The sequence below is a fragment of the Paraburkholderia podalyriae genome (assembly GCF_014397785.1).
Classification (GTDB): Bacteria; Pseudomonadota; Gammaproteobacteria; order Burkholderiales; family Burkholderiaceae; genus Paraburkholderia; species Paraburkholderia podalyriae.
This window is the reverse complement of sequence record NZ_VZQQ01000015.1, coordinates 56,706-114,163: the sequence shown is the minus strand read 5'-3', so window position 1 is coordinate 114,163 and position 57,458 is coordinate 56,706. Positions and strand designations below refer to the sequence as shown.

Annotated in this window: 52 protein-coding genes and 3 pseudogenes (2 of these 55 cut by a window edge); 12 read left to right on the top strand and 43 right to left on the bottom strand. The window is 63.4% G+C overall.

Annotated elements, in window-relative coordinates:
• The 9 genes from F6X42_RS19465 to F6X42_RS19425 all read right to left on the bottom strand — a co-directional run.
• On the bottom strand, positions 1–391 hold the 5' portion of the coding sequence (locus F6X42_RS19465; protein WP_187635776.1) for a lysozyme. 185 nt of this gene lie to the left of the window's left edge; only the first 391 of its 576 coding nucleotides appear in the window; its start codon is at positions 389–391; the stop codon falls past the left edge of the window.
• Entirely contained in the window at positions 391–807 is a 417-nt protein-coding gene (locus F6X42_RS19460) for a hypothetical protein (RefSeq protein ID WP_187635775.1), read from the bottom strand. Before F6X42_RS19460 ends, F6X42_RS19465 begins: the two co-directional genes overlap by 1 nt.
• A 312-nt stretch (positions 808–1,119) precedes the next feature.
• Positions 1,120–1,449, bottom strand: a complete 330-nt coding sequence (locus F6X42_RS19455) for a hypothetical protein (protein WP_187635774.1) — start codon at positions 1,447–1,449, stop codon at positions 1,120–1,122.
• A 17-nt stretch (positions 1,450–1,466) separates the two neighbouring features.
• Positions 1,467–2,234 carry an AraC family transcriptional regulator gene (locus F6X42_RS19450; protein ID WP_187635773.1) on the bottom strand — a complete coding sequence of 256 codons (768 nt, stop codon included), beginning with the start codon at positions 2,232–2,234 and terminating at the stop codon, positions 1,467–1,469.
• Positions 2,235–2,376: 142 nt separating this feature from the next.
• Positions 2,377–3,669 carry an FAD/NAD(P)-dependent oxidoreductase gene (locus F6X42_RS19445; RefSeq protein ID WP_187635772.1) on the bottom strand — a complete coding sequence of 431 codons (1,293 nt, stop codon included), beginning with the start codon at positions 3,667–3,669 and terminating at the stop codon, positions 2,377–2,379.
• On the bottom strand, positions 3,666–3,941 hold the full coding sequence (locus F6X42_RS19440; protein WP_187635771.1) for a (2Fe-2S)-binding protein: 276 nt from the start codon (positions 3,939–3,941) through the stop codon (positions 3,666–3,668). Before F6X42_RS19440 ends, F6X42_RS19445 begins: the two co-directional genes overlap by 4 nt.
• Entirely contained in the window at positions 3,928–5,085 is a 1,158-nt protein-coding gene (locus F6X42_RS19435) for an NAD(P)/FAD-dependent oxidoreductase (protein WP_187635847.1), read from the bottom strand. Before F6X42_RS19435 ends, F6X42_RS19440 begins: the two co-directional genes overlap by 14 nt.
• Positions 5,082–6,038, bottom strand: coding sequence for a 4-hydroxyproline epimerase (locus tag F6X42_RS19430; RefSeq protein ID WP_187635770.1), 957 nt, complete (start codon positions 6,036–6,038; stop codon positions 5,082–5,084). The genes F6X42_RS19435 and F6X42_RS19430 overlap by 4 nt, the downstream gene beginning before the upstream one ends.
• A gap of 253 nt (positions 6,039–6,291) precedes the next feature.
• Positions 6,292–7,026 (bottom strand): response regulator transcription factor, encoded by a 735-nt coding sequence (locus tag F6X42_RS19425; protein WP_187635769.1) that lies wholly within the window; start codon positions 7,024–7,026, stop codon positions 6,292–6,294.
• Between the two features lie 292 nt (positions 7,027–7,318).
• Between F6X42_RS19425 and F6X42_RS19420 the strand changes: the two genes are divergently transcribed.
• Positions 7,319–8,620: an MFS transporter gene (locus F6X42_RS19420; protein ID WP_187635768.1), complete on the top strand. Its 1,302-nt coding sequence runs from the start codon at positions 7,319–7,321 to the stop codon at positions 8,618–8,620.
• 150 nt (positions 8,621–8,770) lie between these two features.
• The gene (locus F6X42_RS19415) at positions 8,771–10,231 is read left to right on the top strand and encodes an MFS transporter (protein ID WP_187635767.1); all 1,461 of its coding nucleotides are present in this window, start codon (positions 8,771–8,773) and stop codon (positions 10,229–10,231) included.
• 22 nt (positions 10,232–10,253) lie between these two features.
• On the opposite strand, the gene F6X42_RS19410 is transcribed toward F6X42_RS19415, so the two are convergent.
• The 6 genes from F6X42_RS19410 to F6X42_RS19385 form a co-directional block, all read right to left on the bottom strand.
• Positions 10,254–10,526 (bottom strand): hypothetical protein, encoded by a 273-nt coding sequence (locus tag F6X42_RS19410; RefSeq protein WP_187635846.1) that lies wholly within the window; start codon positions 10,524–10,526, stop codon positions 10,254–10,256.
• 81 nt (positions 10,527–10,607) lie between these two features.
• A complete protein-coding gene (locus F6X42_RS19405) occupies positions 10,608–11,042 on the bottom strand; it encodes a DoxX family protein (RefSeq protein WP_187635766.1) in 435 nt (144 codons plus the stop codon).
• Between the two features lie 103 nt (positions 11,043–11,145).
• Positions 11,146–11,553 carry a VOC family protein gene (locus tag F6X42_RS19400; protein ID WP_187635765.1) on the bottom strand — a complete coding sequence of 136 codons (408 nt, stop codon included), beginning with the start codon at positions 11,551–11,553 and terminating at the stop codon, positions 11,146–11,148.
• Positions 11,554–11,588: 35 nt separating this feature from the next.
• Positions 11,589–12,053: an RbsD/FucU family protein gene (locus tag F6X42_RS19395; protein ID WP_187635764.1), complete on the bottom strand. Its 465-nt coding sequence runs from the start codon at positions 12,051–12,053 to the stop codon at positions 11,589–11,591.
• Between the two features lie 76 nt (positions 12,054–12,129).
• Positions 12,130–12,411, bottom strand: coding sequence for a hypothetical protein (locus tag F6X42_RS19390; protein WP_187635763.1), 282 nt, complete (start codon positions 12,409–12,411; stop codon positions 12,130–12,132).
• A gap of 22 nt (positions 12,412–12,433) precedes the next feature.
• Complete coding sequence (locus tag F6X42_RS19385) at positions 12,434–12,802, bottom strand: nuclear transport factor 2 family protein (RefSeq protein ID WP_187635762.1); 369 nt, start codon at positions 12,800–12,802, stop codon at positions 12,434–12,436.
• Between the two features lie 215 nt (positions 12,803–13,017).
• Here F6X42_RS19385 and F6X42_RS19380 point away from each other — a divergent pair, with 215 nt between their 5' ends.
• Both F6X42_RS19380 and F6X42_RS19375 read left to right on the top strand, forming a co-directional pair.
• Positions 13,018–13,419 carry a type II toxin-antitoxin system HicB family antitoxin gene (locus tag F6X42_RS19380; protein WP_512699627.1) on the top strand — a complete coding sequence of 134 codons (402 nt, stop codon included), beginning with the start codon at positions 13,018–13,020 and terminating at the stop codon, positions 13,417–13,419.
• 431 nt (positions 13,420–13,850) lie between these two features.
• Positions 13,851–14,318 (top strand): annotated as a pseudogene (locus tag F6X42_RS19375) (IS6 family transposase); the annotation flags it as partial.
• Positions 14,319–14,648: 330 nt separating this feature from the next.
• On the opposite strand, the gene F6X42_RS19370 reads toward F6X42_RS19375, so the two are convergent.
• The 14 genes from F6X42_RS19370 to F6X42_RS19305 all read right to left on the bottom strand — a co-directional run bounded on the left by F6X42_RS19370 (position 14,649) and on the right by F6X42_RS19305 (position 26,355).
• A complete protein-coding gene (locus F6X42_RS19370; protein ID WP_187635761.1) occupies positions 14,649–14,801 on the bottom strand; it encodes a hypothetical protein in 153 nt (50 codons plus the stop codon).
• 177 nt (positions 14,802–14,978) lie between these two features.
• The gene (locus tag F6X42_RS19365; RefSeq protein ID WP_246530143.1) at positions 14,979–15,515 is read right to left on the bottom strand and encodes a type II secretion system protein; all 537 of its coding nucleotides are present in this window, start codon (positions 15,513–15,515) and stop codon (positions 14,979–14,981) included.
• Between the two features lie 53 nt (positions 15,516–15,568).
• Positions 15,569–15,958, bottom strand: a complete 390-nt coding sequence (locus F6X42_RS19360) for a type IV pilin protein (RefSeq protein ID WP_187635759.1) — start codon at positions 15,956–15,958, stop codon at positions 15,569–15,571.
• Positions 15,959–15,966: 8 nt separating this feature from the next.
• Positions 15,967–16,524: a type II secretion system protein gene (locus tag F6X42_RS19355; RefSeq protein ID WP_187635758.1), complete on the bottom strand. Its 558-nt coding sequence runs from the start codon at positions 16,522–16,524 to the stop codon at positions 15,967–15,969.
• 3 nt (positions 16,525–16,527) lie between these two features.
• Positions 16,528–18,828: a type IV pilus secretin PilQ gene (locus tag F6X42_RS19350; RefSeq protein ID WP_187635757.1), complete on the bottom strand. Its 2,301-nt coding sequence runs from the start codon at positions 18,826–18,828 to the stop codon at positions 16,528–16,530.
• Positions 18,825–19,532: a hypothetical protein gene (locus tag F6X42_RS19345; RefSeq protein ID WP_187635756.1), complete on the bottom strand. Its 708-nt coding sequence runs from the start codon at positions 19,530–19,532 to the stop codon at positions 18,825–18,827. The genes F6X42_RS19350 and F6X42_RS19345 overlap by 4 nt, the downstream gene beginning before the upstream one ends.
• Entirely contained in the window at positions 19,529–20,101 is a 573-nt protein-coding gene (locus tag F6X42_RS19340; RefSeq protein ID WP_187635755.1) for a hypothetical protein, read from the bottom strand. Before F6X42_RS19340 ends, F6X42_RS19345 begins: the two co-directional genes overlap by 4 nt.
• On the bottom strand, positions 20,098–20,628 hold the full coding sequence (locus tag F6X42_RS19335) for a hypothetical protein (RefSeq protein WP_187635754.1): 531 nt from the start codon (positions 20,626–20,628) through the stop codon (positions 20,098–20,100). Before F6X42_RS19335 ends, F6X42_RS19340 begins: the two co-directional genes overlap by 4 nt.
• Complete coding sequence (locus F6X42_RS19330) at positions 20,625–21,332, bottom strand: hypothetical protein (RefSeq protein WP_312892802.1); 708 nt, start codon at positions 21,330–21,332, stop codon at positions 20,625–20,627. Before F6X42_RS19330 ends, F6X42_RS19335 begins: the two co-directional genes overlap by 4 nt.
• A gap of 145 nt (positions 21,333–21,477) precedes the next feature.
• Positions 21,478–23,190 carry a GspE/PulE family protein gene (locus F6X42_RS19325; protein WP_187635752.1) on the bottom strand — a complete coding sequence of 571 codons (1,713 nt, stop codon included), beginning with the start codon at positions 23,188–23,190 and terminating at the stop codon, positions 21,478–21,480.
• A gap of 20 nt (positions 23,191–23,210) precedes the next feature.
• Positions 23,211–24,410 (bottom strand): type II secretion system F family protein, encoded by a 1,200-nt coding sequence (locus F6X42_RS19320; protein ID WP_187635751.1) that lies wholly within the window; start codon positions 24,408–24,410, stop codon positions 23,211–23,213.
• Between the two features lie 26 nt (positions 24,411–24,436).
• Entirely contained in the window at positions 24,437–24,886 is a 450-nt protein-coding gene (gspG, locus tag F6X42_RS19315; RefSeq protein ID WP_187635845.1) for a type II secretion system major pseudopilin GspG, read from the bottom strand.
• A gap of 169 nt (positions 24,887–25,055) precedes the next feature.
• Positions 25,056–25,745 carry a response regulator gene (locus tag F6X42_RS19310; RefSeq protein WP_187635750.1) on the bottom strand — a complete coding sequence of 230 codons (690 nt, stop codon included), beginning with the start codon at positions 25,743–25,745 and terminating at the stop codon, positions 25,056–25,058.
• 28 nt (positions 25,746–25,773) lie between these two features.
• A complete protein-coding gene (locus tag F6X42_RS19305; protein WP_376776383.1) occupies positions 25,774–26,355 on the bottom strand; it encodes an SCO family protein in 582 nt (193 codons plus the stop codon).
• Between the two features lie 425 nt (positions 26,356–26,780).
• Here F6X42_RS19305 and F6X42_RS19300 point away from each other — a divergent pair, with 425 nt between their 5' ends.
• A complete protein-coding gene (locus tag F6X42_RS19300) occupies positions 26,781–27,932 on the top strand; it encodes a sensor histidine kinase (RefSeq protein ID WP_187635748.1) in 1,152 nt (383 codons plus the stop codon).
• 33 nt (positions 27,933–27,965) lie between these two features.
• Here F6X42_RS19300 and F6X42_RS19295 read toward each other — a convergent pair whose 3' ends face one another.
• On the bottom strand, positions 27,966–28,754 hold the full coding sequence (locus F6X42_RS19295; protein ID WP_187635747.1) for a response regulator: 789 nt from the start codon (positions 28,752–28,754) through the stop codon (positions 27,966–27,968).
• Between the two features lie 587 nt (positions 28,755–29,341).
• On the opposite strand from F6X42_RS19295, the gene F6X42_RS19290 reads away from it, so the two are divergent.
• On the top strand, positions 29,342–29,950 hold the full coding sequence (locus F6X42_RS19290) for a lytic transglycosylase domain-containing protein (protein WP_187635746.1): 609 nt from the start codon (positions 29,342–29,344) through the stop codon (positions 29,948–29,950).
• A 39-nt stretch (positions 29,951–29,989) separates the two neighbouring features.
• Here F6X42_RS19290 and F6X42_RS19285 read toward each other — a convergent pair whose 3' ends face one another.
• The 7 genes from F6X42_RS19285 to F6X42_RS19255 all read right to left on the bottom strand — a co-directional run bounded on the left by F6X42_RS19285 (position 29,990) and on the right by F6X42_RS19255 (position 45,171).
• Complete coding sequence (locus F6X42_RS19285; RefSeq protein ID WP_187635745.1) at positions 29,990–31,624, bottom strand: c-type cytochrome; 1,635 nt, start codon at positions 31,622–31,624, stop codon at positions 29,990–29,992.
• 2 nt (positions 31,625–31,626) lie between these two features.
• On the bottom strand, positions 31,627–32,469 hold the full coding sequence (locus F6X42_RS19280; RefSeq protein WP_187635744.1) for a LolA-like protein: 843 nt from the start codon (positions 32,467–32,469) through the stop codon (positions 31,627–31,629).
• Positions 32,470–32,495: 26 nt separating this feature from the next.
• A complete protein-coding gene (locus tag F6X42_RS19275; RefSeq protein WP_187635743.1) occupies positions 32,496–33,278 on the bottom strand; it encodes a LolA-like protein in 783 nt (260 codons plus the stop codon).
• A gap of 38 nt (positions 33,279–33,316) precedes the next feature.
• Entirely contained in the window at positions 33,317–33,817 is a 501-nt protein-coding gene (locus F6X42_RS19270) for a hypothetical protein (RefSeq protein ID WP_187635742.1), read from the bottom strand.
• Complete coding sequence (locus F6X42_RS19265; RefSeq protein ID WP_246530142.1) at positions 33,814–41,955, bottom strand: cadherin-like domain-containing protein; 8,142 nt, start codon at positions 41,953–41,955, stop codon at positions 33,814–33,816. The genes F6X42_RS19270 and F6X42_RS19265 overlap by 4 nt, the downstream gene beginning before the upstream one ends.
• A 17-nt stretch (positions 41,956–41,972) precedes the next feature.
• Entirely contained in the window at positions 41,973–43,544 is a 1,572-nt protein-coding gene (locus F6X42_RS19260; RefSeq protein ID WP_187635844.1) for a multicopper oxidase family protein, read from the bottom strand.
• A 64-nt stretch (positions 43,545–43,608) separates the two neighbouring features.
• Positions 43,609–45,171, bottom strand: coding sequence for a multicopper oxidase domain-containing protein (locus tag F6X42_RS19255; protein ID WP_187635741.1), 1,563 nt, complete (start codon positions 45,169–45,171; stop codon positions 43,609–43,611).
• A gap of 786 nt (positions 45,172–45,957) precedes the next feature.
• Here F6X42_RS19255 and F6X42_RS19250 point away from each other — a divergent pair.
• A complete protein-coding gene (locus F6X42_RS19250; RefSeq protein ID WP_187635740.1) occupies positions 45,958–46,431 on the top strand; it encodes a hypothetical protein in 474 nt (157 codons plus the stop codon).
• Between the two features lie 81 nt (positions 46,432–46,512).
• Here F6X42_RS19250 and F6X42_RS19245 read toward each other — a convergent pair.
• Positions 46,513–46,899: pseudogene (locus tag F6X42_RS19245) on the bottom strand (class I poly(R)-hydroxyalkanoic acid synthase); the annotation flags it as partial.
• A gap of 145 nt (positions 46,900–47,044) precedes the next feature.
• Positions 47,045–47,134, bottom strand: a pseudogene (locus tag F6X42_RS44085) (IS6 family transposase); the annotation flags it as partial.
• Positions 47,135–47,235: 101 nt separating this feature from the next.
• On the opposite strand from F6X42_RS44085, the gene F6X42_RS19235 reads away from it, so the two are divergent.
• The 5 genes from F6X42_RS19235 to F6X42_RS19215 all read left to right on the top strand — a co-directional run bounded on the left by F6X42_RS19235 (position 47,236) and on the right by F6X42_RS19215 (position 51,115).
• The gene (locus F6X42_RS19235; RefSeq protein ID WP_187635739.1) at positions 47,236–48,351 is read left to right on the top strand and encodes a tyrosine-type recombinase/integrase; all 1,116 of its coding nucleotides are present in this window, start codon (positions 47,236–47,238) and stop codon (positions 48,349–48,351) included.
• 168 nt (positions 48,352–48,519) lie between these two features.
• Positions 48,520–49,368 (top strand): helix-turn-helix domain-containing protein, encoded by an 849-nt coding sequence (locus tag F6X42_RS19230; protein WP_246530141.1) that lies wholly within the window; start codon positions 48,520–48,522, stop codon positions 49,366–49,368.
• 594 nt (positions 49,369–49,962) lie between these two features.
• Complete coding sequence (gene flhD, locus F6X42_RS19225) at positions 49,963–50,283, top strand: flagellar transcriptional regulator FlhD (protein ID WP_018434215.1); 321 nt, start codon at positions 49,963–49,965, stop codon at positions 50,281–50,283.
• A gap of 14 nt (positions 50,284–50,297) precedes the next feature.
• A complete protein-coding gene (gene flhC / locus F6X42_RS19220) occupies positions 50,298–50,867 on the top strand; it encodes a flagellar transcriptional regulator FlhC (RefSeq protein ID WP_187635738.1) in 570 nt (189 codons plus the stop codon).
• 68 nt (positions 50,868–50,935) lie between these two features.
• Positions 50,936–51,115 carry a hypothetical protein gene (locus F6X42_RS19215; protein WP_187635737.1) on the top strand — a complete coding sequence of 60 codons (180 nt, stop codon included), beginning with the start codon at positions 50,936–50,938 and terminating at the stop codon, positions 51,113–51,115.
• A 3-nt stretch (positions 51,116–51,118) separates the two neighbouring features.
• On the opposite strand, the gene F6X42_RS19210 is transcribed toward F6X42_RS19215, so the two are convergent.
• The 4 genes in view from F6X42_RS19210 to F6X42_RS19195 are tightly spaced (at most 43 nt apart) and all read right to left on the bottom strand, a layout consistent with a single transcriptional unit that may run on beyond the window.
• Positions 51,119–52,786, bottom strand: coding sequence for an efflux transporter outer membrane subunit (locus F6X42_RS19210; RefSeq protein ID WP_187635736.1), 1,668 nt, complete (start codon positions 52,784–52,786; stop codon positions 51,119–51,121).
• Between the two features lie 13 nt (positions 52,787–52,799).
• Entirely contained in the window at positions 52,800–55,985 is a 3,186-nt protein-coding gene (locus F6X42_RS19205) for an efflux RND transporter permease subunit (RefSeq protein WP_187635735.1), read from the bottom strand.
• 43 nt (positions 55,986–56,028) lie between these two features.
• Positions 56,029–57,249, bottom strand: a complete 1,221-nt coding sequence (locus F6X42_RS19200; RefSeq protein ID WP_187635734.1) for an efflux RND transporter periplasmic adaptor subunit — start codon at positions 57,247–57,249, stop codon at positions 56,029–56,031.
• A 34-nt stretch (positions 57,250–57,283) separates the two neighbouring features.
• Positions 57,284–57,458: the 3' portion of an alpha/beta hydrolase gene (locus tag F6X42_RS19195; RefSeq protein WP_187635733.1), read on the bottom strand. Its footprint extends 692 nt past the window's final position; only the last 175 of its 867 coding nucleotides appear in the window; its start codon lies beyond the right edge, outside the window; the stop codon is at positions 57,284–57,286.

Genomic DNA, 57,458 nt, shown 5'->3' with positions numbered 1-57,458 from the left:
TACTCACAAGCGCATCGTATTCGAACTGAAACAACGGAACCTTCACGCCAGCATTTAGACGTCTTTCTACCTCGGTAACGTTCCGCCGTCTGAACGCACGCGCGCGTTCCAGGCTGATTACCTGCCCAACCTCGATGCGGTCGGCAGGGACAATGCGATGCCCACATCCGACAGTAGGAATTCCAACATTGTCCCGATAGGCCTTCAAGATGAACCCCTCTGTTACCTGATGACCTCTGTACACGCCATTTAATGCCCCTGACTCCCATACAGCAGTAAAAGACAACCCGTCCGGGCTAACATGCCATGGCTTGCCGATCCTGTCCGACTGAAGAATTACAAGTGAATTCGGATTTGTGTCTGTTAGTGCTGCTCCCAGTGCATCAGACATTACGCCTCCCTGTGACCAATAAAAAGGTGAATGGATCGCGCGCCCTCTGTCTGGTAGCGCTTGGTGCGCCCCTGCAAATCGGTAATGCCGTGAACAAGTGCGCCCGATGGAAGTCGGGCAGTGTAATACGTATCAGGGAGCGCGTTACCTCCTGTATCCGTTAGCGTGAACCGCTGGTCGAAACAATTCCGCGGGCGTTCGCGACAATCGCACGCCCATGCGGTGCCCAGGGCTTCGGCCATCCGGTAACCGGTTGGATACGACTTCAGCCTATCGAACGGAAACCATTCGCCGGTTTCCGCGTTCAGCGCCATTGCGGACGGCATTGGCGGGAAATTTGAGTAGACTGAATAAGTGATACGGCAAAGCAGGCATTCTTCCTTACCCTCGGCACCGTCCTGTTTATGTTGTTCCATTAGACCTCTTCTGATTTCCGGAGAACGCCCATCGAATAAACCATTTAAACGGGTCACGGTCAACGACTTTAATTCGAGATAAAACCGTTTTGCTGATAGTCCTCGCCGATCTGGATCATGAGTTCCAGCAGGTTCCGCTGGTCGTGTCCTTCCTCGATGGTGACGGCAGGACTCTTTAACGTCGAAGTCGCAAGAGTAATCAGGTGTCGAAGATGCTGACTTTGCCGCTCCCAAAGGTGGAAGACGGCAAGCGCAAGTCGTTTATATCAGAGAGCATCTATAGGGGGACGTGAGCTAGATTGCTCAAGCCACTCAAGCCTGCCAAACCCCATACCCCGCTTCGCGCAACCCGATCGCCAGCTCCACCTCCATATCCTGCGCGCCGCGATAAGGCATCGGGTTGAACACTTCATACAGTTCGGGCATCAGACGCAAGCCATAGTCGCGCACGAAGCGATTCGCCTGAATGCCGGCTTTGTGCCGATCGAAACGCAAGTCCGGGTCGAGCCCCGTCATGCCGACGTACACGCACGGCTTGTCAAAACGGTAATCGGGATTCGCGCGACGAAAGCGCGCCTCGTTCCACACCTTGTCGTCGAGCGCGACGACGTACACGTAGTAGTGATGCGCGCGACCAGCCATGACACGCGCGATGCCGCTCAGTTGCGCAGCGTACCGTGCAGCAACATCCGGTATTCGGTCGGCGTAACGCCGACGGTCGCCTTGAACTGACGCGTGAACGCGCTGTGATCGGTGTAGCCGCAACGCGCGGCGACATCGGTGACCTTGTCGTGCGAAACCAGCAGCGCGGTCGCCGCGTCGAGTCGCGTTTTCAACAGCACCTGGCGCGGCGTCAGATGAAACACCTTATGAAAGTAGCGCTCCAGCTGCGCGACCGACATGTCCGCCATCGCCGCCAGCTGCTTCAGGTTCAGCGGCTGCACGTAATTCTGCTGAATCGACTGCACGACCGCGGCAAGCCGGCTGTAGGCCGGATGGCTGCTTTCGTCGGCTTTCAGATCGCGGGAGATGCCGGCGAGGCCGACCACCTTGCCGGCGGCATCGCGCAACGGTTGTTTGCAGGTCAGGCACCAGCCCGGTTGACGGCCCGGATACAGATGCAATTCGAGCTGATCCAGCATCTGGTTGCCGATGCCGATGATCGCCTTGTCCTGCGCCGTATAGATGCGCCCAAAGCGGTGCGGAAACACGTCTTCCGCGGTCTTGCCGAGCAGCGCCGCTTTTTCCTTGAAGCCGCAACGCGAAGCGAGCGTGCGGTTGACGAGCGCATAACGCGCGTCGGCGTCCTTCACGAAGAATACGACGTCCGGCATCGCGTCGAATACCGGCTCGAGCAACCTGAAATGCGACAGCATGCCGGACAGCGTCGTATCTTCCGGTTCGAGCGGATGAGCCAGCGTGTTCATCGTGCGGTTCCGTTGGTGCGTGCCTGGTTGAATGCGTCGGATCGCGTTCGCGGATCGCTGCGCCAATGCGGCCGGGCAGCCTCGATCGATTATAGAGCCGCGCGGCGCCCGCCAATATCTGCTGCGGGTAAGCGCGGAGCCGTCATGGCGCCGCTGTCGGCGGTTCGGCGGCGCTCATCAGCGTACCGATTTGCGCCGGGCTGAACGGTGGATGCGGCGCGGCGGCCGGCCAGCCGAAGTATAGGTTCGCGGCCGCGCCGCAGATGCGTCCCTGACAAGGCCCCATACCGCAGCGCGTCTGCAGTTTCGCGTCGCGCCAGTCGGCGCAGCGGCGCACCTCGCCGACGCTCACGTCCTCGCAGCGACACAGCAGCGTTGCATCGGCGGGCGGCGTGCGTGCGGCCTCGCCCAATGCGAACGACGCCGCGACGCGCGCGCCAAAGCCCCGCCAGCGCGCGCGTTGCGAAACGAGCGCCCGCAGCGCGGCGGGTAGCGCAGCGGCCGCGCCGCTCGCGACGAGACCAGCGATTTCCCCTTCCGCGCACGCAAGCTCCGCGCCGCCGACGCCCGTGCACTCGCCCGCCGCATAAACGCGCTCGAGCGACGTGCGCTGCTGATCGTCGACGACGATCTCGCCCGCGTCGTTGATCGCGCAGCCGAACGCCTGCGCAAGCGTGACGTTCGGCAGCAGTCCGTAGCCGCACGCGACGCGGTCGCAATCGAGCGTCACATCGCGCTCCCCGCGCCGAATCGTCACCTGTTGCACGCGTTGCGCGCCGCGCGCTTCGCGCACGATGCTACCGGTCCAGTAGCGCAGTCCGCCCAAGCCGCGCGTGAGACTGAGCGCCTGACGCAGCTTCGCAGGCTCGCGCAGCAGCGACACGCCGAAACGCGCGACATCGGCCGCCGACGCCTGCTCGACGACCGCGATCACGCGCGCGCCGGCTTCTCGGGCGGTGGCGAGCGCGGCCATCAGCAGCGGGCCGCTGCCGGCGATCACGATCCGTTCGCCGCGCACCGGCATGCCGCCTTTGATCAGCGCCTGCAACGCGCCCGCGCCGGTCACGCCTGGCAGGGTCCAGCCGGGGAATGGCAAAAGACGCTCGCGCGCGCCGGTCGCAAGAATCAGCCTGTCATAGGTGATCGACACGCCGCCGTGTTCGGCGGATTCGAGCAGCAAGCCTTGCGCGCCGAGCGGCGCGATCACACGGGTCGATGGCCAGTCAGTGAAGTTTTGCTGCGATTGCAACGCCGCGAGCAACGCATGCAGCGGCGCTTGCGGTGGATAGGCAGGCCCCTGGCGCCAGATCTGACCGCCAGCGCGTGGATTGTCGTCGATCTGCGCAACCGTCGCGCCCGCCTGCGCCGCCGCCCGCGCGGCATTGAGCCCAGCCGGACCGCCGCCGATCACGACGATGTCGAAGTGCTGAGTCATGCGTGTACTGTCCCGTTTCGTGTCTGCACGCGCTGGCCGTCGCGGCACAGCGTCTGGCACGCGAGCACGTGCGCACGGCCGTCGATCGTGACGCGGCACTCCTGGCACACGCCCATCCCGCACAATGCCTCGCGCGGTTCGCCTTCGACCGACAACCGCGAGCCGCTCACCCCCGCGATCGCGAGCGCCGCGGCTACGGTCGTGCCGGATGTCACTTCGACGCTGCGGCCGTCGACCGTCAAACGGATGCGCACCGTGTCAGTGTCGGTCATGAGCCACCTGTTCTGCAAAACGGACCGGCAGATACGGTTCAAATGGAATCGGCGCGGCGTGGCCCGCGATCTGCGCCGCGAGCAGTTTCGCGGTCGCGAGCGAGGTCGTCACGCCGAGCCCTTCGTGACCGGCCGCGAGCCACACGCCGGACGCTGAACCACGCGCAACGTCGGACGCAAATTCGCCGGCCGGTCCGATCAGCGGCAGGCCATCCGGCGACGCGGCACGAAACCCCGTCCACGCGCGGATGCCGCTGAGCGTCGGCAACGCCGGCAGATATCGCGCGGCACGTTGCAGCATCTGCGCGAGCACCGGCATCTCGACGGTGGGATCGATCGTTTCGAACTGGCGCGACGAGCCGATCAGCAGTTGCCCGGTCGGACGCGGCTGCGCATTGAACGCGACCGACGTGCCGGTCGCGTGATGCGCGCTCTTGATGTAGCCAAGTTCGAGCAGCTGATGACGGATGAGCCCCGGGTAGCGGTCGGTGATCAGCAGATGGCCCTTCTTCGGCTGCAGGGGCAGCGACGGCAGCAACTGCGCAGCCCCGAGGCCATTCGCGACGACCACGCGCGCCGCGCTGATGCGCTCGCCGCTCGTCAGCGTGACGCCCTCCGCATCGATCGATGCGACCGGCGCGCCGAGCCGCACGTTGATATTCGCCGCCTGCGGCGACTGCATCAGTAGCCATTCGGCAACAGTCGGCGCGTACACGATGCTGTCGTGTTCGATGCGCAAGCCGCCCGCCATCGATGGTGCAAGCGCCGGTTCGCAGGCGCGCAGTTCGGTCGCGTCGAGCAATTGCGCGGCGACGCCTTGCGCCGCAAACGCCACTTGCATCGCGCGCGCGGCTTGCCATTCTTCGTCGTCAGCGGCGACCCATAGCGTGCCGCAGCGCGCGAACGCGTCGCGCTCGCGCAGCTGCGGCGCGAGCGCGAGCCACAGCTCGCGGGAATAGCGGCTAAGCGCGAATTCGGCGGGCGAGTCGTTCATCACGACGATATGGCCCATGCCGGCCGCGGTCGCGCCGCCGCCGATGCGCTGCGCGTCGAGCACGGCGACGCGCATGCCGAGCGCGGCCAGTTCCGCCGCGCAAGCGGCACCGACGATGCCCGCTCCGATGATCACCGCGTCCGGGCTCATGCGGTACGAATACCCCACGCGAACGGATCGCGCTCGTCGAAACACAGACGGCCCTCGGCCATGATGTGCGCGTGACCGGTGATAGTCGGAATCACATGGATACCATCGCCCGCCGCGCGATAACTGGCCTCGAACACGCTGCCGATGATGCTCTGCTGGCGCCACACCGCTCCCTCGGCGAGCTTACCGTCGGCCGCGAGACACGCGACCTTCGCGCTGGTGCCGGTGCCACACGGCGAGCGGTCGTACGCATTGCCGGGACACAGCACGAAGCTGCGGCTGTCGAGGCCCTCGCGCGAACCAGGTCCGAACAGCTCGATATGGTCGATCAGCGCGCCGTTGGCGCCGGTGATGTTCTGTGCGATCAGCGCGTCGCGAATCGCCGAGCTGAACGCGCTCAGGCTCGCGATGTTCGCGGCTTCGAGCTCGTGCCCATGCTCGGCGACGAGGAAAAACCAGTTGCCGCCCCAGCCAATGTCGCCGGTCAGCACGCCGTAGCCCGGCACATCGACCGGCACCGCCTTGCGGTAGCGATACGCGGGCACGTTGCGCACCGCGACGCCGCCATCTTCGTTCAGCGTCGCCTCGACCACGCCGACCGGCGTTTCGATGCGGTGACGTCCGGGCCCGATCCGCCCCATGTGCGCGAGCGACACGACGAGCCCGATCGTGCCGTGCCCGCACATGCCGAGATAGCCGACGTTGTTGAAGAAGATCACACCGGCCGCGCAGGTCGGATCGTCGGGTTCGCAGAGCAGCGCGCCGACCACCACGTCCGAGCCTCGCGGTTCGGTGACGATGCCGGCGCGCCAGTCGTCGAAGCGCGTGCGGAAAACGTCGAGCCGTTGCGCGAGCGTGCCGCCGCCCAGGTCCGGGCCACCCGACACCACGAGGCGGGTGGGCTCACCGCCGGTGTGCGAGTCGATAATGTTGAGGGTTTTCATGTCGCCCATGGTAGGAATCGCGGGGCGGTGGGTCTTGGTGCGCGTGCGCGCGGATTGTGACGATTTTCGCATAGCCGGGCGGTGCGGGACCCGCCGCGCGCGCGGGCGCGCGAAACGTGCTGCCGTTCGGTACGCGCGTCGGCAATCATCTCCGAACACGGCAACCGGGCTAACCGATACCTGAACACGAGGATAATGAACAGCGCTGGCGGGCACGACGGCCCGCAACGCGGATTTCAGCATATACGTGAACGCCGCGACCTCATGCCGTCCGCGCCGACTGCAAATCTTCAACCACGGACACCTGTTCGCCGAGCCACAGTAACCGGTAGCCGGTCTTATACACTGGCTGCAGCCGGACACCATTATGCGGCTCGAGCGCGAGCAGCAGACGCAGCCGCGACACATGACTGTCGATCGTCCGCGTGAATTCATGCAGTTCGCGGCCCCACACCGTCGCGTAGATATGATCGCGCGACATCACGCGATCGAGGTTGGAAAACAGCAGCGCCGCGATCCGGTACTGCGTGGGCGACAGCCGTACCCGCTCACCGCGCAGCGTGACCGCCCGGCGGATCGTGTCGAAGCGATAGGGACCGATCTCGAAACAGCTCGCGGCGCTGCAGCGCTCCGGATACGCGCGCCGCAGCAGTGCCGCGACACGCGCGCGGAACTCGGCGTGCCGCAGTGGCAACGCGAGGTAATCGTCGGCATCTCCGGCGAGCGCGCGCACCATGCTTTGTTCCGACCCGTCGCTCGAAACGACCATGATCGGCACGCGCTCACCCGCCACGCGGCGCACCGAGCGCAACAGGTCCGCGCCGGCTGGCCGCGTATCCTGCCAGTCGAGCACCAGCAGATCCATCGTGGAGTGCGCCAGCGTCCTCGACATGGCGAGGGCGTTTTCATGGGTCGCGCAGAAATGGCCGGCTCTCACCAGAATTGTTTCAATCGACTGGCGCACGACCGGGTCACGCTGAAGGACAGCAACGCGCATGGGATGAACTCTCGACAAGGACACGCAGGTCATTCTCGGGGGCGCATCCGGTCCCTCCCGTCGGAGCATTCTTAATTTCAGCCGCTTTCGTCGCCCAACTGAGCGCTTCCGCAAGGCTCCCGCTTTCATCCTGTAAAATCCGCGCCGGCTTCTGTCGTCAGCGCGCCCGCCTTATCCGAACGGCGCGCCCGTGTCCCGTGCTCTACCCAGCGCCTGCCACACTTCTCGCCCGACCACCGCCGTATGTCCACGCGTCTGCCGCGTGGCTCCCAATTCATCGAACGACAAAGCAATGCAAGCGACAAATCTGGGTGGAGCGCAGGCTGTCACCCCACGCCCGCTTGGGCACAGCGATTACAAGACACTCGGTCTCGCCGCGCTCGGCGGAGCGCTCGAGTTCTACGACTTCATCATCTTCGTTTTCTTCGCGCCGGCGATCGGCCAGTTGTTCTTCCCGGTGGCGATGCCGGACTGGCTGCGTCAGGTGCAGACCTTCGGCATTTTCGCGGCCGGTTATCTGGCGCGGCCGCTCGGCGGCATCATCATGGCGCACTTCGGCGACCTGTTCGGCCGCAAGCGCATGTTCACGCTGAGCGTGCTGCTGATGGCGGTGCCGACGCTGCTGATGGGCCTGATGCCCACCTACGCGAGCATCGGCGTGCTCGCGCCGGTGCTGCTGCTCGTGTTCCGCGTGATGCAGGGCGCGGCGGTCGGCGGCGAAGTCCCGGGCGCATGGGTGTTCGTGTCCGAGCATGTGCCCGGGCGGCACGTCGGCTATGCGTGCGGCACGCTGACGGCCGGCCTCACGGCGGGCATTCTGCTCGGCTCGCTGATCGCGTCGGCGGTCAATCGCCATTTCACGCCGGCTGATATTTCCGCGTATGCGTGGCGTGTTCCGTTCCTCATCGGTGGCGTGTTCGGCATGTTCTCGGTTTATCTGCGCCGCTGGCTGCACGAGACGCCGGTGTTCGCCGAGCTCAAGCAGCGCAAGGCGATCGCCGCCGAAGTGCCGCTGAAGGCCGTGCTGCGCGATCACGGCCGCGCGGTCGTCGTGTCGATGCTGCTCACGTGGATGCTGTCGGCGGCAATCGTCGTCGTGATCCTGATGACGCCGACGCTGCTGCAAAAGCAATTCCACATCGAGCCGGCAACCGCGCTGCTCGCGAACTGTGTCGCGACGCTGTGTCTGACCATCGGCTGCGTGATGGCGGGTTCGATCGCCGGACGCATTGGCGCGGGTCGCACGATTTTCGTCGGCGGCCTTGCGCTTGCGCTTAGCTACTATGTGATGTTCCGCCAGTTGGCCGTCGATACGTCCCTGCTCGTGCCGCTGTATGCACTGGCCGGGCTTTTCGTCGGCGTAATCGGCGCGATTCCGCTCGTGATGGTTCGCGGCTTCCCGCCGATGGTGCGCTTCTCGGGCATCTCGTTCTCGTACAACGTCGCGTATGCGGTGTTCGGCGGTCTGACGCCGATCGCCGTATCGCTGATGATGAAGTCGAACCCGCTGGCCGCGCCGCTGTACGTCGCGGCGATCTGCGTGCTTGGCGCGCTGACCACGCTGTTCATCAAGGATGCGCCGCCGGCGCGCTGATCGGGCGGATCTCGCGTCGACTCACAGCTAGCGCCTCGACGAAGCCCTCGGCGACGGCGCGCTTTTTGACGCGCGATCGCTCGCAAAGCGACATCCATACTTCACGCCACGCCGAAACGTGGTGCGCTGCATCGGGCTTACGATGCAGTCATGAACTCTTCCACCCCCTCCTTTTCGCCCGTGCTCGGCCGCGTTCTCGCGACCGTCAGCGTCGGCTTCGTGGTCACGCAACTCGATGTGACCATCGTCAACATCGCGCTGCCACGAATCGGCGCTGACTTGCACGCGAACGTCGCGGGCCTGCAATGGGTCGTCGATGCGTACACGCTCGCGTTCGCGGTGCTGATGCTGTCCGCCGGCGCGCTCGGCGACCGCTTCGGCGCGCGGCGCATGTACGCGTGCGGGATCGTGCTGTTCGCGCTCGCGTCGCTGGCCTGCGGGCTCGCGCTCGACGCCCCGATGTTGATCGCCGCGCGCGCGGTGCAAGGCATCGGCGCGGCCGCAATGCTGCCGAACTCGCTCGCGCTGCTCAATCAGTCGTTCGGCCACGAACCCAAGCTGCGCGCCCGCGCGGTCGGCCTGTGGACTGCGTCCGGCGCGATTTCGATCGCGGCCGGGCCGGTGGCCGGCGGTCTGCTGATCGCCGCGTTCGGCTGGCGCAGCATCTTTCTCGTCAATCTGCCGATTTGCGCGGCCGGCCTGCTGGCGACGCTGCTGTGGGTCCCGCGTGCGCAAACCGCGCAGCGCGGCGCGTCGGCCGCCGCTCGCGGCAACACTGACGCGCAGCCGCGCGGCATCGATCTCGGCGGCCAGTGCCTCGCGATCGTCGCGCTGACCGCGTTCGTCGCCGCGGTGATCGAATGGCGGCCGCTCGGGCTCGCGCATCCGCTCGTGGCGAGCGGCTTCGCGCTGGCGCTGCTGGCGGCGGGTGCGTTCGTGTTCGTCGAAGCGCGCGTCGCGCGTCCGATGCTGCCGCTCTCGCTGTTCGGCACGCGCACGTTCAGCGCCGCCGTGCTGTTCGGCATCTGCGTGAACCTGACGTATTACGGCATGGTGTTCGTGCTGAGCCTTTACCTGCAGCGCGTACGCGGCTACACGCCGTTGCAGGCGGGCCTCGCGTTCCTGCCGCTGACAGGCGGCTTCCTGATCTCGAACGTCGCGAGCGGCTGGGTGATCGGCCGCTTCGGCGTGCGTGTGCCGATGATCCTCGGGGCGATCACGGCAGGTCTCGGCTACGGCCTGCTGCATCTCGTCGACGCCGGTACGCCGCTGATTGGCCTGTTGCTGCCGTTTTTGCTGATTCCGTCGGGCATGGGACTCGCGGTGCCGGCGATGACCACGGCAGTGCTCGCATCGACCGAAGCGCGGCGCGCGGGCACGGCGTCGGCGGTATTGAACACGGCGCGCCAGGCCGGTGGCGCGGTGGGCGTGGCGGCGTTCGGCGCGCTCGCGGGCGGCGCGGCCGCGACGCAGATCGTGCAGGGGATGCAGGCGGCGACGGCCATCTCGGTGGGACTGCTGGGGCTGGGCCTCGTGCTCGCGTGTTTCGTGCATCCGGAGCCGCACGCCGCGGCAACCTCTGCGCGCGGGGCGAGCGCCGCGAGTCAGTAAGCGGTGTGCGTAACGCGCTTGACTACAGCGACGCCTCCTGAATGATGCCGGTATCGATTGCGCGCTCGATCAGGCCTTCGTTGCGCACCTTGGCGATCGCATCGGCGACCAGTTTCTGCGGGTCCTCGATCTCGGCCTTCAGCTCGCCGATGAATCCGGACGCATCCAGAATCACCAGCGTCTTCGCGGAATCGGCGAGGCTGATGATCACGCGATGCGGCGTCGGCCCTTCGCCGAGACTCGCGCACAATTGCGTGAGCTTGCCGCCGATCATTTGCTCGAAGTTCTGAATCATCATCTACTCCCTTGATTGCCACGGATTGGACCCCTGCTGCGTAGCAGGATACGGGCCGCGTGGAGTGCGCGCGCTCGCGCCTCACAACCCGCTGAGGCCGCCGCGCGGCGCGCGCGCGCCGTCGATGCTCAGACGCCCCGCGCCCGTCACGAATAGCAGCAGAAAACCGCCCGCGATGCCGATGTTTTTCCAGAAATGGATCACCATGTCGTGTTGCAAGGCCGGGTCGGTGATATTCCAGAAGTCGTGGCCGAGCACCGCCGTCGCGACCGTATACACGGCCATGATCAGCGCGAGCGGCCGTACCTTGAAGCCGACCACGAGCAGCAGGCCGCCGAGCACTTCGACCGCGGTTGCGATCGGCGCGGCGATCTGTACGAACGGTACGCCCTTCGAATGCAGGTAGCCGACGAAGCCCGCATAGCCCAGCAGCTTCATCACCCCGCTCCACAGGAACAATACCGAAAGCGCAAGACGGGCGATGAAAATAATGCCGAAATCGACGGGACGCGACATGGGGGACTCCTGTAATTGAATAAGCTGCTGACCCGAACGGACGGCCTCAGTTCCCTGCCTCGCCCCTGAGCATATGTGCAATGACGGCGATTTCCAAGCTCGCTCAGGCGGGCGGATACGTGGCGACCTCGATCAGGTTGCCGTCCGGATCGCGGCAATACACCGACGTCATCTTGCCGCGCGCGCCGTCGCGCTCCACCGGTCCCGCCTCGATCGCGACGTGTTGCGCGAGCCAGTGCGCCTTGACGTCGTCGGGGCTCGCGGTGGTCACGAAGCACAGGTCCGCCGTACCCGGCACCGCCTCGCGCGAAGTGAACCATGCGACGGTATCAGCCGACGCGGGACGCAGGTTGATCTTCTGATTGCCGTAGGTCATCGCCACGCGCGTGCCGGTGCGCGACGCGAACTCGGTGCGTCGCATGCCGAGCATCCGTGCGTACCACGCCGCGCTGACTTCGACGTCGGCGACGTTCAGAACCAGGTGGTCGAGACTGTCTAGCTGGAAGCTCATGGTTTGTCGTGACGAATCGAAAAAGGTTGAAACGACTATGCGCGTGGCGCGTCCGGCGCGAGCAGCACGCCTTTCGTGAACACGAAGCAACCGTAGCCGCGCTCCTCGCCAGTCGCGATCACGCAGTACGCCTCGCGCGCACGCTCGTAAAACGCGAATCGCTCGATCGACACGAAGGGCACCTCGCGCCCCTCCGCCGCATTGACCTCGGCTTGCGCCTCGCGCTGCACGGCGGGAATCGCGTGCGGCTCGCCAACCACTTCCATGCGCGACGCGGGATGCTCGATGAAGGTGTCGAGCGGCAGTACCGACAGCACCGCGCGGATCGCACGCGGCGAACTGACACCGTCGAGACGCAGCGGCTTACCGAGCACGGTATCGCGCGCGACCGCGTCGGCCGGGAAGTTGGCGTCGCAGATCACGAGCTCGTCGCCGTGGCCCATCGAGCGCAGTGCGTGCAGGATATCGGCATTCAGTAGCGGGTCCAGATTTTTCAGCACAGGGTTTCCTGGTCGGTTGGGAACTTGCCGCGGGGGTGGGTCGTGTGCTTTGCGCAAGATGATGCGTGTCACACGATCATCCGCACGACGATCGATTGTAGCAAGCACGTCTCGCGGGTTGCGGCGCTGCGCTTGCACCACACTGCCAGCGCAGCCATCCGACCACCGCGAGCAGCACGAGCCCCGCGCCACCGAGCACCGGCTCGCGCCAGCCGAGCAGTGCGATGAACATGAACGCCCGCGCGCCGCCGAGCAGTGCAAAACCGGCGATCGCGCTCGATAACGCGTCGAGCGCGGCCGCGACGCGCAGGAACCCGAGATGGATGTGTGCAGGCTTCGCAGCGGCGGGCTCGTGCATGATCGTCTCCGTGTAAAGCGCCTTAGGCGCCGCCGGGGGCTTCGTCGAGGAAACCGGTGACCGCTTGCAAGCGCCCATGTTCGTCCACCACACCGAAGTCCGAGCCCTTTACGATCGCCTCACCCGCGGGCGTCGTCAGTGTCCACGAGAACCGCAGGCGATTCGCGAAGCCGTCGACGTCGGTCGTACGGCGAAACGTGTGATGCGGAAAACGCTCATGCACCGCGCGGATCATCGCGTCGATGCCATCGTGGCCGGTACAGGCCAGCAGCGGGTCGCGATAGTCGGCATCGGCGCTCCACGTTGCCGCGATCAACTCGCGACGGCGCGCGCCATCGGTCTCGTTCCAGCTATCGAAATAACGGTCGATCAAATCGGTATGCGCATTCATCTGAAACTCCTTGATTGGCAGGACTGAGCACTTCGCGCGGCATACGCATCGCATGCGGCGGGCTCGGAATGAAGATTGGCTGCTCGCGTGCATTGCGTCGATTACGTGGGAGGTAATGAGCATGAAACAGAAGATTCGTCAATTAATTCATGTAGTTACGATGCCTCACGCGGTCGCGCATGCTCCCCTAAGATGCACAATCGCGACCTAATGAAATCAAAGGCTTACAACGCAATTCCCGACGAGGGCATCGCCCCTGCTCTCGTGGCGCACTAGCCTTAACATCGACCACCTGCGCGGTGGAAAGGCCCCGAGAAATGGCCGCCGACGTGTTGCTCACGACGATGGACTTCTATTTCGAGGACAGGCGTACTGTCCCAGCACCATCGCATGCCCAAAAAGGTGAGGAGCTGGCGGCATTGCCTGCCAGCGTATCGGCGAAGGTTTTGCTCCTCAACGCGATGATTGATCAGAAGGTGACGCCGGCTGAGCTCGCCAGACGGCTTAATACGAGCCCGCAGGCAGTGAACCGGACTGTGGACCACGCAATCAAGATCGATACGATTGCCGAAGCACTAGAAGCGCTAGGCAAGCATCTTGAGATCGCAGTTGTCTAATCGACGCTCGGTGACATCTTGCGACCGAATCAGGGGCGCTTGATGCTGCCTGTCTCAGGGATGTGAGTTCGTCGATGGGAGCATTGGCGCGTCGAGAACCCACGCCCGCAGTTGATTGCTTGCGTAAGATGGCCGGGGCACATGCCGATAAGCACGACGCCGGATTACGAGTGTGCTATGCCGGCGAGGGCAATTGGCTCAGATGACGAATCGGCGTTCGTGATTGCGGTAGAAAGCGCGCACAATTGCGCGTAAGAATTTGAAATGAATCGAAATCAAAGCCTCGATGGACTGCGGGGCATCGCTGTTCTCACCGTTTTTTCTATCACACCTTGGGAATCCCAGTATCAGGGAATCTGGGTGTCGATGTATTTTCGTCCTGAGTGGATACCTTATCACCGGCAAGTTGATCGAGGAGATTGACATGCACGGAGACCTATCTCAAGCTGCGCGGCAAGTGGGTCTATCTTTATCGAGCGGTGGATCGGGTGGGCCAGACGGTAGACTTCATGCTCAGCGCCAGGCGCGACGCGAAGGCGGCACAAGCCTTTTTCAGGAAGGCAATCAAACATCAAGGCCAGCCGCCGAAGAGCATCACGCTTGATGGCTATGCCGCCTCGCACCGCGCCGTGCGCGAGATGAAGGCCGATGGCTTGCTGCCTGAGGACACGAAGGTCCGATCCTCGAAATATCTCAATAATCTGGTCGAGCAGGACCACCGCAACATCAAGTCCCGGACGAAAGTCATGCTCGGCTTCAAGCGTTTCAGGATCGCAGCGATCACTCTCTCAGGTATTGAGTTGATGCATCGTATTCGCAAAGGCCAATTCAGCCTCGCGAAGCTCGGACTCAAAGATACCGCTGCGCCCGCAATCTGGGAGGCAGTCCTGTCTGCTTGATGAGGTATCCTTTCTATAACAAAAATCTCGGCCAGATCGCCTATTTGCACCATGTATGGACGACTCCCTGTTGTCAAGCAGTCCCAGTTTTCTGGCATCAGGTCGAGATTGCAGCCATGTATCCGGGCTCAGTTGGCAGCACTCGCTGCGGGCCCACGATGAATATCCGCGAATGGGTACCCCATCAGAGCCTCGGGCTTGGTTGCTTTTGGTGCAAAGCGGTTTTGGCCCACCACGGTCCGACCGTTCTGTCATCCAATTGAAGTCTGCTCAAGCAACCTCTGGGAAGTGAATGCTGTTTCGCTGCTAATAGCTGAATCTGTCAATCCGTCACGCTGGATCGCGCAGGTTGAGCGTTGCGAAATACCGGAGTACATCCGTGCGTCTCAACTGCTTGCGCACAACCATGTGGCCTTGCGGATCCACTCCGTGAAGCTGCAACACATTCTTGGCCAGATCCAGTCCAACAGTCGCTATGTTCATGATGAACGCTCCTTTGCCGTGGACGTCACGACTTCTCCACTTTGGCATAAATCCTTTCGCCGCTTAGCGGGAGTCGTCCATCACATCAGAGCCGACGTCGCTAGCCACAGTGCGACGGAGTGTTACCTGTTCGTGCTCGACAAGCGCGAAGGCATGGGCAACCGGGCGGCTGTCCGATCAGCGCAAGCCGCCCACGCTGCGCCCGTTGAAAGTGGGCAACGAGCCGTTCAGCGGATCGAAGGAGGTCGGCGGTTTCGGCGGCGCGGTCAGCGTGTTCGTGTAGTTGCGCACGACCGGCGGCAAATAGAAAAACTGCCAGCCGCCATAGGTCTTCTGATTTTCGAAGTCCTGATAGAGAAGCGGAAAACCAGCGCGTTTGATCGGCAAGTCGGTGGAACTGCTATACACGCCGTATATACGCGCGCCCTGTTGCATAAAAACCCAATCGTTCTTACCCGTCACCGGATCCGGATAGGCGCGGCGCAAATGATGCAGCGGCGCCGGAAAACGCGAGTCGTCGAGCAGTTCGTCAATCGACGCCGGCAGCGCCCTTCCAGCGCGGTAGTAGCGAAGAATCGCGAGCCGGTACTGATCGCCTACGAACAGCAGTTGCCGCTCCCGTTCGCGCTGCCGCTCAAGCGACCACACGTCGAGCGCGCCCATCAATGCGATCGACATCATCATCAGCGCAATCAGGAGCGCCAGCAGAACCATTCCATTTTCGCGAGCGACAGGGTGACGTCGGGTTGCCCGCGGGCTCACATCGCTCATTGCGCCGCTCCCGCCCGATCTTTCGGCATCCCCTGCGGACTGCTCGCCGGCATGACGTCGTACACACCCGTCTTGCTCTCGTCAGGCGATGCCACCGCCGCCCATTTATCGTCACCGTTGACGGGGTCGACCGGAATTCCGCGCAGATAGTGCCTTGTCACCAGATCGTCGAGAGTGTCCGGGTATTGGCCGTTGTCGCCATAGTATTTGTCGATGGCGTCCCGCATCACCGCCAGGTTCTGTTGACGCACTTGCTCCTTGCCGCGCTCGATACTGTGCATGTAACGGGGCAATGCAACCGTCAGCAACAGACCGATGATCGCCATGACGACCACCAGTTCAATCAATGTGAAGCCTCTGGCTTTACGCGCGCGCACGGTTGTCATGATGCGGCTCACCACTGTTTGTATGGAATGCCGTTGATGCCGACCCGATCGGATTTCGATGTCACGTCGAACACGTCCTTACCGGCGCGCGAATTGCCGGCGGAACCGTTGTCCGCGTCACCGCCCTCACCTGGATTCAGTGCCTCGCCGAAGGCACGCACGTTCCACGTGTCCTCGGCCGCAATATCCGCGTCGCCCGTAAAGAACGGATCGCGGGGCACGCGGCGAAGAAACATCAACAAGCCGCCTTTGGGATCTTTCGCATTCTTCACGCCCGTCACCATCACGGTCAGCGAGGGCGGATAGCCGGATGCATCCGCCTCCCGCTCGATCAGGCCGGTGTCGCTCGCTTCCTTGTAAGCGTCCAGTGCGGTGCGAATCTCACGCAGCGCCGCGCTCAGTTGCTGCTCCTTCTGACGCTGCACGATCAGTTCCGAGAACGGCATGATCGCGAGCGCCAGGATGCCGACAAGCGCCAGCGTAATCACCAGCTCGATCAGCGTGAAACCGCGCTGGCGGGCGCCAGACCGGCCACGCGAACCCAATGCGTCAGCCTGCGCTTTCATGGCTCAGTAACCACCGTTCTGAATCGGACGCAGCGGGTTGTCGCTCGGCATATCACCTGGCGGCATCACGACGTTCCCCGGCGGAAACGCGGGCGGCGGAGCCGGCGCTTGAGCGGGTGCCGGAGCGGCCGCGGGGGCCTGAGCCTGAGCCTGAGCCTGAGCCTGAGCCTGAGTGCCTGCCTGTGCCGCATTCGCGTCTGTAGCCGCAGCGGTCTCAGCCCCGCTCTGCTCCGCTCCCGGAACCGCCACAGGGCCCGGCGGCGCCGCTGGGACGCTCGGCAGTGTCGAGAAACGGCCACCGTAGGGCGCGGGCGGAGGCGTCGTGCGCGGCGCCGGCGGCAGTTGGCCGAACGAACTGGTCGGCGGCACCGTGCCGGAACCCTGCGCAGCGGCGTGGGAATCGCGTGACGCCCCTGTCGCGCCGCCGCCGACACTGCCGGGCGCACGCACCGCGGGAACCGGCACCTGTTGAGTCGCCTCGGCGCCCACCGGATCGAGCCGCAACTGCTCCGCATGCACATTCACGTCGGTCCCCGACCACAGCTCTTGCGTATCGGCGTCGGCGGATTGCTGCGGACGCACGATATGCGGCGTGATCTGCAGCACGATTTCCGTCTTCAAGTGGTCGCCGTTGTGATTCGAGAACAGGCGCCCGAGCACGGGCAACTGTCCAAGCCCCGGCACTTTGTCGGCAGTGACGCGGTCCTCATCCTGAATCAGGCCGCCGAGAATCTGGCTCTCGCCATCGCGCACCCGCAGACTCGTCGACGCACTGCGCGTGCCAATCTGATAGGCGAGCGAAGTGAGCCCCGTTGACGAGTTACTGCTGGAAATCGTCTTGGTGATGTTGCTGACTTCGAGGTTCAGCTTCATGCCCACGTCGCCGTCACGGTAGACCTGTGGCTCGACCTCGAGCTTGATGCCGACATCGAGGTACTGAATCGTTTGGGCGTAAGACGGCCCGCTCGTGCTCGGCGTGCTCGAACTCGAAATGACCGGTACCTTATCGCCGATCAGAATCCGCGCCTTTTCCTTGTTGCGCGCGCGGATGCGCGGACTCGCCAGCAGGTTGGCATCGACGTCGCTGAGCTTGAAGTTCGCTGTGGCCGACAGACCGCTGACGTTATATGCATTGAGCGGCAAATGACGCAACGCGCCCCACGTGTCCACGGTAGACGGCGTCGACATCGTAAATGAATTAGGCCACTCGATACCGAGGTCGGTCAGCCGGTCGTGGGACACCTCCAGAACCTTCACTTCCAGCATCACCTCGGGCTCCGGCAGATCCTGCGCCGCGATCATTTCCTCGGCGACGCGAATCGTGTCCGGCGTGCTCCGGATCGTGACGGTATTGGCGCGCTCGTCGACGACGACCTCCTTGATCTTCAACAGGCTTTTCAATAGCGACTGGACCTGCTTGGCTTCGACGTTCGACAACTGGAATGTGCGCACTTTCAGCTCCTGGTATTCGAGCTGCTTCGCAGCGGTAGCCGGGTAGATGAAAAGCGTGTTCGCGTTGAGTTGTTTCTTGTCGAGCTGGTTCTGCATCAGGATCATGTTGACCGTATCCTGCAGCGACGCGTTGGTCACGAAGATCGTGGTCTTCAGATCGGCGCGCACGTCCCGATCGAAGATCACGTTCAGGCCCGAGGTTCGCGACAACGCCTCGAACACCATCCGTACGTTCGCGTCGCGGAACTGCAACGTCACCGGCGTGCGCATGATCGACGAAGCGGCAATGTCCTCATCTTTCGCCGCACGTTGCTGTTGACGTTTTTCGTCGATTTCCTTCGCCATCTGCAGCGCCATCGCATTGGTCGGATTCTGGGCCAGCACGCGGTGAATGCGTTCGGAAGCCAATGTATATGAACCGCGTTTCATCATCCGGTCGGCTTCCTGCAGCGAGACCAGATCGCGGCGATCCCGATCGATCGCGGCGCCGATATTGCGCCCGCGTTCGCTGTTCGGATCGAGCTGGCTGGCCGCGTAGAGCTTCTGGATCGCCAAATCGAATTGATAGCTCTGACGCAACTGGTCGGCTTCGTCGAGCAGCGCATTGACTTGATGATCGCGATCACGCAGATAGTTGACCTGCAATTCGGCGTTGGTCGGATCGCTCTCGCGGGTCGGCGGATGCACGCAGCCGCTGAACGCGAGCATGGTCGCGATGCTCAGCAACGCGAGCCGGCCTGCGGCCCATTTGACGGTGGGGCGCTGGTCGCCAGGCGATCTCGCAAACGACAGATGTATCAACGAGCCGCTGTCACCGTGGCGGCTTCCCCCCCGGTTACATGCGGTTTTCATTTTTTGTCCTTCGCTTGCGTAGATAGCACCTGTCTCTCATTGAGAGGCAGATAAGTCAGCACGACGTCGCTCTCCGAAACCGACTCGATGCGATACTGCGCGTCGATGACTTCGCCCGGCGAAACGATCAACAGGCGATCGCCGTTGCTGAGGAAAACCTGGGGTTTCGCCGCTTTGGCATCGAGTTCGCCGAGATAGGTAAAGGGCACGGGCGGCGCGGTGGGCGGCGCAACGGGCTCCGGTGGCGCGGGGGCCACGACCACCGGCGGCGGTGGCGGCAGCCACGACGATGCAGCGAACGGATTGTTGGCCGATTCAAGCGAGAGTGGCGTGCGCAGCGCGCGGAGTTTGGCGCGCGCTGTCGACGCTGATTTCACTGTCCCGGTCGTTTTGACAGGAGTCGGTGTGCTTGTTGAAATCGCCAAGCTAGCGGCGTTTGTCGCATTCGCCACACTTGGCGCACTCGCCATATTCGGCGCACTCGCCACGGCCGGCGCGGCAGCCGGCACCGTACCAGCCGCACGCGCCGCTTCGTCGCGATGCAAGGCAACCGCGCGCAGTTCAGCCCGGCTGCGATGCGCGCCATTCATCGCGGCCACAACCGTCGGCGTGCGCAGCACGGGTTTCAGCTCACGCAAACTCAGCCCCACGGCGGCGATTGCGCAGACCAGCAGCAACGCGCGGCTGACGAGATTGGGTTTCATGGCTGCGCTGCTCGATAGATGAGTTCGAAGCGCACCCGCGCATCCAGCACGTTGCCATCTACGGTGGGGCGCTCGACATGGATCTCGCGCAACGCGGCGTTCGGCACGCTATTGAGCACCAACGCCAGAAAACGCCGGATCACACCGTACTGATCCTTGACCGGCAGCAGCATCTGATAGCGCACAAAATGCGCGCTTGAATCGTTGCTCACGAGATACTCTGCCGAGCCGAGCGTCAGGTTGCTGTCGCGCGCCTGAGCGAGGATCGTCGCGATATCGTCGGCGCTTTGCCCGAAACCCGGGAACAGTTCGGGTAACGCATGAAGCGAAACCGCATCGACAACGGCCGCCCGCTCGGCGTCGGCACGACGCGCCTTGGGGGTTCGCGCAAGCCGCTCCGAGTCGCGCAGCTCGTGCGAGTCGACATCCGCGTCGACTCGCGGAGTCGCTACGGCGATCAACACCGCGGTCCCCAGCAGCACTGCACCGAGCAAGCCCGGCAGCCCCAGCGTGCGCCGCAGTTCGAAACGCCACGTGAGCAACCTGTCCTCCATCTGGGCGCGGTTCATGACTTTCTCCAGACGGCGGTAATCTGAAAGCGCACCGGCGTGCCAGGCACATTGGATTCGATAACGTGATCGTTGAGCACGGCTTCGCGCAACAGCACACTGCCCTGCAGATACCGGAGGTACGCGATCATCGCGTCGAAGTTCTTCGCTTCCGCCGTGATGCGGATCTGGCTTTGCGCGGGACTCTGATCGATGCCGATCAGCGCGACGTCGGGGTCCCGATAGTCCTCGACGATCGACAGCAGGTCCTGCCACGGCACGGTCAACTCGCTCAACACCGCGAGGCTCTGGCTCTCCGCGAGCCGCGCGGCAGGCGTCTGCGGCACCTTCACGGGGTGCGATTTTGCAAACAGCCGGTGCCGCTGTGCATCCTGTTCCGCTTGCACGCGGTCGTTCTCGTCATAGGCATGCCAGAGCCGTTCGCCACTCACCAGCAGCAACAGGCTGGCGACACACAGCAGCACCATCCCCGCCGGCGCGCCCTGCAAGCGGCGACGGCCGAAGTCGATGTGAAGGCGCGGCATCATCGCGCGGCCTCCATCAAGCGATGCGCGACCGGCTTATCCATCGCCGGTTGCGCGAGGCTCTGCGTCGAGCAGAAGCGCCCCTCGAATGGCGCGGGATCCAATTCGGCGCCGCAGAGGTAGATTCTGCAGTCCTCGCATTTTCCGCTGGTCCGGCCGGCGAGGCATTCGAACGACTGTTCGGCCTGTGCGGCGATCCGTTCGGCGTCGCTGGCGTCGCCGGGAAAGAGACGCTGCGAGTCATACGCGACCCAACGGTTCTCCTCGAACAGCACCGCCTGCATCAGCGTGTCCGCGACGAACAACAGCAGCGCCGTGCTAGCACCGGCGGCGGCGTCCTGCACGCGATTGAGCAAGTCTGGCAGGCATAGCCTGAGAGAGCGGACGTCGACGCCCGCCGCCATGCCCGCCTCGCGGATGCCGTCATGCAGCGTGCGAGCGATGGCACTCGCGAAGACCGCACGGCCGCCGCGCTGCACCGAAAAGCGCACCTGCACGGACTCGGCCTCGATGCCATACCGATCAAAGAAGTGAGCAAGCAAGATCTGATCGATTTCGCTTGCGCGCACTGTGCGGAAGTCGCCTCGCAAGATAGCGTGGCTCGCCCAGAAATCGTCCAGCATGATGCGCACCTGGCGCTTACCCAACAACGTGCGCACCGTCTGGCCGTGGTCGGCGGCTAACGCCATCTTCAACGCGTCGAGCACGCCGTTTTCAGTGAAGCACTGCTCGTCAGGAATGGCAACGCTCGTGGGTTCCGCAAGCGCGGCAGCATGACCGCGCACAACTTTCCAGCGGGGCGCCGTCGCCGCCACGACCAGTTCGCGGGTGCCGACGCCGATGACGAGCGGACTATTCAACCATGGTGACACGGTTGATCTCCTCGAGTGTCGTTTCGCCCTGCATCACGATCGAGAGAGCGGCCGTACGCATGGTTTGCATCCCATAGCGCTGTGCGGCTGCCTTGATGTGCCCAAGCGGCGCGCGCTCCGACAACAATTGCCGCAACTCGTCGTTCATGCGCAGCGTTTCCGCGATCGCGCGCCGCCCGCGATAGCCGCTGCCACGGCAAGCCGCGCAACCGGCGCCCCGGCGAAACCTATAGCTGCTCACGTTGTCCGGATCGATGCCGGAACTGGCCAATGTGTCCCGATCGACCATGTCGTCCACCACGCAGTCGGCACAACACTGCCGCAACAACCGCTGCGCAATCACGCCATTCAGGGCGGACACGAAGCTGTATGGGTCGACGTCCATGTTCGTGAAGCGGCCTATTACGTCGAACACATTGTTCGCGTGCACCGTCGTGAACACCTGGTGTCCGGTCAACGCCGCCTGCACGGCGATTTGCGCGGTTTCAGGATCGCGGATTTCGCCGACCATGATCTTGTCCGGATCGTGCCGCAGGATCGATCGCAATCCGCGGGCGAACGTCAGTCCCTTCGCTTCGTTCACCGGTATCTGAAGGATGTCGCCCAGTTGATATTCGACCGGATCCTCGATCGTGACGATCTTTTCCAGGCCGTCGTTGATCTCGGTGAGAATCGCGTACAACGTCGTCGTTTTGCCGCTGCCCGTCGGCCCCGTCACTAGCAGCATTCCGTAGGGCATCGCAGCCACCGAGCGCATGAAGCGCGTATCGCCGCTCTGAAATCCCAGTGTCTCGAGTGTCAATCCGCCCGGGGCCTGCGAAAGCTGATAACGGTCGAGGATGCGCAGGACCGCATCTTCGCCGAACTGGTTCGGCATGATCGACACGCGAAAGTCGATTTCGCGGCCCGCGTACACCGCCTTGAAGCGACCGTCCTGCGGCACGCGGCGCTCCGCGATGTCGAGTTCGGAGATGACCTTCACGCGCGACAGCACCTGGTCCGCGACATCGCGTCCCTCGGCACGGCCGACCACGGTCAGCACGCCATCCACCCGGCACTTGATCTTCAGCCCGTTTGCACGGCATTCGAGATGGATGTCGCTCGCCATCATCTTCAACGCGTCGTAGATGGTGGAGTTGAGCAGGCGCACCACGGCGCTGTCGTCGCTGCTGATGCCCTGCAACGTCAGCGCGAGCGAAGCGGGATCGGTGGTGTGCTGCACCTCATCGTCGAGGGCGAGCGAATCCATCGCGCGCACGTCTTTTTCACGCACAGCGAGCCACGCGGTGAGGTCACCGACGCTCGCCAGCGCCCAGCTATACCGCAAAGTGGGCCGCGCACGCATCCGGTGCTCCATCACGCCGCGCGTGCGGGCGTCGAGCGGATCGGCGATCACGAACAGCAGCGCGCCGTTCTGATCCGGCTCGCGAAAGCACACGCACAACCGGGTGGTGGCTTCGACGAACGGCAGTACCTCGAAATCCGCTTCGAGCCGGTTCAATTCCTGCATGCCGATCGACTTCATGCGGAACTGCCCGGCGAGCCGAACCACCATTTCGTCGGCGCTTAGCGACGCCTGCACCATCAACTCTTCCAGTGCGCGAATGCCCGAGCCGTGCCTGTCGCTGAGCGCGCGCAGCGCGTCACGCAATTCAACGCCCTGAGTTTGCGGTGCCTCGCTGATCGGATCCATGCGTTTCCCCTCGGCACGGCCTACTGGATGCTCGACGCAATTTCAAAGATCGGCATGTACATCAACACGACAATCCCTCCGATCACCACGCCGATGAAAATCATCATCGCCGGCTCGATCAGTCGCGAAATCAGATCGATCGTGCGCGACACTTGCGCTTCCTGGAATGCGGCGATTCTGTCGAGAACAGGACCCAGGCCACCGGTCTTCTCAGCGACGGTCAGCAAGCGATAGGTAATCGCGTTGGCGAGACCTGCTTGCTGGAACGCGTCGGACATCCTCGCGCCATTGCGTACCTGCTGCATGGCACTTTCGACGGCCGTCTGATCGGCCCGGCTCACCAGTCCACTGGCGAGTGTGAAGGCACGCGTGGCGGGAATGCCGCCTTCGACCAGCATCGCGGTAGTGCGAAAAAACTGCGACTGGCGAAACACGCGGAAGTGCAGACCAATACCCGGCAATGCGAGCAGGCGATCCGCGATCCAGTTGCGCGCCGCGGCCCGGCGCAGCGCGACGCCGACCGTCACCGCCAGCACGGCGAGGCCCACAGTGAGCGCCATTCCGTGGGCATGCACCATGCCGCCCCAGGCCATCAGCAATTGCGAGAGCAGCGGCAGCTCGCGTCCGCTATGCTCGAGCAGGGTCGCAAAGCGCGGCACGACGAAACCCAGCAGAAACAGCACGACGGCCGCGCCTACGAGCAGTAGCACGGATGGATAGATCGCGGCCGACACCACGCGGCCGCGCAGTTCGTGAAGCAGCGCACTGTTGCGTGAATAGCGCGTCAGACTGTCGGCAAGACCGCCGGTCTGTTCACTCGCTTTCACGCACGCCACGAGGATAGGGGGAAACACGCGGCTTGCATGCTCGAGCGCCGCGGACAGCGAGTGCCCTTCTTCGAGTTGCCGCAGCAGATCGCCATAGACCTCCGCCGACGCCTCGCGGCGCTCATTGCCGCTGAGCGTGCGCAATGCGTCGATCACGCCGACGCCGGCATCGAGCAATGCCGCGAGTTCGCGCGCGAACAGCTCGACGTTGAATTTCGCGCCCGGCATCGCGCTCCAGCCAGACCGGCGCTGACCTCGCGCTTGCGCACGTACCGACACCACCCGCAATCCCCTTGCGCGCGCGAGCGCTATCGCGGCCGCGGACGAATCGCAGTCGACGCGAAGCGTCTGCACTGAACCGCTGGTATCGAAGACGCGCAGCAGGTACTTCACGTCGATTCTCCTCGCTGAGAGCCGCACTACCAGGACGTGACGTTCGTGTTCTCACCGGTGCCGCCGACCTTGCCGTCCTTACCAAGCGAGTACAGGTCGTAGTCGCCATGCTCGCCGGGCGAGCGGTAATGGTAGGGACGACCCCACGGATCCGGCGGCACCGCTTTCTGCAGATACGGGCCACTCCAGTTCGTTGCGTCCTGAGGTTTGGTCATCAGCGCCTGAAGGCCTTCCTCGGTCGTCGGATAGACGCCCATGTCGAGCCTGTATTGATCGAGCGCCTTGCTCAACGAGTCGATCTGGGCCCGCGCGATCTTGGTGTTCGACTTGCCAACCTGTTCGAAATAGCGCGGCGCGACCAGCCCCGCGAGCAAGCCGATGATGACCATGACCACGAGCAGTTCGAGCAGCGTGAAACCGCCGTTGCGCCGACGTGCATCGCCAATGCGTGGAGGGAACGTCACGCTGCTGCGCATGGCGGCCCTGATCGAGAAAGATTCGTTGCGCACGGTGCCCCCTTTCTGTCGCCCCACCGGCCCGATAACACCAGAGCCGTTTTACTCATTCTTGTTCAGGTGGACACCGGCAAGAAGTAGGGAGACCAGACCAAAGGGATGGGTAAAGACCCTCCAGTTCCCGCGTCGTTCACAGGAAGCGATCGAGCGCGCGTGCCGGTTTCGACAACGGCAGCACACCCATGTCGAGCGCGATCAGCACGAGGCCGGTGACGTTCGTCACGTCGAGCTTGCGCATCAGGCTCGCGCGGTGCTTTTCGATGGTCTTCGGGCTGAGTTGCAGATACTCGCCGACCTGCCGATTGGTGCAGCCTTCCGCGACAAGCCTCAGCACCGCGCGTTCGCGAGCGGTCAAGGTGTGCCATAGCTGCGCATGGCGCGAAACGCCCGGCAGCGGATCGCAAGATACGCCGTTCCCGGCATGCTGTTCGAACGCGGGGTTGCGTTTGCCCTCCATCACGAGGCGCATTTCGCCGACGAGTTCTTCGAACGAGGCGTCCTTGATCACGTAGCCATCGGCGCCCGCCGCGAACGCCTCCTGCACGTGCTCGTCGCTGCTGTGGATCGTCAGCGCGATGATCCGCACCTGCGGTATCCGATACTTGATCACGGCAATGGCCTCGATGCCGCTCATGCCAGGCATCGAGAGATCCATCAGGATCAGATCGGGCCGGATGGCCCAGGCGAGACTGCACGCCTCGATACCGTCGGTCGCCTCGCCAGCGACGGTGTAGTCAGGCAGGGAGGACACCATCGTACGGAGACCGCCGCGCAACAGATGCTGATCCTCGGCGATCAGTACGTGATAAGTCGTCGCCACTTTGCTCGCTCCTGGCGGCCCCCCATGACTAGTTCGAGGCGACGACGTCGTGGTAAGCACTCAGCAGTTCGGCCGGCGTTGCGAGACCGTCCAGACGCAGCCACGGCTTGCCGGGTGCCGCGCGGAAAAAGACCACGGCGGTGTGATTCATCTTGTCGCCACGATAGACGTTGAACGCGCGTTGAGCTGCGATACTAGCCTCGACGGTGCCGGTGTAGTGCTGCCACTCGGGGCCGGCATCGAAGCGGGCGGCGTAGGCCTTCAGGCGGGCTGTCGTGTCCTCTTCGGGATCGATCGAGATCGACACGAGATGAACCTTGTCACGGTCGGCGCCGAGCCTCGCTTGCAATTCCTCGAAGGTTTGACTGACCATTGGGCATATCGTCGTGCAGCTCGTGTAGATGAACGTCAGGATGACCGGACGGCCGTCGTTCAGCTCGTCGGGGAGCAAAACAGCTTTGCCGTCGTCGCGAACCAGCGTCACCGCGGGCAGTGTGTATTGCACAGTCGAGCGCACCGTGCCCGTGGTCATGTCGTGGTGGTGATGCATGTGCATCGCGGTGTCGTGGGCCATCTCATGGGCCATCTTCCCGGCAGGCGCCGGCTGCATGTCCGTCGCCTGATGATGTTGCACCTCGATCGCGGCGCCATCGGCGACGTCTTCGGCAGTCGCGGCCACGGCGCCGACGCCTGTCAGCCCTGCGCCGGTCAGCACGAGCGCGCCGATCATCCATGTGCGGTTCGTCTTCATCGCGGTCTCCCGAGACAATGGAATGGCAATGGCGCGATGCAAGAAGCACAACGACGCGCCCGGCCGTTCACTTCAGTCTCATGAAATCGCCCGCGCACGTCATTGGATAAAGTCCCCCAAAGCGCGGTAGGGTACGTCTACCAGAGGTAACATCCACCCCGCATAAAGCGGAGTGTCCCCCGCGTGACGTGCGTAGTTGTCCCGTTGGCAGAGCGACGTGCGCGGACCTACAATTCTTAACCAATGCTTAAGGTTGCCTTAAGCAAACTAGCTGGGGAGATCCCATGCAGGCACCTCCGCCCGCTGCACGGCAACTGAGGTTGCGCGACCTTGTCGATGCGATGCGCAAGCTTGGGATCGCGGCGCGACTCGACGAAACGCGACTGGACAACGTCACTGACGCGCGCGGCGCCGCGCTTGCGGTCCTGTCGGCGCATGGCGTGTTCCTCTCGGTGAACCGCAGCGCCGCAGCGTTGCTCGGATACGCGAACGGCGAACTCGTCGGCCGCTCGCTGCTGGACATGGCGCCCGAGGGCGAACGCGCATCGCTCGCCGCCCAGCTATCGGCCGATCCCGCTCACGAGTTTGCTCCGATCACCACGATGCTGACCTTGCGCAACGGCCGTCCCACCTTGCTGTTACTGCACCGCCGACCGATCGCGTCCAACGAGGCGCAGCAGAAACCGCCCGATGGGCAAGCCGCGCAACTGATGCTCTTCGAGGAACCCCTTGCAGCCGATGCCTCGCCTGCGACTGGCGTCCTTCTCCCCAAAGCGGCGGCCCGCGATCGGCTGAAGTATCTGATGATCGGTCAGCAACGCGAGCGTCAACGCCTGGCCGCCGAACTGCACGACGGTCTAGGCCAGGCGCTCACGCTGATCAAGCTGATGGTCGAGGACTCGCGCATGCGCCTGCGTCGCGGGCAAGCCGAAGACGCCGCGCAAAAGCTCGACGCCACCGTCCTGCAAATCCGCGAGGCGATCGGCGAGATGCGACAGATATGCGGCGAACTTCGTCCGCTAGCACTCGACCGGCTGGGTCTCGCCGTCGCGTTGAGCACGCTGTGCCGGCGCGTCGAGCGCAGTGCCGAAGGCCTGGCGGTGAACTTCCGCTGCGACGTCGACGACCGCGATGTGCCCGACTACCTGAAGGCGGACATTTTCCGCCTCGCTCAGGAAGCGCTCAATAACATCGTCAAGCATGCAGCGGCAACCGAGATCCGGCTCACCCTGCAACGGATCGACACCGGTCTGCTGCTCACCGTTCAGGACAACGGCACCGGCTACGATACGCGCCCCCTGTCACCTGAAGACATTGGTTCGATGGGCCTCGGCCTCGCCGGCATGCAACACCGTGTCGAATCGCAGGGTGGCTTTCTCTCGATCCACTCTTCCGACGCCATCGGCACACTCGTATCGGCGAGTTGGACGCTTTGACGGACACCGCCGGCTCGCCCACGCGCGCTGCCCTCATCCGGCTGCTGGTCCACTGAGCCTCGACGCTGGCAGTTCCTCGACATCGCCGGGTGCCGCTGGCGGCTCCGGATGCGCAACCGGCGGGTGGACTGGCTTGTCGGAATCGCGTTCCGCGCATTTGGTCGCGAGCGACGTCAACAGCCCCATGCTGATCGCGACCAGCACGAGTTCCGTCAGATTCTCGATGGCGAGCTTGTGCATCACGCTCGCCCGATACTTCTCGATCGTCTTCGGGCTGAGGTTTAGATACTCTCCGACTTGCCGGTTGGTACGCCCTTCAGCAATCAGCTTCAGCACACTGCGCTCGCGCGCCGTGAGAATGTCCCACGCGTTCTTCGGCGCCACTGCTTCGCGGCCGGTAATGAAAGAGTCGACCATGTAGCCGTACACATCGGCGCTCAGATGCTTTTTTCCCTGCATCACCGCGCGCATCGCAACAATCAGTTCGTCGAACGAAACATCTTTCAGCACATAACCGTCGACGCCCGCACGCAGCGCTTCACGCACGTACTCTTCGTTTTGATGCACGGTGAGCGCCAGGATACGCACGTGAGGCGAACGGCGCTTGATCGCCGCGCTCGCGTCGATGCCGTTCATGCCGCGCATCGACAGATCCATCAGGATCAGATCAGGATTGAGCGCCATGGCGAGCTGGCAGGCTTGCTTGCCGTCCGTCGCCTCTCCGACAACAGGGAATTCGCCTTGTGCTGACAGCATCGAGCACAATCCTTTGCGCAGCAGATCATGATCCTCGCTGACTAGGACGCGATTTTTGGTATTCACGATCCCCACTCCTCGTTAGAGCATGGACGGTTGATTGATCAACCGTAAGCGCCTTTGGCAGGACGATTTTCTTCTTTCGAATATTTCTTTCTAATTCCTTGGATATTTCTTTCCGATAAATTAATATATCCTTACTTTCACTTAACATATTTTTATGACTACATCCGATCGCCCGCGCGGACTTGCTGTGCAAGGTTCGCGCCATCAGGCTCAGGACCTTTTCCAGATTCGGGAAGCACGTCGAAACGTTTAGTTAGATTAATTAAGTTGGCGAAAAACGTTTCAAAACAGATACGTTCGACGGAAAAACTGATTTTGGTAATAATAGGAATAAAGTGCGTCTTTCCTGTGTTTCGCGCATGCGAGGCAGTACGAACTACGCCATCCGCCCTATCAGAACTATTTTCCTTCTTTGAAGCGAATGACGAACAGTAGCCAAGCCTGACGGATCTCACAATTCGTTACAGACGTAACATTTCTGCAAACCAGTAAATACCCTACTCGGCGCACCTCCAAAAGTAGGAGGGTGCCCCATTGCTCAGGTCCTTTTGCGCGATTCACAATGACGACGCGGAGGGATGTCGAACATGCGCAGGCGCTCTTCTTTGCTGTCGGCGAGTACGCTTCGGGCGGTCATGATGACGCTCGGCATGACATCAACTGGGCTCGCGCATGCGGACATCTTTGGCGCGGTCGACAGCCAAGGTGCGATCGTCCTGACCAATACACCGGGCACGGCGGGACTGCGCGTGATCGTCGCGGGAGACCCGCCGCCCGAGCGAAGTGCGAAACGTACAAACAGCACATTCAGCGCCGTGATCGAAGAAGCAAGCCGCACCTTTCGCGTGGCGCCCGAACTGCTGCGCGCGGTGATCGACGTCGAGTCGCGCTACAACCCGAATGCCGTATCGGACAAAGGTGCCCAGGGTCTCATGCAGTTGATGCCCGACACCGCGCGGCGCTTTTCGGGCGGCAACATGTTCAATCCGCGCGACAACGTGCTGGCAGGCGCGCGCTATCTACGCTTCCTGCTCGATCTCTTCCAGGACGACATGGAACTTGCGCTGGCCGCGTACAACGCGGGCGAGAACGCCGTGATTCGGGCCGGCTATCGCATCCCTTCGATCCCCGAGACGCGTCAGTACGTGCCGCGCGTGCTGGACCGCTACCGGCGTCTGCTGACGGTCAGCGGCTAATGCGCGCCGGCGGCGCTGTCATGCCGCCCTGCCCGGCTGCTACGGCACGATCCACGCGCTATCGGCAACGACACGCGTGTCCTCGGGTTGCGCAAAGCGAACGAGATAACCGCCCTTCGAGGCAAAGCGCTGACCCGGCGCGAGCGTCAGGCGCGGATAGTAGCCCGTCAGGATCCGATGGTCGAGCATGTCATCGACGCGTTCTACCAGGTAGTCTCTGACGAACGCATCGACCATGTGACTGAGCGTCTCGGCGAGCAGCCCGCACGCGAGATAGGTATCCGCCTGAACGCGCTCGTCGACGACCTGAATATGCCTGATCGCGAACCAGCCGAACGCGTAATCGACACGCACGCGTCGTCCCTCGGGCAGGTCGACCGGATAGGCGATACGCGCGGCGTCGCGCCACCTTTGCGGCAAGGGTATGCGGTCCAGGCCACCCATCAGTCCCGACACAAAGACCTGAGTCGAAGCGGGCGGCTTGCCGGCGACCGCCGCGATATCAGGTGGCCGCAGCCACAGCACCAGCGCATCTGTTCCACGCGCACCGCGAAGCGCTTCGGCAACGCTATCGCCCGGCGCGAGCCTGTGGCTCGATACGCTCACGCCGTGGTCCTTCAGTGCGCTCGCGAGCGCTTGCGCAGCCGCCTCGCCGCTGTCGCCCGCGCGATAGACCTGGCGTACGGTCTTCACCATGCCAGCCGGTGAGCCGCTATTCGCGTCGAGGATACGCTTCGCGATCAGCCCGGCCTCGAGGAGAACGCCCTTCGAGAAATACATCGAGTAAAAGTCCTGGTCGGTCTCGACTGGTACGTCGACGTTGGGAAAGAGGCACGGCACCGCTTCCTGCTCGCAGAAGTCGTGAACGGGCGCCCAGTTCTTGCCGCCGATTCCCGACAACACCGCAAATACAGGTTGCTGCGTCAGATACGCCTTCAACTGCTCGTGCCAGGTCTCGGGCGGGCCGTGCAGTTCCCACACATGCAACTCCCAGCGTCGGTTGACCATGAACATCATCTTGCGCGAGGTGCGCAGCGGCGGCGTTGCGCCGAGCGGCGAAGCGTTCTTGTCGGCGAAATAGTGTTCCAGCACGTCGAGCATGCCGCGCCGTTTCACCGGATCCGCGTCCGGTGTGATGATCGTCGCGAAGTGCAGCACGGTATCCGTGACGCCCGGCGCCCTGCGCCGGTCGAGCCGCTTCAGATAGCCGATCAACGCCGCCATGTCCGCGTCGTTCAGCGCGAACTGCGGCATCAGATTGCTGAGTGGCTTGCCCTCGGAGTCGACGCCTTCGCGGATCGCACGGGCGATCGTCGCGTCCGTGTACGGCTCGCGATTGGCCCGCATGCCGTCGACGTAGGGTATCTCCAGCTCCTCGGGATTCTGGACCCGCGGGTGGAACAGATACTGCCCGCTGATCGGTGGAATGGTGCTGTTGCCTTCGCGCGCGCCGAGCCCGCTGCGCCGGTGGCAATTCATGCATGCGACGGCGGCGCCTTGCATGCGCACGCCGCCATCGTGGGTCGCTTGAACCGCTTCCCCGGAGCCGGCAATGCCGCGCTGGTAGATCGACTCGCCGGCATCGATGGGAGGCGCGCCGCTCGCTTGTTGCACGCCGGCCAGCAGCAGCGCGGCAAGCGCGCCCGCTACGCCAAAGAACCCGGCGCGGTGCATGACTAAGGAACCGGCCGGACCGGCGAGCCGCTCGCCGGCGAGGTATCGGCGCCGATCGTGACGGAAGCGTGCCGCCCCTGCCAGACCGGTTTGGCGAACGTCAATCTGTCGAGGGGCGGATTGAGCGTGACCTTGTCGATCACCAGCCGGTCTTTCCTATCCGTCCCGACCGGGCCGCTTTCGATGACGAACGGAATCCGCACGCCATCCACGTCCCTGAAGTCGCGATACATCACCTCGACGATCGCGGGCTGGCCCGAAGGACCGCGCGCCTCGCGGTCGGACTTCACATCGAGGAAATTCTGCGCGTCGACCCACACGTGGCGCGTCGCACCGGAGGGCAAGCGCAGCGACAGACGATAGGTATCGCGTCCTTCGACCTTGTCGGTGCCTTCGAGTGCGACGTCGATGCCCTTCGCGGCGTGATCGAGCAACGGGCCGTCGATGACCTGCGCGTCGCGCGCGAACTTCACTTCATCGCTCGTATAGGGGCGCACATCCGGACCGCCGCTTCCCGACGGGCGCACTTTCCAGCCTTCCTTGCCGTCGAATACGTGCACGATCATCTGATTGGCCGCCGTGACCTCGAAGCGAGTCAGGTCGGGACGTATCAACGTGAGCATGAACGGCAGATTCGACGCGGGTGCATTCGGACTGTCCACGTGCCCGACCCACTCCATCGACATGACCTTGCGCCAGGCATCCGCGCCGCCGCGAGCCTCGGCGTTCCTCGCGACGATTTCCTCCGTGCCAAGGCTGTCGTCCGACCTCGCGGCCGGCATTTGCGCCATCGCGAACGCGGCGGCGATCGCCACAAGCAACCACCACCAAGCAATCCGTTTCATGACCTTCTCCCGGTGTGCTGCCGTCGCTAGCGAGCCGGCACCTTGACCATGGCGAGTTGCGGCTTGGCGAACAGCGAATCGTCGGCGGCCTGATTCACCGTCACGTGCTGAATCGTCATCTGATGGGTCTGCTTCACGCCCGCGACTATTGTCTCGAGCGTATGCGGCACGACCAGGCCGTTTTCCGCGTGGTAATCGCGGAAGTAGACGGCGACGTTGTGCATGCGCCCGTCGAGCTTGCGCGGGTCGCCATCCATTTTCAGCTCGAGAAAGTTCGTCGCGTCGATCCACACATGACGCTCGGTGTGATCTTTCGTCGTCAGCATGAGCCTGTAGGCGCGGTGGCCCTCCACGGTATCCATGCCCTGCACCGCGACCTGGCTGCCCTTGCTCGCGTAGTCAATCAGCGGGCCGTCGAGATCGGCGGTGTTCGCGGCCGATTTCGCCTCGGCAGACGTATAAGGCTCGGCGTCATTGCGTCCGAGGAACGGCCGGACTTTCCAGCCTTGCGAACCGTCGTAGACCTGATACGCGGTCTGATTATCGAAACGAAGTTCAAAGCGGCTCTTGTGCGGCCGCTTCATCGTCATCGTGAACGGCAGCTTGACTGGTTTGGTGCCGCCCACGTCGATCTGTCCTGTCATCGTTATCGTGTTGACGGCGTGCCACGCCTTCAGACCGCCGCGCGCAGCGACGTTGCGCTCCACGATCTGCGCCGCGCTCAGGTCGGCCGCCGACGCCGCGGCCGGCATCAGGGCCGCGGCCAGCAAGGCCGCCATCGGGACCGTCATCGAAAACAACCGCTTCATGGCTCACCCCTCCCTTTCTTCGCGGATAGCTGGCGCAATCATTCGACCACCAGTCCATCGATATGAAACGCGCCGATCAGCACATTGACGCGATCCCCTGCCCTGATCAGGTTGCCTTTGTTGGAGAACACCACCCAGTATTGCTGGCCGACCTCCTGCGGACCGGTCTGCCGAAGCTGGCCGATCGTGTCCATTACCGGCACTTCGAGCAATGCATGACTTCTCTCGCCATACAGATACGGCGTCGAGTTCTTGTCGCCGAGCAACTGCGCGACCGCCGGGTCGGTGACGCGATAGCTGAAGCGCAACAGATTGCCGGAGGCGGTGCGCCGCACACTCAGGTTGTCGACGCCATGCATCATTTGATACAGCTGCTGCGCGTGCTGCGGCACTTTCACCGGCATATACGGCGACGCCCTTGGCGAAGTCGCGGCCGCCGGGTTTTGCTGCGCCGCGGCTGTCTCCAGCATGGCCGCGGCCAGACAAACACCCGATAGCAGCGACGCTCTCCGCCACGCCGACGACAATGGGTGTTTCATGGCAAGACTCCCGTCAGGGTACTTTGCCCCTGAAGCGCGTCGCTGATGACGTTCAGCAACTGGTCGAGCCCTGCGGGACCGAACGACAGATTGATTCCTGTCACCAGCCCGGCGAGACCGGCAAGTCCACCCGTGCGCGGCAACTCGACCGCGCCGATATCGACCCCCCCGTTTTGCGGGCGCGCCGTGCCGAAGAAGTCGTGGTTCGGCGCACCAACCGGCGTGGCTGCGTTGACCGCCGGCGAATTCGACTCGATCGAATAGTTGCCGAGCGGCACGCCGTAGCCGGCGGTGCCCGACGGGATCGTGGCGTTGAACAGCGACAGCGGGCCGTACGACATGTTGATCCAGTTGTTGCCTTCATCCGGCGTGGCCGAGGGCAGCAAGCTGAACAGCGGATTCGGCAGCACCGTGTCGGCAATCCCCGGAGGCACCGCAAAGCCGTTCCCGCCACCTTCAGGCGGCACACGCGAGCCGTTGCAGTACTGGCTGACCACGTTCGGATTCGCACCGCTGTTGTGCGCGTTCGGGTAATCGCCGGCATCGGTCAGGATCGAATACTGCGGGGCAAGCGTCACCCCCGACTCGTGAGTCGAGGGCTTCACATCGCCATACGCGCCGATGTCCCAATACATCGCATGCGGATCGCAATACCCGGTCTTCTGGCCCGACTGGTTCAGCGTCGGGTTCAGTGCGACCGTGTTCTGCAAGCCCGGAATGTTCGGATTGAGTCCAGCCACGGTGATATAGAAGGAGCGGTTTTGCCAGAACACGTTGTTCGTCAGCACCGGGTTGGAGAACGTCCTGCAGTTCGGCAGGTTGCCGGGACACACCACGTTCGGGCTCGTGAACGCACTGATGAAGTTCGACGTATGCCGCGCGACCTCGAGACCCGACGGTTGGAACGTGGACGTCGTGATCGGGCTGCAGGTCGTTTCGGCGCCCACCGTCGTGCAGTTCGGCGGCCCGACGTTCGCCTGCGCAGCCAGCGCCGTGTTGAACAGCACACCGGCCGACGAAGTCGAATCGTTCGAGATCACCGTGTTGTTGACAAAGTTCACCCGCACCGCATCCTGCAGCGACACGCCGCCACCCGACCAGCCCGCCACGTTGTTCGCGATGATGTTGTTGATCACGCTGACCTCGTACCACGCGTTGCGGTTGTTCGGACTGCGCTGCACGTCCGTGCCGTTGATGTTCTGCAAGCGCAGACCGCCGCCTTTACCGCTTTCCGCGGTATTGCCGACAATCAGGTTGCCGTCGATCACGAGGCCCGGGCCGACGCCGTCGGAAAGCTGCGGCGCGCAATCGATGTCGACCGTCGAGTTCTCGCAGAAGGTGCCGTCCGGCGGCACACCCTGGGCGATGATGCCGCCGCCGTACGTGGGCAACGTCGGGTTGTTGCTCTGGTTGAAGATCACCCAGTTGTGCGAGATGTCGCCGTTGTAGCTGAAGCCGAAGTGAGCGATGCCGCCGCCGTCGCCGCTGCTGATATTGCCGCACACCCAGTTGTAGTTGAAGTGATAGTTGTCGGCGCCCGAGCAGAACGTCACACCGGCTGCGGACGAAGGCGTGGTCGAGTTGATTTCATCGCCATACGATGCGTTCGCGGTCACCGCGTTGTGGTGCACGTTCACATGGGTGTTGTACGCGAACGGCAACTGCGTGATGCCATTCGCCGCGATCGTGCCGTCCGGCACTTCGACCTGGCCGATCGTGATGCCGCCCGTGAGCGTTCCGGCGTTGCTCGACACACGGTTGTTCGACACCTCCGTGTAGTGGTTCCAGCCGTGCAGAAAGATCCCGCCGCCGCCTTGCGAGCTATTCGTGAAGGTCATGCCGTCCACCCGCGACGGATTGCACAGGAAGTTGCTGGAGTACTGCGTGCAATCCGCGTTGCTGCTGGTGAGCGGCGTGCAGATGCCGTTCGCCGTGCAGTTCGGATCTGCGGCGTTGTTCACGTCGCGCACGCCCTTGGCGAGCACCGTGATGGCGGCGCCTTCGTAGGCACCCATCAGCGTGGGTTCGATCAGCAGTTCGCCGAGATTGCCGTTGAGCGTGTTGTCCCAGCCTATCGTCGGTTCCAGCGGAATCGCATCCACTTTTCGTTGCATCGCGGTGCTGCACGAGTACTTGCCGGTCAGGTCGTACGGGTTGCCGGAGCTGATCAGGCCACCGTTTAGCGCCACGCCGAACAGGCAGTCGACCTGTCTGCGCCACGGGTCCATCTTGCCGGACGGGTGGGTATTCGCGTTGACCGTCACTGAGGTCGCGCCGACGCCTTGCAAACGAACCGGCTTCCACATCAACAGCATTTCGTTGTAAACGCCGGGTCCGACGATGATCATGTCGCCCGGGGTTGCACTATCGATGGCCTTCTGGATGGCGTTGCTCGTGCCGTTCTCGCCAGCCACATACGTCGGCGCCTTACCGCCGATCGTGACCGTGACGGTATCGATCGACTTCTTGCCGTTGCCCGACGTGATCACCAGTTCACCGCAGCGCGTCTGCGTGTTGACGCCACGCTGCTGGATCGTGCAGCTCGACTGCGCCGCGCTCAGGTTCGGCACCGTCACCGTGATCTGCGTGTCACTCCACGAGGTCACCGTCGCGGCGACACCGCCGATCGTGACCGTGCCAGTGCCCCGCGCGGCGCCGAAGCCATAGTGGCGCGTGACGAACTTCTGGTTATACGGCGCCGTGGTCGCAGCCGGTCCGGTATAGGCATGGTTGACCACGGTCTGGTCGCCGAGCGCTTTGATCGTCAGCGTATGGCCGGCCGCACTGACCCACGGACCTGCCCCGCCGCCGCTCGAGTCGCCGGTCACCGTCGAGACGGCCGGGGTCGCGTCGGGATACGCGCAGTCGGGCTGGTTGTAGCCGTCCGCGAACGCCTGGACTGGCACGACCGGGGTATCCATGTACTGTGTCTGGCCGGGCATGAACGGAATCTCGTAGCAGAACTGGCTGTACGCCGGGTTATAGAGCGGATCACGTTTCGTCTGGCCGGGATGCGCCGGATCGGGCATGTCGGGATCGTTCATGCAGGCCACCATCATGGTCGGCGCGTAACCCGTCGGGTTCGGCGGATTCACTTGCCACGTCGAATAGTTCAGGCCGTTGAAGATGCCCCACTGATCCGAATACACACGCGACACTTCGTTGCCGGCGAAGTCCTTCAGCGAAACCGGCACGTTCGGCACCGCGAACTTTTCACCGAACTGCGGCGAGTACGGGTCGAACTCAGACGAGAAGTCATCCAGCATGAAGCCCGTGAAGTGAGCGGCGACGTGCGTGGAGCTGAACACCCAGAACTTCGCGACCGCCGACATCTGGTGGGTCAGCGTAACTTCCTTGCGGTCGCACAGGTGCCTGGACGCGCCCGCGAACGGTGCGACTTCCTGCGAACCGGGGAACAGGCTGATGAAGTCGGGCACGATCCGCAGTGCGCCCACGCACGGCCAGGAAGGTTGAATGATGCCCGTGACCTCTTCGTTGCGAGGCTGCATGCCGAGATCCGTGGTCGGGTTCTGCGCATTGTTCGCGTTGTAGCTCGAATTCACCGCCGCCTGGTCGGGCAGGATGAAGATGTTGCCGAGACTGCCGAACTGTTGCGTCACCGGCGCGATATAGTTGTCGCCGATCAGGATGTTCTTGTCCTCCTCCTTCACGAGTTCATAACCCGGCGGTACGATGACTTCGACCACATACTTGCCGGCGGGCAGCATCTTCGTGCCGTCGCCGGACGGATTCGTCACGCAGATCGAGCAGTTCGTGCCAGTCGGCTTGCCGGTGGTCGAGTTGCGGCCCGTCACGCTCGGGAACTGGTACATCCCGTCATACGGCGCGGGCTGCAACTGGTTGAACGCGTGCATGCCGTCATAGCACTTGAATTGCGAGTTTGCCGGCAACGCGCGCTGCTGGGGATCGAGCCATTGCTTCGTGTTTTTCAGCGTAAAGAAGAACGGGTCCGTGGTTTCCTGGCCCGGACAATTCATGTTCGGCACGCCGTCCGAGCGGAAGCCCTGCGCCCAGTCGTCCCAACTGCTGGTTTTGGCCGTATCCACGAGCACGAGGCTCTGGGTGCCGTCCGCGGCAATGTTTTCCTGATAGAGATTCACCGTGACGTTCGGCACGTTCGGCGTCCAGCTCGTGTGAACGAGCTGGGCCGGGTCGTCGAACGGTCGTGTCGACGCATAGACCACTTCGCCATGAATGCCGCCGTTTTCGGTCGCGCCGAACGGCGCCTTGCCGAATTCGAGGAACGAGCTCTGGCCGGAGAAGCCTTGCCAGCCCATGGTCGTCACCCATGGCGGGTCGATCCGTCCCGTAGATGGATTGGTGCCCGAGCGATCGCTGCAGTCCGCGTCGTTGCAATACACCGAGCCGGGAAAGCGCAGGTGGGTTGGCAGGTGCGACGTCGCGGATTCCTTCGTGTTGGCGTAGTGAGCCGCAATGGTAGAGGTACCGCCGCCGGGCGTGCCATCTGGCGGGCCGCCCGCATCGTAGACCGCATGGACGCCGGTCTGCTTGTAGCGCGTCGTATCGGTCTCGGCGATGTACCAGTTGAACAGCGGGAATACTTCGTTGAACGACGCATAGCCGTTCAGGTCGGTGGTATTGAAGTTCGAATAGCTGCCGTCGCGGAACCGGATGGTGGTTGGTACGAGCGCGACACCGGGCTTGCTGGCATCCGACACGCCATTGCCATTGGTATCGAGGAAGGTTCGCGTGTACAGATTGGTGTGCCATTGAAGCACTGACAGCTCGCCGACGTTCGCCGTCTGTCCGCCCTTCACCGCTGCGGCCGTCGCCAGCCCGTCGACGATCTGATCGTTCCACTGATCGAACACCGTGATTCTGTACGTGCCATCGGGCAAGCCGCTCACGCTGAACGAGCCGTCGGCCGCGCACTTGGTGAACGCAACATCCTCGCCGTCCGGATCGCCGACGCTCACATAACACTGCGTGAAGCTGAGCGAGTCGCGCGAGCCGGCGCCGTAGAGGTTTTCATTAGGCGGCCGGCTGTAGTGCAGGTTGGTGATCCGACCTTTGATGCCGTTGTTGCAGGTCACGCCTTTGCAAAGAGCAGGCAGTCGCGCATTGATGATCTTCGGATTTGCAAAGCCGATCGTCACGTGAAAACCTGCCGGCCCGAATTCCTGGAAGTACGCCGGGCCGCCGATCTTGATGAACGCATCGTGCGCTTTCTGGCCGTCGAGCGTGTTGGTCTGCAGCCACTCTTCGCCGCGTCCGATGCGGTCGGCCGCAGGGTACGCGGCCACACCGTAGCGTCCCGGCATCAGATTGGCGATGATCGCCTGGCCCACCAGCGGCGACAGCGTCTTGTTGTCGGACTCGAACCTCGGGCAAGTCGGGATCATGCCGACGATGCCGTCGTGTGTCGTCTTCGAGATCGGGCAAGCGTCGAGACCGGTGGCCGGATCCTTCATTCCCGCCAGGGAGTTGGACAGCGGCATGTTGAACATGTCGTAGCTCATCTGCCCGGTCGCAGCGCCCGTGCCGCCCGCGTCGTCGAAGAGCTTGATTTCGAAGCCGCCGAGGCCCGGTTCGCGCGCCGTGCCGAATGCATCCGTCCCGCCGCTCACGTCCACTTCACCGTTGACCGGCGCGTCATCTTCAAACACGAACACCGAGATTTTCGCGGTCTGCAGCGGGGTCTGTTGCAACAGCACGTTCACCGCGGTTTGCGCTGCTGCGATCGGCGCGCCGCCCATCGCGTGACCGCATTTGCCGGTACCGGGCGCGAAGTCCGCGCCGCCCGGGCCGGACGGGCAGTCCTTCGAGATGTCGAATTGCCGTTGCGTACCGTTCGGCCCCGGTTGCGGCGTTCCGGAGCCTTGCGAGAACGTGTTGCCCGCGTCGCCCGGCAGGATCGAAATGTAGTAGTGCCTCGTTGGATCGAGCGCGACTTGCGCCGGATCGACCGGAGTCTGTTGCGCGGCAGTCGTGCGGCATGCTCCGTCGCCGACGTCGCACACGGCCGGCACATGCGAGTTGGTGGCCGGATCGAACACCGTCTGCCCCGACTCGCACGATATGGTTCCCACGCAGCCCGACGCGATGACCGGCATGTAGCTGGTATGGAAACTGGTGCCGAGACTCGGCACCGGCAGCGGCGGGCAGGAAGCTGGACGCCCGGCGCCGTTCACCTGGCAGGCGGGGTCGATCTGGAACGTGCGGTCCTCCTCGATGATCCAGCGATAGTCCTTGATCAACGTGCCGGTCGGCGCGTCCTTCACCGCCACGGCGAGTCCGCTGCCGCCGTTGAACTTCACGGTGACCATTGCGGGTGCGCTAGCCGTGTTCTGCGAATTGACCGCCTTGTAGTGGAACGTGACCGTGGCTGTCGAACTGCCCTTCGGCGGCGCCGACGGTACGGCGTTGAACGAACCATCGGCGTTCAGCGTGACGGTGCCGCCCGTTACCGCACCCGACAAGGTCGCGGTGAGCGGCAGGCCAGACGGGTCAGTGTCGTTGGCGAGCACGCCCGGTGCGCCGATGTGCAGGAGCGAAGCGATATTGCTGGTGTACGTGTCGGCGTGGGCAATGGGTGCGCCGGACAGGCAATGAGAACTTGCCGTGCAGGGCGCCAGCGTCACTAGCGCTGTCAGCGCGGGATTGCCGTTCGCCTGATAGACGAAGCTGTCCGACGTCGTGCCGCTGTTCGGCACATACGTGAAGGTGCCGTTCTGATTCAGCGTGAGCACGCCGCCTGTCGGCGGGGTCTTGACCTGCACGCCGGAGACGCCCACATCGTTGGCGATCACGCCGCGTGCGGGATCCGTCACGCTCAACGTGTTGCCGGGCACGAGGAAATACCTGTCGGGGTTGGCCACGGCGCCGGTGTTGGCAGCCGTCGACACCGGCGTTGCGCCACCGTTCACGCTGATATACCCCTGCATGCCGCCATCGCGTTGATTATTGGTGGACAGGCTCAACTCGCGATCGAACACAGGCAACGCGAGTGCGCCCGTTGCAGGCGCATTCATCAGCACGTCATAGGTTTTGCCAGCAGCGAGAAAGACCTCCGACTGAACCCGCAGATTGCCCGGCAAAACGTTGCCGTCTTCCGCCAGCAGCGAGAAGCCGGACATCGCCGGGTTGCCGGTTTGCGCGCCCACCACGGACGGCACGTGCATGCGCAGCCCGGCATTGACGAAGCGCAGCAGCACGAGCCCCGTGGAGGCCGGCGCTGCAGCCGCAAAGGTCGAACCGGCCGCGTGGTTGCGGTCGAACGCGATGCCGTTGATCAGGTAGTAGCGCGGGTCGTAGTTCACCGCCGGCGGATAGCAGGTGCCATACGTCGACGACGACGGATTGCCGCAACCGTTCGGCTGACCGGACCAGACTGTGGTTTCGCTGAAGCCGGACGTCGTCACGGCCGAGGCCACGGCGGCATTCTGCACCGGATCGATTTCGCTCAGCACGAGCGGCACGTCCGCGTCATAGCTGACGCCGGGATAGGCCAGCGCGCGCGTCGAGCCGTTGGCCGGCGTTCTGACCACCAGTACGCCATACAGGCCCATCGGCCCCTGAATGGACGGATGCGTGCCCGACTCGATCAGGTAAGTGCCGGGGTTGAGATTGCTCCAGGTCATAGAGGTCATCTGGCCATGCGTCACTTCGTTCGCGAATGACTGCACCCGCGGCGGCTGGGCGGGCGGCGTGAAACTCGCGCCGCTCGCGCTACTGGCGATCGGCCAGGTGGTCGCGGTTTGCGTCGCATGCGCCGGACTTGCCGTGCTCGTCGCCGTCGTCCCTTGGCCGACACCGAGTTGGCCGACCACGACAAGCGAAGTGGGTATCGAGCCCGGCAGATTGTTCGTCAGATTGATGGTCAGGGGGCCGGGCGGCACCGTGATCACGACAGGCGACCAGTTTGCGCCCGCGCCCGCATTCGACGCCGCGCAGGTAGCGGGCGCCGTCGCCGCCGCTGAACAGGTGTAACCCCACATCGGCACGACCTGTCCGTCGGGAAGCGCGATCGTCGAGGCCTGCGCCGTCAGAGTGACGCTTTGGGCGAAGGCCATGCCGCTCGCCGTGAGCAGGATCGTTGCGGCGACGCCCGCCTTGATCAGACCGAGGAGCGTCCCTTTGAACTGGGTGGATCTCATCGCGTTTCTCCCCGCCTCTAATTGCCTTCGTTGATCGTGAAAGCTTGTGGATCCACGAGCATCATCATCATCATTCCGCCTGGGAAGATGTTGTTCGTGGTGATCTCGCGTTCATTGTGTGAGTGCCACATGTAGGCGAAGCCGGCTTCGGCGGACGGTGGATTCACGACCGTGCCGCTAGGCGGCGTCGTCCCGTTGTAGGCGGTCGCGCGCACAGTGGCGTCCGGCCCGAGGTAGGGACTGCCGCCGAACCAGGCGCCGTTGGTCAGCACACGCGCATCCGGCAAGGTGATCGGACCGCCGCTGCCTACGTTGCCAAATGGATGAGCTTCCAGCGCCTTGTTGTGATCGGCGCACCACTCGTAGTAATTGGGCGCTTTCGGGTCAGCGGTGTAGTAGCCGTTCGCATCAGGAATACAGACGCTGCCGTCGCCCGCCTTGTGCCCGTACACGTCCCAATTCAGGCCCTTGCCGGTCCAGTAGAAGATGCCGTCCATCGCGAGGCCTGGCGTGGTCGTGGTCGTGAATAGCAAGGGGCCGGCGAGCTTGGTCGCATCCGTCTTGCTGAGCAGCAGGTTGCCGTCGCGCGCCAGCACACGCACGTGATTGCCATGTTCGTGGAACGGATGCTGCCAGCGCCCCGTGCCGATCACTCGCAGCAGCACCAATTCGCCGGGATGCATGTGCGGATTGCCGTTGTATGGCTGATTCGGATATTGCGGCGCGTAGTTCGGGTCCATGTCGTCAGGCATGGAGCGCCCGTTGATCAGGAAATAGGCCGGATGATAGGGTTCGGTTTCGACGGTCATGCAACCCGTGGACTGGGTGCACGCTTTGGCCGCTTGCTGTTCCGCCTGCGAGTGGATGCGCGGATCCATTTCGGCAAACTGGAACAGATACTCGCGGTCGTAGCAGGTCGCGCTATGGTTGTAGGCCGCCGCGGCATTCCGGTAATCGGGCTGACCGTCGGGCAGCGTCGAGGATACGGCGCGGCAGCCCGTCGGCACCGCGAGCGTCCCGGGCGCGGAAGTCGGCAAGACGATCAGCGCGCCGGACAAGCCCATTTCGATTTGCAAATCGCCCTGCGTGCCGCTGTAGTAGCTATGCGTTCCCGGTGTCGCCGCCACGAAGCTGTAGGTGACCTTGTTGCCGTGGGTCGCCTCGCGTGTCAACACACCTGGGACGCCGGTCTGCGTCGCCGGACAGGTGCCGTCCGGATTCAGCACCGCCGCGCATACCTGGAAGCCCGGAAACAGGATCGAGGTATTGCCCGCGGCGGCCGGCAGATTATTGGTGAGCGTTACCGTCACGACGTCGCCCTGTTTGACGATCAGTGTCGGCCCCGGAACCTGCATGCTGGGACAGTTCGCGCCCGCAATGCCCGCTGGCGAAAATCCCGCGGGCGCTGTGCGGCACCCGTAACCCCACGCGTAAATGCTCGCGCCGTCCGGCTGACTGACACGGTTCGCCTCGGCGCTCAGATCGAACGTCGTTCCGGTGATACCCGGCGCGGCAGCCTGCGCATGCAGGCAGAACAGTGCCGCCAGCAACGCGGCGCCGAATCGCGCGAAGCGTGTCAAACGCGCCATGCATGCGGGGTACGAACGCGGGGCGATCCACCTTGCGTTGATGAAGTTACCCACGGTTGTTCTCCTAGGAGCAGGACTTCGTGGTTGGGTCCACCGAGTGGCAGATGTGGACCTCGGTCATCAACCCGCCGAAGTTCTCGGCGTCGTTGGACAGGTGATCGAGGTTCGGCGTGTACAGGTAATAGACCGAGCCCGGCGCGTACTTGGTCGTATCGCTCGCGTCGAGAATCACGTCGATCGACTCGCCGCCGCCCAGGGTGACCGAGTTCGTGTTGTAGGTCATATCGTTGCCGGCCAGGTCACGCAGCAGCCGCGCATTCATGCCAATCACGTGCATCGGAATGCCGAGCGAAGCGAGCGTCTGAAACTCCGTGACGTCGAGGTCAGAGATTCTGAGCAGCGCGCGGCCGCCGGCCGGAATGTTGATCAGCGCGGGCAGCGGTTGCGAATAGTGCTTCGAGCCGTCAGCCACCGGCGTCTGCATCGGTCCTGGCGTGACCGTGTCCGGATAGCTGCGGCCGTTCAACATGAAGTGCTTGTCCTTCATGTCGACGAAGGGCTCCGGATTGAACGTCATGCCGATGAAGTGGAAGTTCGGATCGAAGCCGTGGATCTGGATCGGATACTCGACGTCGTACGCAGTCGAACCGTCGCCGTCGTTGTAGGCGTAAAGCGTCGGCGTGCCGCTCTTGTTCTTCGCATGCATCACGCTGTTTTGCGGCGGCAGCGGCGTCGAGCACAGAATGTCGCTGCCGCATGCCGTGCGAGGATCGAGCTGCTGCGACTGCAGCGAGGCATAGAGCGTCCCGGTTGTGACGCGGTTCTGCCTGGGCCGCACGTAGATCTGACCGACCATCCCCATCTGCAGATGCTCAGGCGGCGTGATGTGGCAGTGCCAGAAATAGGTGCCGGCATCCGGTGCGAGGTAGTAGTACGTGAAGCTCGCACCGATGTTGATCGCCACCGACGCATCCGGCACGCCGTCGAAGAACGCGGACGCGTTCGGATAGCCGTGGAAGTGCACCGTGTGCTGCTCGAACAGGTCGGGGCGCATGATCATCCCGACGTTGGTGAGCGTCAGGAAGAACTCGTCGTCCTCGTCGATGGCCATGGTCGGCGCGGGAATGTTGCCGTTCATCACGCCGATGTCCATGATCGGCCGCGGGTCGACGTGACCCGTCAACTGACCGGCCGGCACCGACTCCGGATCGGGCGCGAGGCCGACCGCGCCGTTGTAATTCGGATTGGTTTTCGCATCGCCCACGACGTTGAACACCGAGGCGAACTCGGTGCCGGGCAGTCCCTTGCGAATGTCGGCGAGACCGGATAACGGGCCGAACGAGAACATGTAGGTTTGCGTGCCGTCGCCCATCGTCGCGTAACCATCGCCGCCCGAAATCTGCTGGCACTTGATCGCGCCGTTGACGTGCTTCGTCGGGGTCGAGTTCGATCCGGTCACGGACGGGCCGACGTAGGCCGGTTCGCCCGCACCAGCCGGCAGCGCGGTCGGATGAAGCGTCGTTGTCGGTGGACATTGCACGCGGAACGACTGAGCAAATGACGGCAACGAGAATAGCAATAACAGCAGCGCTGCAAAGCCGTTCCGACAGATTGGAATGCTGAACATATGACCTCCGTCCAGGGGGCAGCCAGCGCGAACCGCGCTGGAGGTCATGCTCTACGGTGGGGCACTCACCGGGTACCGACGACCTGAACCCGTAGATTGATTCTGCAGATGCGTGCAGGCATCTGGGATGGGTCAACTCCCTACACTTGCGGTAGGGGCGAACCCAGCGGGGGGCGGGAAGGTCTGCTGCAAGCGGGGCTCATATAGCCGCCATGAGCTGCGACCGCACAAGGGGAAGCGGCGCTCGCGATGCCCAGTGGATATCTTCGTGTTGGATCACACACCCGGGATACGATGAGGTTGACCCTTGACCGCGTTGCCCGCTAGATTTGAAGGTTCAAGCGCCGCCAGTGCGAAATCACTTCCCGTACAAGATATCTGTAGAAGAACTCGATTGGGTTGCGATGCGGGTTGCGGGGTGACGGAAACGACACAGCGTTTCGCGATGTCGCCCGAAGCGACGGCAGCGAACTCCTTGCTGTTCGCAATACGCGTGTATCGATGTCCGGCGCCTGCGTTAGAACGGCGAGCAACGCCAGTTTTCAGGCGCCCGTCCTAGGCGCAAGGCGCCAAGTTGCCGGTTGCACTACCTGAATTCGCCTATAACAAGGACAGAACAGGTGGCAAACATGCTGCAACCGGCTCTCGAATTGCGTATTGCCTATTGCCTATTGCCTGTTGGCCATCCGCAAAGCACCGTCAGCCTCTCGGGCACAAGTCCTGAGGTGCTCTATCCGTCAGTTCGACCCACCTGCTACGACACTTCAACCAGCCGGGAGAAACGACATGAAGATGATTGGTTTGCTGGGACTGCTGGCGAGTGCCGCTGTGCAGGCTCAGGTCACCCTGCCGTTGCCAGAGGCATACCCGACGTTGCTCGGGGTCTCGTGCGGCGGTGTAAATGTGACCAGCTATGTCACGGGATTCGACGCGAACGGGTATATCCGCGGCGAGGTCTACGCGTGGACCCGCTGCGGCGCATCGGGGCGCGGCGGCGGCTACCACGCCCAGACCTATCAGTCCTGGCACACCATCGTGTGGGACATGCGCCAGAACTACAAACTGCTGCCTTATGACAACATGGTTCCGGACCCGGCATTCACGACCACCGACGCGTACGGCAATAGCATCCGGGACACCTGTTCCGTTACAACCGACGGGCAGCCGGCCTGCGTCGCCAGTGCCTATATCTACTATGTTCCGCCCACTATGACGCCGATTTCGGACACCGTGACCGTTAGCCCGGTGTGCGGGCAATAGCCGGCGCCGGACGCTGTCGTTAATGACCGTTCAACGGTCGGCGCTTGCTTGCCCCGACCGGCAGACAAATGAGGTCTATCGTCATTCAGCACGCACCTTCACATATCGGCCAGGTGCGCACTCGATGGCCTTGTACTCTGTATTGCCAAGCGTGGTGCGCGCCTCCACTTGTTCGCCGGCGTGCTTTTTGACCCAGTCGATCCAGTGATTCCACCAACTGCCGCGCTGTTCCACAGCCGTTCCGAGCCACTCGTCAGCGTTCTCGCCGCATGTATCGTTCGTCCAATAGCTGCGTTTGTTCTTTGACGCCGGATTGATCACCCCAGCGATATGACCGCTTGCCCCCAGCACGAACTCCGTTGCGCCGCCCAGCAATTGCATCGAACCATAGGCGGATCGCCACGGAACGATATGGTCTTCTTCAGTCGCCAGCAGATAGCTCGGCATATCGATGTTGCCGAGATCCACGGACGGTTGTGGTGCAAATAGCGCTCAACGGATCGGTTAGAGTGTCGCCCTGACCGATTTGAGGAGCCGCGATGAACAAGCTGAAGAGTCTGGACGGGCTATTCGCCGGCCGTCATTTTGACCGTGAGGTGATCATTCTTTGTGTGCGCAGGTACCAGCGGACGCACAGAATGATCACCTCGCGGTTGAAGTGACGACCTGTGAACAGATCGTCCATGCTTTTCAGCTTGCGCATTATCGAAGGATGAGATCGGGGAGGCACCAGTCTATCCGAATCACCTTCACTATTTGCACCAGAACCCGATGACGCCGGCGAGATGTCGCGGAGGCTCGGCAATGGCAGCTAGGCGACGCGAAGCAAAGCGTCGCAACTGGCCGAACCATCTGAACCAGAACGGCTCCGGGTACTTTTACTGGCGCGACCCCGACACAAAGCAGAACTATGGCCTTGGCCACGACCAGGCGCGCGCGTTTGCCGAGGCGCGCGCCGCAAACCTCGCGGTTGAGAAGCGTCGCGGAAACATGTCGCTCGCGCAGAAGATACTGGAGCCGGCAGGCAGAACGCTGGACGCGTGGGCCTCTGAATACCAGCAGATCTATATCGACACGCGCAACGGAACGCCGGCGACGATCAAAACAGTGAAATCGGGCATTCGTGCAGTGCGCACAGCGCCGTTCGTCGGCAAGCACCTCCGAGAGATCCAAACAGCAGAGGTGTCCGATTTCATCCGGGCCGCCATTACAACACGTGGCGCCTCAATGGCCAAGCTGATTCGAAAGACGCTCGCTGACATGATGCGCGAGGCAGAGACGCGCGGACTGATTGAAACCGGGAAGAACCCTGTCACCGTGACTCGCGCTCCAGACTCTGAGGTCGAGCGCTCTCGCCTGACGTTGGATCAGTTCCGGGAAATCTACGCCGTCGCGCTAAAGGATGTCCCGTGGGCGGCCCGCAGCATGGAGATCGCGCTGTTGACCGCGCAGCGCCGCGAGGAAGTCGCCCCAATGCTGTTTTCGGACGTGAAAGACGGGTTCCTGTTTGTGACCCAGAGGAAGACTGGAGTCAAGCTCCGCATTCCCGTCGGCGTCCGCCTCGATGCGATCGGACTGTCGCTCGAGGAGGTGATCAAGCGCTGCCGCGACTCCGTCATATCGAAGTCCATGCTCCATCACGTGAGGCGACACGGACACCGGAAGCCCGGCGACGCGCTGGAGGTCAACTCGCTGACTCGGGCATTCACGCGGGCTCGCGACGCCGCCGGAATCACATGGGAGGAAGGCAAGGATCCGGCGACCTTCCACGAGCTGCGCAGTCTCGCCGCGCGACTCTATTCGGAGCAACACAGTCCCGATTTCGCGCAGGCGATCCTGGGGCACAAGAGCGCCAGCATGACCGCGATGTACCGAGACGGGCGGGGCGCCGAGTGGGTCGAGGTCAAGCTTGCGGGCTAAAAATTCCAGACGAATTCCAGACGCTCTAGCTGGGGCGGGCGTTTCCGGGCCGCTCGATTACGTGGGAGGTAATCAAGCGGATGCAGCGCCGCTTGCACGCATTGAAATTGGCGGAGCATTACCTGTCAGGTAATCGATTGCTTGCGCGCTTCGACTATGATCGGTGGCATGAACACACTCTCTATCGCACAAACGGCTCCGTCATCCGCGCCGACTGCCACCCGCGCGGTCGGCGATCTGCTTCGCGAATGGCGGCAGCGGCGGCGCATGAGTCAGTTGCTGCTCGCCACGGAGGCCGACATTTCGACGCGCCATCTGAGCTTCGTCGAATCAGGGCGCGCGCTGCCGAGCCGGGAAATGGTCATGCATCTGGCCGAGCGCCTCGACGTGCCGTTGCGCGCGCGCAATGCGCTGCTCGTCGCGGCCGGTTACGCGCCGCTGTTTCGCGAACGCCCGCTCTCCGACCCGCAGCTCGCCGCCGCGCGTGAAGCCGTCGAGTTGGTGCTCAACGGACACGAGCCCTACCCGGCACTCGCGATCGACCGGCACTGGACCATCGTCGCGACCAATAATGCGATTGCGCCGTTGTTGAGCGGCGCGAGTCCCGAGTTGCTGAAGCCGCCGGTCAACGCGCTGCGCCTGAGCCTGCATCCGCAAGGCATTGCGGCGTCGATCGTCAACTGGCATGCGTGGCGCGAGCATGTGCTGGCCCGGCTGCAACGGCAGATCGACGTCAGCGGCGACGACACGCTGAGCGCACTGCGCGACGAACTGGCCGCCTATCCCGCGCCGCCGGATGCGGACGCCACCACGCCGGACGATGCGGCTCTCAGCCAGATCGCCGTGCCATTGCGGCTGCGCACGCCGCTTGGCGTGCTGTCGTTTTTCAGCACCACCACGGTCTTCGGCACGCCGGTGGACGTTACTCTGTCGGAACTCGCTATCGAGGCGTTCTTTCCGGCGGATCAGCAAACCGCCGCGGCGCTGCGCGAGTTTGCCGAACACCAGCGCGGCTAGCCGCTTGCGCGCCCCGTCCGCCCGACTCACCGAGAGATTCGCCAGACCGGCTGCCGATCCTTACCGCGCCGTTACAAGTTCCGGCTTCGCCTTGCGGAGTTTGTAACCGGGGGTGCATCACCGCGTTACATCCTCGATCCGCCCCTCACGCGCCGTCCAGCGCGAGTATTTATTACCGCCAATTCCGTCGCTTTCTATTCCCTTTCTGATTTCGAGCCAATTTGCCGATTGCCGGACGGGGTGGCCCGGCGCTCGAACCGTTGCGCGAGATGCCCGCCCAGAAAGGGTTTTCATGGATTAGAAGGGAGTCTCGAAAGGCTGAAAATCCACCTGGCATCATTCATTACAATGGCGTGAAAAACTTACCGAAAATTGATGCATTTTTTTGAGATATTTTTTCGACAAGGGATTGCTTTCTGGTTTTACGCTTCATACAATTCGTCCGAGCTGTTACGAAATGTAACGTCTTGTATCAAATGTTCGCTGTCTGTCGCAGATCGCAACATGTCGCCGGAGGCAACGTTTCCGGCGAGGCAGAAAAGACATAACGGCGCAAAGCCGACATAGTAATTCGGGGCTTCGGAAACAGAAAAAATGGACCGTAGCAGCGAGACGCTGGATTCAATCCGCGAGATCAACTTGTCTTACATCATGCTCGCGCAACGCATGTTGCGCGAGGACAAACCGGTCGGAATGTTCCGGCTGGGACTGTCGTCGGAACTGGCCGACTTGCTTGCCGGGCTGTCGCTCGCGCAGATCGTCAAGCTGGCCTCTTCCGACCAGCTTTTGTGCTTCTTCCGCTTCAACGACCATGCGATGTTGTCGGCGTTGACGCAAACGACGAAGCACGCCGCCGTTGCACCGACCCACACGGCGATCCTGCTTGCAGGCCAGCCCGCCGAGCAATTTGCCTGATCGAGGTGACTGCAATGCTCAAGCGAAGCCTGACCGAAGATGCACAGGAAGTATTTCGCGCGATCGCGCTGATCGAGCTCGGCGCCCGCATGCAGGTGCTCGAGAGCGAGCTGACGTTGTCGCGCGACCGTATGATCCGCCTGTATCGCGAGGTCAAGGGCGTATCGCCGCCCAAGGGCATGCTGCCGTTCTCGGCGGACTGGTACATGACGTGGCTCGCGAACATTCACGCGTCGCTGTTCTACAACACGTATCTGTTCCTGAAGAACGAGGCGCGTTGCTCGCATCTGGATGCGCTGACCAAGGGCTATCGGCTGTATCTCGAACACTGTCGGCACAGCGAAACCGAAGCCGTACTGGATCTGACGCGCGCGTGGACGCTCGTGCGTTTCTTCGACGCGGACATCCTGCAGCTGACCAAATGCTGCCGCTGTACCGGCAAGTTCGTCGCGCACAAGCACGACCTGCAGCACAACGTCGTATGCGGCGCTTGCCAGCCGCCGTCGCGCGCCGGCAAGACGAAGAAGGCGGCTGCCGCTCGCCAGCAAGCGCTCGGCGCAGCGCAGGTCGCGCAGGCCGCCTGATCGACCGATTCTCCCCGACGCGAGACGCGGCAGCCCGATTCAAACCGAAGCTCAAATGATTCCGCGCAGTGATTGAACTGCGCGGATTTTTTTCGCCTTCGCGCCGCGCAAAGCCGCAAACCAGCGTGCCGAGTGCCAAGCGCGAAAAAGGATTTGCACGAAAAAACGCCGGACGGCAACGCCGGACGGCGCTTGCGCGGCCCGGCGTGGGTGACGTGGTTGATCAGGCGCTGGCTAACACGGTTTGAACCTCAGCGCCTGGCCACCTGCTGTTGCGCGGGAACGGATGCGGTCCCAGCCGTGGTGTTGGAAGGCGCAGCCAGCGAAGCCGCCACGGAGCCAGACGCATCGGCTGGCGTCGAAGCCGCCCCCACCGCCGTACCGCCAGCGGCCACATCGCCCCAACCGCCGCCGAGCGCGCGAATCAGATTCACGGTCGCGACCGCCTGAGTACCGGCCAGATGGCTCGCCTGTAATTGCGACTGCAGCACCTGCCGCTCGCCATCGATCACGTCGAGGTAACTGACCGCGCCCTCCGTGTACTGCGTGCGCGACAGATGCGCGGCGCGCTGCGAGGCATCGACCGCATCGTTCTGCTCGTGCATCTGATCGTCGAGCAAGCGCAGATCGGCGAGATTGTCCTCGACTTCACGGAACGCCACGAGCACCTGCTGGCGATATTGCGCGACGTCCTCGTCGTACTTCGAACGGGCCTGCGCGAGATTGGCCTTACGACGGCCGCCATCGAAGATCGGCACCGTCAGCGCGGTACCCGCGAGTGGACCGAGGATGAACGCGCGGCTCGACCACATGAACAGATCGCCGAGCGTCGCCGATTCAAAGCCGAACGCGCCGGTGATGTCGAGTTTCGGGAAGAACGCCGACTTCGCGAGCCCGACGCGCGCATTCGCCGCCTGCATCGCGCGTTCGGCTGCCGCGATGTCCGGCCTGCGTTCGAGCAGCGCCGACGGCAAACCCGGCGGCACGCGCACCGCCACCGGCGCGAGCGGTTCTTCCGCGAACGAGAAGTCCGCGGGCGGCTTGCCGAGCAGAATCGCGAGGCTATGCTCCGAGGCGGCCCGTTGACGCGCCACGCCGACCGCATCGGCACGCGCGCTCGCGAGTTCGTTACGCGAGCGCGACAGATCCAGCTCGCTGATATCGCCTTCCCTGAAGCGCCGCTGGACGAGCTTCAGCGTGTCCTCGCGCAACGCGACGGTGCGGCGATACAGGTCCTGGTCCGTGTCGAGCTCGCGCAACTGGAAGTAGTTCTGCGCGACGTCGGCTTGCAACGACAACTGCACTGAACGGAACAGCGCTTCGCTCTGCTGCTCGTCCGAGCGCGACGCGTTCACGTTCGAGCTGACCCGCCCGAACAGATCCGCTTCATACGACGCGCCGACCTGCGCGCGCCAGATCGTGCCCGTCGTGCCGCCCGCACTGTCCGGCTGGAATTGCGACGCCGCCGACGCACGCTCGCGCGTCGGGCCGAAGCCCGCGTCGAACTTCGGGAACCAGTCGGACTTCGCCGCCTGCGTAACCGCGCGTGCCTGCTGCACGCGTGCGGCCGCGGCCTTCAGGTCCTGATTCGCGGCGGCGGCCTGTTCTTCGAGCGCGTCGAGCTGCGGGTCGCCGAACACCTTCCACCATTCGCCACGCAACGCGTCGTCGGCGGGCTGGGCCGGCTTCCATGTGCCGGTGTTTTGCGCCGACGCAGCCGAGCCTGCCGCCACGCCCGACGCCGCCGCAGCCGACGTCGCCACCGCGGGCGCTTCCTTGAACGCCGCCGGCGTATCGACGTCGGGACGCTGGTACGTCGGCTCGACCGAGCAAGCGGCCAGCAGCGCGATCAGCAAACCGCTCGCGGCCGCGCGGCCCCATCCGCGCAAAGATACAAAGCGAGATTCAAAGCGTTTCATTGTTGTTTTCTCCTCAGGCGTCCGTAACGGGCGCGCCGTAGCGCGGCGAATCTTTCTGCGCGACGTGAATCGTCCCGCCCGCGAGCGAACGCAGCACCACATAGAACACAGGCGTCAGCATCAGGCCGAACAGCGTGACGCCGAGCATGCCGAAGAACACGGCGATGCCCATCGCGTGACGCATCTCCGAGCCCGCACCGCTCGACAACACCAGCGGCACCACGCCCATGATGAATGCGATCGACGTCATCAGAATCGGCCGCAAACGCAGACGGCTCGCCTCGATTGCCGCCTGGAGCGGGCTGCGTCCATCGTGTTCGAGCTCCCGCGCAAACTCGACGATCAGGATCGCGTTCTTCGCCGACAACCCCACCAGCACCATCAAACCGATCTGCGTGAAGATGTTGTTGTCGCCACCGGTGAGCCACACGCCGGTCAGCGCGGACAGCACGCTCATCGGCACGATCAGGATCACCGCGAGCGGCAGCGTCAGGCTTTCATACAGCGCAGCAAGCACGAGGAACACCAGCAGCACGCTGATCGGGAACACCCACATGCCCGCGTTGCCGGCGAGGATCTGCTGATACGTGAGGTCGGTCCATTCGAGCTTCACGCCGCGCGGCAGCACCTCGGCAGCGACGCGTTCGGCCGCGGCTTGCGCCTGCCCCGACGAAAAGCCTGGCGCCGGGCCGCCGTTGATGTCGGCCGCCGTGTAGCCGTTGTAGCGCACCACCATCTCCGGCCCGTACGTCGGCGTCACCGTGACGAGCGACGACAACGGCACCATGTCGCCCGCCGCGTTGCGCGTCTTCAGTTGCAGGATGTCGTCGGCGCGTTGACGGAACGGCGCATCCGCCTGCACGCGCACCTGATACACACGGCCGAAGCGGTTGAAGTCGTTCACGTACAGCGAGCCCAGATAGATCTGCATCGTGTCGAAGACGTCCGTGACCGGCACGCCGAGCTGCTTCGCCTTCACGCGATCGAGATCGACGTTCAGTTGCGGCACGTTGATCTGATAGCTGGAGAAGGTCGGCCCAAGTTCGGGCGTTTGCGCCGCGCGCTTCACGAATGCTTCGGCAGCTTTGTTGAGTTCCGCGTAACCGAGTGCGCCGTGATCTTCGAGTTGCATCTTGAAGCCGCCGAGCGTGCCGAGCCCGAGCACCGGCGGCGGTGGGAACACCGCGACGAACGAGTCCTTGATCGCGCCGTACTGCTGGTTCAACGCACCGGCGATCGCGCCTGCCGACAGCTTCTTGCTGCCGCGCTCCTTGAACGGCTTCAGCGTGACGAACACGATGCCCGCGCTCGAACTATTCGTAAAGCCATTCACGGACAAACCCGGGAACGCCACCGCGCTTTCGACGCCCGGCTGCTTCAGCGCGATCGCGCTCATATCGCGGATCACCTTCTCCGTGCGATCGAGCGACGCACCATTCGGCAATTGCGCGAACGCGATCAGATACTCCTTGTCCTGCGCGGGCACGAAGCCGCCCGGCACGACCCGCGCCACCAATACGGTCGCACCGACGAGGATCGCGTACACCGCGAGCATCGCGCCCTTGCGACGCAGCACGCCGGTCACGCCGCGGCCATAGGCTTCCGAACCACGATGAAAGACCTTGTTGAAACGCTTGAAGAAGCCGCCGAGCACACGATTCATCACACGCGTCAGCCAGTCTTCCTTCTCGCCGTGGCTGCGCAGCAGTAGCGCGGACAACGCCGGCGACAGGGTCAGCGAATTGAACGCCGAGATCACCGTCGAGATCGCGATGGTCATCGCGAACTGCTTGTAGAACTGGCCCGTGAGACCCGTCATGAATGCAAGCGGCACGAACACGGCGACGAGCGTCAGCGCAATCGCGATGATCGGCCCGCTCACTTCGCGCATCGCCTTGTAGGTCGCATCGCGCGCACTGAGCCCGCTTTCGATGTTGCGCTCGACGTTCTCCACCACGACGATCGCATCGTCGACCACGATCCCGATCGCGAGCACCATGCCGAACAACGACAACGCGTTGATCGAAAAGCCGAACGCAAGCAGCAGCGAGAACGTACCGACGATCGACACCGGCACCGCGATCAACGGAATGATCGACGCGCGCCACGTCTGCAGGAACACGATCACGACGATCACAACCAGCGCGATCGCTTCGAGCAGCGTATGGATCACCGCCTCGATACTCGACCGCACGAACTGCGTCGGGTCATAGACGATCCGGTATTCGACGCCGGCCGGCATGTCTTCGGCGAGTTCCTTCATCGCCGCGCGCACCTGCTCTGAAATCGCGAGCGAGTTCGCACCCGGCGCCTGATTGATCGCAAGCGCAACCGCCGGCTTATTGTCGAGCAGCGAACGCAGACCATATTCCGACGCCGCGAGCTCGATGCGCGCGATATCGCGCAGATAGGTCACGCCGCCGTCGGGCGCGGTCTTCACGACGATGTCGCCGAATTCGCCCTCGGTCTTCAAACGGCCGCGCGCATTCACCGACAACTGCAGCTGCGTGCCCGGCACCGACGGCGACGCACCAATCACACCGGCCGCGACCTGGATGTTCTGCTCGCGGATCGCGTTGACGACTTCGGTCGCCGTGAGACCGCGCTGCGCGACTTTCTGCGGATCGAGCCAGATACGCATCGCGTAGTCGCCCGAGCCCCACAGTTGCACTTCGCCGACGCCCTGAATTCGCGCGAGCCGATCCTTCACGTTGAGCAGCGCGTAATTGCGCAGATACGTCATGTCGTAGCGATCGTTCGGCGAGATCAGGTGCACGACCATCGTCAGCGTCGGCGAACTCTTGATCGTCGTCACGCCGAGCCGCTGCACGTCTTCCGGCAGACGCGGCAGCGCCTGATTGACGCGGTTCTGCACGAGCTGCGTGGCGAGGTCGGGATTGGTGCCGAGCTTGAACGTGACCGTCAGCGTCAGATTGCCGTCGCTATTCGCCTGCGACTGCATGTACAACATGTTCTCGACACCGTTGATCTGTTCTTCGAGCGGCGCGGCGACCGCCTCGGCGATGACCTTCGGATTCGCGCCCGGATACTGCGCGTGCACCACCACCGAAGGCGGCACGACTTCCGGGTACTCGGAAATGGGCAGCTTGAACAGCGAGATGATGCCCCCGAGCAGGATCAATACCGATAGCACGCCGGCAAAGATCGGGCGATCGATGAAGAATTTGGATATGTTCATTGGAAGCTCTTAACGTTGGAGCATGCGCGTTGGAACATGCGGCTCACGAATTGCCCTTCGCGCCGGCGTCCGCCTTGGCACGCGATTGCGCGAGCGGTGCGCTGTTCGGGTCGTCGTCGGTCGTCATCGGCACCATGTGCGCGCGCACCGCGTCGCCGGGACGCACGCGCTGGACGCCGTTGACGACGATGCGGTCGCCCGGCTTCAAGCCGTCCTTGACGACGCGCAGACTGCCTTGCATCGAACCCGTCGTGATCCCGCGATAAACGACGTGGTTGCCCTGATCGACGACCAGCACGAACTTCTTGTCCTGGTCGGTGCCGACCGCGGCGTCGTCGATCAATAGCGCCGGATGCGGTGAGCTGCCGCCCACCTTGACGCGCGCGTAGAGGCCCGGAATCAGTGCACCGTCCGCGTTGTCGAACTTCGCGCGCACGCGAATCGTGCCCGACGACGTGTCGAGCCGGTTGTCGACCGACTCGATCGTGCCGCTGCGCGAGTAGCCGGATTCATCGGCGAGACCGAGTTCGACCGGCACCTTGGCGCCGTCCTTCGCGCGGCTCAGGTATTGCAGGTACGTCTGCTCGTCCGCGTCGAACGACGCGTAGATCGGCGACACCGATACCAGTGTCGTCAGCGGCGTTGCACTCGCGCCAGCCGACACGACGTTGCCGACCGTGATCTCCGCGCGCGACACGCGGCCCGACACCGGCGCGACGATCTTCGTGTAGCCGAGATTGATGCGCGCGGTTTCCAGCGCGGCTTGCGCGGCCTTCAGGTTCGCGCTCGCCTCGCGCGCGGCGTTCTGCTTCTCGTCGTAGTCGCGTTTGGCGATCGCGTTGTCGACGATCAGCCGTTGCGCGCGTTCCCAGTCGCTTTGCGTGTAGCCGGTGCGTGCCTGCGCGGCCGCGAGCTGCGCTTCCGCGCGATCGACTTCGGCCGCGTACGGACGCGGATCGATCACGAACAGCGTGTCGCCCTGCTTCACGAGCGCGCCGTCCTTGAAGTTGACCGACACGATCGTGCCCGGCACCTGCGAACGCACGTCCACTTTCTGGACGGCTTCGAGACGGCCCGAATAGGACTGCCAGTCGGTGATCGTCTTCTGCACGACGGTCGCCACGTCCACTTCCGGCACGATGGTCGGCGCGGCCGGCGAGCTCGCATCGACACGAATCGCGCCGAACGTGCCAAGCCCGGCAAGCACGACGACGACCACGGCGGCTAATGCCACGCGGCGGCGGGAAAGAGGAAGGATAGTCATGTGTAGCTCCCGGTATCGTTGATTGAATTTCTGTTTATCGATGAGCGCGCGCGTCGAAGCGCCACTGGAAAAAGCGCACCGCTTCCTGCAAAGCGGGCGGATGATCGGCGAGCGCCGCGTGCGACACGCTCGGAAAGCGCACCACCTGTGTCTGCACGCCCGCGTCGATCAGATTGCTTGCATACTTCTCGGCTTCGACGTGCAGCACG

Bases quoted from the DNA above. Each gene is read 5' to 3' on its own strand.
- gspG (WP_187635845.1), bottom strand. From the start codon at position 24,886: ATGCGCAGCAGCGTGACGTTCCCTCCACGCATTGGCGATGCACGTCGG.
- F6X42_RS19385 (WP_187635762.1), bottom strand. From the start codon at position 12,802: ATGAATGCGCATACCGATTTGATCGACCGTTATTTCGATAGCTGGAAC.
- F6X42_RS19350 (WP_187635757.1), bottom strand. From the start codon at position 18,828: ATGAAAACCGCATGTAACCGGGGGGGAAGCCGCCACGGTGACAGCGGC.
- F6X42_RS19405 (WP_187635766.1), bottom strand. From the start codon at position 11,042: ATGTCGCGTCCCGTCGATTTCGGCATTATTTTCATCGCCCGTCTTGCG.
- F6X42_RS19365 (WP_246530143.1), bottom strand. From the start codon at position 15,515: ATGGTTCTGCTGGCGCTCCTGATTGCGCTGATGATGATGTCGATCGCA.
- F6X42_RS19200 (WP_187635734.1), bottom strand. From the start codon at position 57,249: ATGACTATCCTTCCTCTTTCCCGCCGCCGCGTGGCATTAGCCGCCGTG.
- F6X42_RS19250 (WP_187635740.1), top strand. From the start codon at position 45,958: ATGAAGATGATTGGTTTGCTGGGACTGCTGGCGAGTGCCGCTGTGCAG.
- flhC (WP_187635738.1), top strand. From the start codon at position 50,298: ATGCTCAAGCGAAGCCTGACCGAAGATGCACAGGAAGTATTTCGCGCG.
- F6X42_RS19290 (WP_187635746.1), top strand. From the start codon at position 29,342: ATGCGCAGGCGCTCTTCTTTGCTGTCGGCGAGTACGCTTCGGGCGGTC.
- F6X42_RS19450 (WP_187635773.1), bottom strand. From the start codon at position 2,234: ATGAACACGCTGGCTCATCCGCTCGAACCGGAAGATACGACGCTGTCC.
- F6X42_RS19255 (WP_187635741.1), bottom strand. From the start codon at position 45,171: ATGTTCAGCATTCCAATCTGTCGGAACGGCTTTGCAGCGCTGCTGTTA.
- flhD (WP_018434215.1), top strand. From the start codon at position 49,963: ATGGACCGTAGCAGCGAGACGCTGGATTCAATCCGCGAGATCAACTTG.
- F6X42_RS19260 (WP_187635844.1), bottom strand. From the start codon at position 43,544: ATGGCGCGTTTGACACGCTTCGCGCGATTCGGCGCCGCGTTGCTGGCG.
- F6X42_RS19430 (WP_187635770.1), bottom strand. From the start codon at position 6,038: ATGGGCGACATGAAAACCCTCAACATTATCGACTCGCACACCGGCGGT.
- F6X42_RS19345 (WP_187635756.1), bottom strand. From the start codon at position 19,532: ATGAAACCCAATCTCGTCAGCCGCGCGTTGCTGCTGGTCTGCGCAATC.
- F6X42_RS19305 (WP_376776383.1), bottom strand. From the start codon at position 26,355: ATGCAGCCGGCGCCTGCCGGGAAGATGGCCCATGAGATGGCCCACGAC.
- F6X42_RS19420 (WP_187635768.1), top strand. From the start codon at position 7,319: ATGCAAGCGACAAATCTGGGTGGAGCGCAGGCTGTCACCCCACGCCCG.
- F6X42_RS19280 (WP_187635744.1), bottom strand. From the start codon at position 32,469: ATGAAACGGATTGCTTGGTGGTGGTTGCTTGTGGCGATCGCCGCCGCG.
- F6X42_RS19355 (WP_187635758.1), bottom strand. From the start codon at position 16,524: ATGAAAGCGCAGGCTGACGCATTGGGTTCGCGTGGCCGGTCTGGCGCC.
- F6X42_RS19455 (WP_187635774.1), bottom strand. From the start codon at position 1,449: ATGGCTGGTCGCGCGCATCACTACTACGTGTACGTCGTCGCGCTCGAC.
- F6X42_RS19425 (WP_187635769.1), bottom strand. From the start codon at position 7,026: ATGCGCGTTGCTGTCCTTCAGCGTGACCCGGTCGTGCGCCAGTCGATT.
- F6X42_RS19440 (WP_187635771.1), bottom strand. From the start codon at position 3,941: ATGACCGACACTGACACGGTGCGCATCCGTTTGACGGTCGACGGCCGC.
- F6X42_RS19370 (WP_187635761.1), bottom strand. From the start codon at position 14,801: ATGAACATAGCGACTGTTGGACTGGATCTGGCCAAGAATGTGTTGCAG.
- F6X42_RS19210 (WP_187635736.1), bottom strand. From the start codon at position 52,786: ATGAAACGCTTTGAATCTCGCTTTGTATCTTTGCGCGGATGGGGCCGC.
- F6X42_RS19435 (WP_187635847.1), bottom strand. From the start codon at position 5,085: ATGAGCCCGGACGCGGTGATCATCGGAGCGGGCATCGTCGGTGCCGCT.
- F6X42_RS19275 (WP_187635743.1), bottom strand. From the start codon at position 33,278: ATGAAGCGGTTGTTTTCGATGACGGTCCCGATGGCGGCCTTGCTGGCC.
- F6X42_RS19265 (WP_246530142.1), bottom strand. From the start codon at position 41,955: ATGAGATCCACCCAGTTCAAAGGGACGCTCCTCGGTCTGATCAAGGCG.
- F6X42_RS19235 (WP_187635739.1), top strand. From the start codon at position 47,236: ATGGCAGCTAGGCGACGCGAAGCAAAGCGTCGCAACTGGCCGAACCAT.
- F6X42_RS19400 (WP_187635765.1), bottom strand. From the start codon at position 11,553: ATGAGCTTCCAGCTAGACAGTCTCGACCACCTGGTTCTGAACGTCGCC.
- F6X42_RS19285 (WP_187635745.1), bottom strand. From the start codon at position 31,624: ATGCACCGCGCCGGGTTCTTTGGCGTAGCGGGCGCGCTTGCCGCGCTG.
- F6X42_RS19445 (WP_187635772.1), bottom strand. From the start codon at position 3,669: ATGACTCAGCACTTCGACATCGTCGTGATCGGCGGCGGTCCGGCTGGG.
- F6X42_RS19335 (WP_187635754.1), bottom strand. From the start codon at position 20,628: ATGATGCCGCGCCTTCACATCGACTTCGGCCGTCGCCGCTTGCAGGGC.
- F6X42_RS19270 (WP_187635742.1), bottom strand. From the start codon at position 33,817: ATGAAACACCCATTGTCGTCGGCGTGGCGGAGAGCGTCGCTGCTATCG.
- F6X42_RS19360 (WP_187635759.1), bottom strand. From the start codon at position 15,958: ATGACAACCGTGCGCGCGCGTAAAGCCAGAGGCTTCACATTGATTGAA.
- F6X42_RS19300 (WP_187635748.1), top strand. From the start codon at position 26,781: ATGCAGGCACCTCCGCCCGCTGCACGGCAACTGAGGTTGCGCGACCTT.
- F6X42_RS19415 (WP_187635767.1), top strand. From the start codon at position 8,771: ATGAACTCTTCCACCCCCTCCTTTTCGCCCGTGCTCGGCCGCGTTCTC.
- F6X42_RS19230 (WP_246530141.1), top strand. From the start codon at position 48,520: ATGAACACACTCTCTATCGCACAAACGGCTCCGTCATCCGCGCCGACT.
- F6X42_RS19325 (WP_187635752.1), bottom strand. From the start codon at position 23,190: ATGGATCCGATCAGCGAGGCACCGCAAACTCAGGGCGTTGAATTGCGT.
- F6X42_RS19390 (WP_187635763.1), bottom strand. From the start codon at position 12,411: ATGCACGAGCCCGCCGCTGCGAAGCCTGCACACATCCATCTCGGGTTC.
- F6X42_RS19410 (WP_187635846.1), bottom strand. From the start codon at position 10,526: ATGATTCAGAACTTCGAGCAAATGATCGGCGGCAAGCTCACGCAATTG.
- F6X42_RS19460 (WP_187635775.1), bottom strand. From the start codon at position 807: ATGGAACAACATAAACAGGACGGTGCCGAGGGTAAGGAAGAATGCCTG.
- F6X42_RS19205 (WP_187635735.1), bottom strand. From the start codon at position 55,985: ATGAACATATCCAAATTCTTCATCGATCGCCCGATCTTTGCCGGCGTG.
- F6X42_RS19340 (WP_187635755.1), bottom strand. From the start codon at position 20,101: ATGAACCGCGCCCAGATGGAGGACAGGTTGCTCACGTGGCGTTTCGAA.